At 64.8% G+C, this 56345-nt stretch carries 54 protein-coding genes (2 of these 54 cut by a window edge); 19 read left to right on the top strand and 35 right to left on the bottom strand.

Annotated elements, in window-relative coordinates:
- The 4 genes in view from HHL27_RS14530 to HHL27_RS14515 are tightly spaced (at most 51 nt apart) and all read left to right on the top strand, a layout consistent with a single transcriptional unit that may run on beyond the window.
- Positions 1-1075, top strand: the 3' portion of a protein-coding gene (locus tag HHL27_RS14530) for a BtaA family protein (protein ID WP_169494166.1). Its footprint begins 161 nt before the window's first position; 1075 of the gene's 1236 nt are visible here — the last part of the coding sequence; its start codon lies off the left edge, out of view; it ends in the stop codon at positions 1073-1075.
- 41 nt (positions 1076-1116) lie between these two features.
- On the top strand, positions 1117-1728 hold the full coding sequence (locus HHL27_RS14525) for a class I SAM-dependent methyltransferase (protein ID WP_169494254.1): 612 nt from the start codon (positions 1117-1119) through the stop codon (positions 1726-1728).
- Positions 1729-1779: 51 nt separating this feature from the next.
- Positions 1780-2205 carry an MAPEG family protein gene (locus HHL27_RS14520; RefSeq protein ID WP_169494165.1) on the top strand — a complete coding sequence of 142 codons (426 nt, stop codon included), beginning with the start codon at positions 1780-1782 and terminating at the stop codon, positions 2203-2205.
- A gap of 30 nt (positions 2206-2235) precedes the next feature.
- Positions 2236-2670: an MAPEG family protein gene (locus tag HHL27_RS14515; RefSeq protein ID WP_169494164.1), complete on the top strand. Its 435-nt coding sequence runs from the start codon at positions 2236-2238 to the stop codon at positions 2668-2670.
- Positions 2671-2738: 68 nt separating this feature from the next.
- Here HHL27_RS14515 and HHL27_RS14510 read toward each other — a convergent pair whose 3' ends face one another.
- The 7 genes from HHL27_RS14510 to HHL27_RS14480 all read right to left on the bottom strand — a co-directional run bounded on the left by HHL27_RS14510 (position 2739) and on the right by HHL27_RS14480 (position 10933).
- Positions 2739-3944: a class I SAM-dependent RNA methyltransferase gene (locus tag HHL27_RS14510; protein ID WP_169494163.1), complete on the bottom strand. Its 1206-nt coding sequence runs from the start codon at positions 3942-3944 to the stop codon at positions 2739-2741.
- Positions 3941-5365 carry an NAD(P)H-hydrate dehydratase gene (locus tag HHL27_RS14505; RefSeq protein WP_169494162.1) on the bottom strand — a complete coding sequence of 475 codons (1425 nt, stop codon included), beginning with the start codon at positions 5363-5365 and terminating at the stop codon, positions 3941-3943. The genes HHL27_RS14510 and HHL27_RS14505 overlap by 4 nt, the downstream gene beginning before the upstream one ends.
- Complete coding sequence (locus HHL27_RS14500) at positions 5349-5645, bottom strand: hypothetical protein (RefSeq protein WP_240959822.1); 297 nt, start codon at positions 5643-5645, stop codon at positions 5349-5351. The genes HHL27_RS14505 and HHL27_RS14500 overlap by 17 nt, the downstream gene beginning before the upstream one ends.
- A 61-nt stretch (positions 5646-5706) precedes the next feature.
- Complete coding sequence (gene ilvD, locus HHL27_RS14495; protein WP_169494160.1) at positions 5707-7557, bottom strand: dihydroxy-acid dehydratase; 1851 nt, start codon at positions 7555-7557, stop codon at positions 5707-5709.
- A 110-nt stretch (positions 7558-7667) separates the two neighbouring features.
- Entirely contained in the window at positions 7668-8396 is a 729-nt protein-coding gene (locus HHL27_RS14490) for an N-formylglutamate amidohydrolase (RefSeq protein WP_169494159.1), read from the bottom strand.
- Complete coding sequence (locus HHL27_RS14485; RefSeq protein WP_169494158.1) at positions 8396-9199, bottom strand: 4-(cytidine 5'-diphospho)-2-C-methyl-D-erythritol kinase; 804 nt, start codon at positions 9197-9199, stop codon at positions 8396-8398. Before HHL27_RS14485 ends, HHL27_RS14490 begins: the two co-directional genes overlap by 1 nt.
- Before the next feature lie 84 nt (positions 9200-9283).
- The gene (locus HHL27_RS14480; protein WP_169494157.1) at positions 9284-10933 is read right to left on the bottom strand and encodes an electron transfer flavoprotein-ubiquinone oxidoreductase; all 1650 of its coding nucleotides are present in this window, start codon (positions 10931-10933) and stop codon (positions 9284-9286) included.
- A gap of 100 nt (positions 10934-11033) precedes the next feature.
- Between HHL27_RS14480 and HHL27_RS14475 the strand changes: the two genes are divergently transcribed.
- From HHL27_RS14475 to HHL27_RS14460, 4 genes are all read left to right on the top strand, one after another.
- Positions 11034-11807, top strand: a complete 774-nt coding sequence (locus tag HHL27_RS14475; protein ID WP_169494156.1) for a uracil-DNA glycosylase family protein — start codon at positions 11034-11036, stop codon at positions 11805-11807.
- Between the two features lie 65 nt (positions 11808-11872).
- Positions 11873-13585 (top strand): lytic transglycosylase domain-containing protein, encoded by a 1713-nt coding sequence (locus tag HHL27_RS14470; protein WP_240959852.1) that lies wholly within the window; start codon positions 11873-11875, stop codon positions 13583-13585.
- Positions 13575-14102 carry a molybdenum cofactor biosynthesis protein B gene (gene moaB, locus HHL27_RS14465; RefSeq protein ID WP_169494154.1) on the top strand — a complete coding sequence of 176 codons (528 nt, stop codon included), beginning with the start codon at positions 13575-13577 and terminating at the stop codon, positions 14100-14102. The genes HHL27_RS14470 and moaB overlap by 11 nt, the downstream gene beginning before the upstream one ends.
- 50 nt (positions 14103-14152) lie before the next feature.
- Positions 14153-15229 carry a PA0069 family radical SAM protein gene (locus HHL27_RS14460; protein WP_169494153.1) on the top strand — a complete coding sequence of 359 codons (1077 nt, stop codon included), beginning with the start codon at positions 14153-14155 and terminating at the stop codon, positions 15227-15229.
- A gap of 3 nt (positions 15230-15232) precedes the next feature.
- On the opposite strand, the gene HHL27_RS14455 is transcribed toward HHL27_RS14460, so the two are convergent.
- The 11 genes from HHL27_RS14455 to HHL27_RS14405 form a co-directional block, all read right to left on the bottom strand.
- A complete protein-coding gene (locus HHL27_RS14455; RefSeq protein WP_169494152.1) occupies positions 15233-16999 on the bottom strand; it encodes a M48 family metalloprotease in 1767 nt (588 codons plus the stop codon).
- Between the two features lie 16 nt (positions 17000-17015).
- On the bottom strand, positions 17016-17654 hold the full coding sequence (locus tag HHL27_RS14450; RefSeq protein ID WP_169494151.1) for a LemA family protein: 639 nt from the start codon (positions 17652-17654) through the stop codon (positions 17016-17018).
- A gap of 88 nt (positions 17655-17742) precedes the next feature.
- The gene (locus tag HHL27_RS14445; RefSeq protein WP_338114914.1) at positions 17743-18828 is read right to left on the bottom strand and encodes an NADH:flavin oxidoreductase; all 1086 of its coding nucleotides are present in this window, start codon (positions 18826-18828) and stop codon (positions 17743-17745) included.
- 4 nt (positions 18829-18832) lie between these two features.
- Positions 18833-19249: a DUF1330 domain-containing protein gene (locus HHL27_RS14440; RefSeq protein ID WP_169494149.1), complete on the bottom strand. Its 417-nt coding sequence runs from the start codon at positions 19247-19249 to the stop codon at positions 18833-18835.
- 20 nt (positions 19250-19269) lie between these two features.
- Positions 19270-20892: a long-chain fatty acid--CoA ligase gene (locus HHL27_RS14435; RefSeq protein WP_169494148.1), complete on the bottom strand. Its 1623-nt coding sequence runs from the start codon at positions 20890-20892 to the stop codon at positions 19270-19272.
- Between the two features lie 10 nt (positions 20893-20902).
- On the bottom strand, positions 20903-24496 hold the full coding sequence (gene dnaE / locus HHL27_RS14430; protein ID WP_169494147.1) for a DNA polymerase III subunit alpha: 3594 nt from the start codon (positions 24494-24496) through the stop codon (positions 20903-20905).
- Positions 24497-24557: 61 nt separating this feature from the next.
- On the bottom strand, positions 24558-25046 hold the full coding sequence (locus HHL27_RS14425; RefSeq protein ID WP_169494146.1) for a glutathione peroxidase: 489 nt from the start codon (positions 25044-25046) through the stop codon (positions 24558-24560).
- Positions 25047-25110: 64 nt separating this feature from the next.
- Positions 25111-25377 (bottom strand): hypothetical protein, encoded by a 267-nt coding sequence (locus HHL27_RS14420; RefSeq protein ID WP_169494145.1) that lies wholly within the window; start codon positions 25375-25377, stop codon positions 25111-25113.
- A 60-nt stretch (positions 25378-25437) separates the two neighbouring features.
- Complete coding sequence (locus HHL27_RS14415; protein WP_169494144.1) at positions 25438-26127, bottom strand: ABC transporter ATP-binding protein; 690 nt, start codon at positions 26125-26127, stop codon at positions 25438-25440.
- On the bottom strand, positions 26120-27361 hold the full coding sequence (locus tag HHL27_RS14410; protein WP_169494143.1) for a lipoprotein-releasing ABC transporter permease subunit: 1242 nt from the start codon (positions 27359-27361) through the stop codon (positions 26120-26122). The genes HHL27_RS14415 and HHL27_RS14410 overlap by 8 nt, the downstream gene beginning before the upstream one ends.
- A 142-nt stretch (positions 27362-27503) precedes the next feature.
- Positions 27504-28406 carry a hypothetical protein gene (locus HHL27_RS14405; RefSeq protein ID WP_169494142.1) on the bottom strand — a complete coding sequence of 301 codons (903 nt, stop codon included), beginning with the start codon at positions 28404-28406 and terminating at the stop codon, positions 27504-27506.
- A 343-nt stretch (positions 28407-28749) separates the two neighbouring features.
- Here HHL27_RS14405 and purF point away from each other — a divergent pair, with 343 nt between their 5' ends.
- The 3 genes from purF to HHL27_RS14390 all read left to right on the top strand — a co-directional run bounded on the left by purF (position 28750) and on the right by HHL27_RS14390 (position 31380).
- The gene (gene purF / locus HHL27_RS14400) at positions 28750-30219 is read left to right on the top strand and encodes an amidophosphoribosyltransferase (RefSeq protein ID WP_169494141.1); all 1470 of its coding nucleotides are present in this window, start codon (positions 28750-28752) and stop codon (positions 30217-30219) included.
- Positions 30219-30944 (top strand): SDR family NAD(P)-dependent oxidoreductase, encoded by a 726-nt coding sequence (locus HHL27_RS14395; RefSeq protein WP_169494140.1) that lies wholly within the window; start codon positions 30219-30221, stop codon positions 30942-30944. The genes purF and HHL27_RS14395 overlap by 1 nt, the downstream gene beginning before the upstream one ends.
- 70 nt (positions 30945-31014) lie before the next feature.
- On the top strand, positions 31015-31380 hold the full coding sequence (locus tag HHL27_RS14390) for a PilZ domain-containing protein (RefSeq protein WP_169494139.1): 366 nt from the start codon (positions 31015-31017) through the stop codon (positions 31378-31380).
- A 32-nt stretch (positions 31381-31412) separates the two neighbouring features.
- Here HHL27_RS14390 and HHL27_RS14385 read toward each other — a convergent pair whose 3' ends face one another.
- Both HHL27_RS14385 and HHL27_RS14380 read right to left on the bottom strand, forming a co-directional pair.
- Positions 31413-32885, bottom strand: coding sequence for a serine hydrolase domain-containing protein (locus tag HHL27_RS14385; protein ID WP_240959820.1), 1473 nt, complete (start codon positions 32883-32885; stop codon positions 31413-31415).
- A gap of 147 nt (positions 32886-33032) precedes the next feature.
- Complete coding sequence (locus HHL27_RS14380) at positions 33033-34412, bottom strand: cryptochrome/photolyase family protein (protein WP_338114913.1); 1380 nt, start codon at positions 34410-34412, stop codon at positions 33033-33035.
- 73 nt (positions 34413-34485) lie between these two features.
- Here HHL27_RS14380 and HHL27_RS14375 point away from each other — a divergent pair, with 73 nt between their 5' ends.
- Positions 34486-35253 (top strand): phosphatase PAP2 family protein, encoded by a 768-nt coding sequence (locus tag HHL27_RS14375; protein WP_169494137.1) that lies wholly within the window; start codon positions 34486-34488, stop codon positions 35251-35253.
- Here HHL27_RS14375 and HHL27_RS14370 read toward each other — a convergent pair.
- The 3 genes from HHL27_RS14370 to HHL27_RS14360 are packed head-to-tail and all read right to left on the bottom strand — an operon-like array spanning position 35210 to position 39188.
- Entirely contained in the window at positions 35210-36145 is a 936-nt protein-coding gene (locus HHL27_RS14370) for a metal-dependent hydrolase (RefSeq protein ID WP_169494136.1), read from the bottom strand. The genes HHL27_RS14375 and HHL27_RS14370 overlap by 44 nt on opposite strands.
- 38 nt (positions 36146-36183) lie before the next feature.
- Positions 36184-37239 (bottom strand): 2-oxoacid:ferredoxin oxidoreductase subunit beta, encoded by a 1056-nt coding sequence (locus tag HHL27_RS14365; RefSeq protein WP_169494135.1) that lies wholly within the window; start codon positions 37237-37239, stop codon positions 36184-36186.
- On the bottom strand, positions 37236-39188 hold the full coding sequence (locus HHL27_RS14360) for a 2-oxoacid:acceptor oxidoreductase subunit alpha (RefSeq protein ID WP_169494134.1): 1953 nt from the start codon (positions 39186-39188) through the stop codon (positions 37236-37238). The genes HHL27_RS14365 and HHL27_RS14360 overlap by 4 nt, the downstream gene beginning before the upstream one ends.
- Positions 39189-39412: 224 nt before the next feature.
- Here HHL27_RS14360 and HHL27_RS14355 point away from each other — a divergent pair, with 224 nt between their 5' ends.
- Positions 39413-40384, top strand: a complete 972-nt coding sequence (locus tag HHL27_RS14355; RefSeq protein WP_169494133.1) for an alpha/beta hydrolase — start codon at positions 39413-39415, stop codon at positions 40382-40384.
- Between the two features lie 22 nt (positions 40385-40406).
- A complete protein-coding gene (locus HHL27_RS14350; protein WP_169494132.1) occupies positions 40407-40892 on the top strand; it encodes an RNA pyrophosphohydrolase in 486 nt (161 codons plus the stop codon).
- A gap of 64 nt (positions 40893-40956) precedes the next feature.
- Here the strand turns inward: HHL27_RS14350 and HHL27_RS14345 are convergent, their stop codons facing one another.
- The 4 genes from HHL27_RS14345 to HHL27_RS14330 all read right to left on the bottom strand — a co-directional run bounded on the left by HHL27_RS14345 (position 40957) and on the right by HHL27_RS14330 (position 45801).
- The gene (locus tag HHL27_RS14345; RefSeq protein WP_169494131.1) at positions 40957-41463 is read right to left on the bottom strand and encodes a tetratricopeptide repeat protein; all 507 of its coding nucleotides are present in this window, start codon (positions 41461-41463) and stop codon (positions 40957-40959) included.
- Positions 41464-41538: 75 nt separating this feature from the next.
- Positions 41539-42720 carry an RsmB/NOP family class I SAM-dependent RNA methyltransferase gene (locus HHL27_RS14340; protein ID WP_169494130.1) on the bottom strand — a complete coding sequence of 394 codons (1182 nt, stop codon included), beginning with the start codon at positions 42718-42720 and terminating at the stop codon, positions 41539-41541.
- A gap of 36 nt (positions 42721-42756) precedes the next feature.
- Entirely contained in the window at positions 42757-44214 is a 1458-nt protein-coding gene (gene guaB / locus HHL27_RS14335; RefSeq protein ID WP_169494129.1) for an IMP dehydrogenase, read from the bottom strand.
- 66 nt (positions 44215-44280) lie between these two features.
- A complete protein-coding gene (locus HHL27_RS14330; RefSeq protein WP_169494128.1) occupies positions 44281-45801 on the bottom strand; it encodes a M28 family metallopeptidase in 1521 nt (506 codons plus the stop codon).
- Between the two features lie 233 nt (positions 45802-46034).
- Between HHL27_RS14330 and ypfJ the strand changes: the two genes are divergently transcribed.
- Together ypfJ and HHL27_RS14320 are read left to right on the top strand one after the other, a co-directional pair.
- Entirely contained in the window at positions 46035-46934 is a 900-nt protein-coding gene (gene ypfJ / locus HHL27_RS14325) for a KPN_02809 family neutral zinc metallopeptidase (protein WP_169494127.1), read from the top strand.
- 53 nt (positions 46935-46987) lie between these two features.
- Positions 46988-47617 (top strand): hypothetical protein, encoded by a 630-nt coding sequence (locus HHL27_RS14320; RefSeq protein WP_206069630.1) that lies wholly within the window; start codon positions 46988-46990, stop codon positions 47615-47617.
- A gap of 57 nt (positions 47618-47674) precedes the next feature.
- Here HHL27_RS14320 and HHL27_RS14315 read toward each other — a convergent pair whose 3' ends face one another.
- From HHL27_RS14315 to sdhC, 4 genes are all read right to left on the bottom strand, one after another.
- Entirely contained in the window at positions 47675-48115 is a 441-nt protein-coding gene (locus HHL27_RS14315; RefSeq protein WP_169494126.1) for a hypothetical protein, read from the bottom strand.
- Between the two features lie 407 nt (positions 48116-48522).
- A complete protein-coding gene (gene sdhA, locus HHL27_RS14310; RefSeq protein ID WP_169494125.1) occupies positions 48523-50337 on the bottom strand; it encodes a succinate dehydrogenase flavoprotein subunit in 1815 nt (604 codons plus the stop codon).
- Between the two features lie 3 nt (positions 50338-50340).
- Positions 50341-50724: a succinate dehydrogenase, hydrophobic membrane anchor protein gene (sdhD, locus tag HHL27_RS14305; protein WP_169494124.1), complete on the bottom strand. Its 384-nt coding sequence runs from the start codon at positions 50722-50724 to the stop codon at positions 50341-50343.
- A gap of 41 nt (positions 50725-50765) precedes the next feature.
- Complete coding sequence (gene sdhC / locus HHL27_RS14300) at positions 50766-51191, bottom strand: succinate dehydrogenase, cytochrome b556 subunit (RefSeq protein WP_169494123.1); 426 nt, start codon at positions 51189-51191, stop codon at positions 50766-50768.
- A 151-nt stretch (positions 51192-51342) separates the two neighbouring features.
- On the opposite strand from sdhC, the gene HHL27_RS14295 reads away from it, so the two are divergent.
- The 3 genes from HHL27_RS14295 (at position 51343) to HHL27_RS14285 (ending at position 53896) form a co-directional block, all read left to right on the top strand.
- Positions 51343-52068, top strand: a complete 726-nt coding sequence (locus HHL27_RS14295; protein ID WP_169494122.1) for an SDR family NAD(P)-dependent oxidoreductase — start codon at positions 51343-51345, stop codon at positions 52066-52068.
- Positions 52058-53026: a 50S ribosomal protein L11 methyltransferase gene (locus HHL27_RS14290; protein ID WP_169494121.1), complete on the top strand. Its 969-nt coding sequence runs from the start codon at positions 52058-52060 to the stop codon at positions 53024-53026. The genes HHL27_RS14295 and HHL27_RS14290 overlap by 11 nt, the downstream gene beginning before the upstream one ends.
- 72 nt (positions 53027-53098) lie before the next feature.
- A complete protein-coding gene (locus tag HHL27_RS14285) occupies positions 53099-53896 on the top strand; it encodes an enoyl-CoA hydratase/isomerase family protein (protein ID WP_169494120.1) in 798 nt (265 codons plus the stop codon).
- Between the two features lie 7 nt (positions 53897-53903).
- Here the strand turns inward: HHL27_RS14285 and HHL27_RS14280 are convergent, their stop codons facing one another.
- The 4 genes in view from HHL27_RS14280 to ligA are tightly spaced (at most 31 nt apart) and all read right to left on the bottom strand, a layout consistent with a single transcriptional unit that may run on beyond the window.
- Positions 53904-54398 carry a CinA family protein gene (locus HHL27_RS14280; protein WP_169494119.1) on the bottom strand — a complete coding sequence of 165 codons (495 nt, stop codon included), beginning with the start codon at positions 54396-54398 and terminating at the stop codon, positions 53904-53906.
- A 31-nt stretch (positions 54399-54429) separates the two neighbouring features.
- Entirely contained in the window at positions 54430-55056 is a 627-nt protein-coding gene (locus HHL27_RS14275; RefSeq protein WP_169494118.1) for a LysE family translocator, read from the bottom strand.
- A gap of 28 nt (positions 55057-55084) precedes the next feature.
- Positions 55085-55375, bottom strand: a complete 291-nt coding sequence (locus tag HHL27_RS14270; protein WP_169494117.1) for a hypothetical protein — start codon at positions 55373-55375, stop codon at positions 55085-55087.
- A gap of 22 nt (positions 55376-55397) precedes the next feature.
- On the bottom strand, positions 55398-56345 hold the end of the coding sequence (gene ligA / locus HHL27_RS14265; protein ID WP_169494116.1) for an NAD-dependent DNA ligase LigA. It continues 1128 nt past the right edge of the window; the window shows 948 of its 2076 coding nt (coding positions 1129-2076); its start codon lies beyond the right edge, outside the window — the gene reads right to left on this strand; the stop codon is at positions 55398-55400.

Here is a 56345-nt window from a genome sequence, read left to right as displayed (position 1 = left end):
GGACATGGAGGCGCTGCAGATTGGGCCTGACAGCCGCGTCGTCGCCATCGCCAGCGGCGGATGCAACGTGCTGTCCTATCTCGTCGCCGATCCGGACAGGATCACTGCCATCGACCTCAACACGGCGCATGTCGCGCTCAACAAATTGAAGCTCGCATCGGCGCGCCATCTGCCCGATTATGCGTTGTTTCGCCGCTTCTTCGCAGAAGCAGACAGCAAGGCGAATATCGAAGCCTACAAGACTTTCGTCGCCCGACACCTCGACGAAACGACGCGCCGTTACTGGGAAGGTCGCGATCTGACCGGGCGCCGTCGCATCAATGCCTTCGGGAAGAACATATACAAGCGAGGTTTGCTGGGTAACTTCATAGGGATAGCTCACCTTCTTGCAAAGATTTATCGCATCGATCTGTCGCGCATCCTCGCCGCGAATTCGGTCGAGGAACAGCGCGCCGTGTTCGAGGCCGAGATGGCCCCCGTATTCGATCGAAAGTTCGTCCGCTGGCTGACCGAGCAGCCGGCTTCGCTGTTCGGCCTTGGCATCCCGCCTGCGCAGTTCGATGCGCTTGCTGGCGATCAACCCATGGCGGAGGTGCTGCGCAGGCGCCTGGCCAAGCTCGCCTGTGACTTCGAAGTAAGCGACAACTACTTCGCATGGCAGGCTTTTTCGCGTGGATATGGCCGCACGCCCGATTGCCCACTTCCACCCTACCTCCAAGCCGAAAACTGGCAGACGGTCCGCAGCCGTATTGATCGGGTAGAAGTGCTCCACGCCAATATGACTGAATGGCTCTCGAGCCAGGCCGACGCCTCTCTCGATCGCTATGTGCTGCTCGATGCGCAGGACTGGATGACCGACGCGCAGCTCGATGACTTGTGGCGCCAGATCACCCGGACCGCGCGCAGCGGTGCTCGCGTGCTGTTCCGCACCGCGGCCGAGCCGAGCCTGCTGCCGGGCCGCGTGGACGATGCGCTGCTGTCACGATGGACATATCACGCGGAGGCAAGCCTCGATTACACCCGCCGCGATCGCTCATCGATCTATGGCGGCGTCCATCTCTACGAGTTGAAGTGATGGCAAGCGTCGCAACGCCAAGCACGGGACATGGAGCCCTGATGGACGCGGTCTACCGCAGACAGAAGCACATCTATGACGTCACGCGGAAATACTACCTGTTCGGGCGCGACAGCCTGGTGGCAGAGCTTAACGCGGCGCCAGGAACCTCGGTGCTGGAAATGGGGTGCGGGACTGGCCGCAACCTCGCCCTGATCGGCCGGCGCTGGCCAAGGGCGGAGCTGCACGGCATCGATATCTCGAGCGAAATGCTTTCGGTAGCGCGAGAGCGGGTTGGCAAGACTGCCGTGCTCGCCTTGGCTGACGCCACGAGCATCGATGCACAAGCGCTGTTCGGCCGAGACCAGTTCGACCGGGTGGTCATTTCCTACACCTTGTCGATGATCCCCGTGTGGCGGGAAGCGATCCATCATGCGGCGTCGCTGCTTGCGCCGGGAGGTTCGCTGCATGTCGTCGATTTCGGCGATTGCGATGGCCTTCCAGCGCCGCTCCGCGCTGGCTTGCGCGCTTGGCTGAAGAATTTCCATGTCACCCCTCGCACCGATCTTGGAGCTGCACTAGCCGCGGTCTGCGAGGACGGCCCCTTCACTGCCACGACACGCCGCGGTCCTTTGGGATATTTCCAGATCGGGAGACTGACCCGCAGCATTTGACAACTATCTGAGCGTTCCGCACTCTCCCGGGCAAAAGACGGGGAGGAAGATATGCAGAAAGAGATGCTCGCGCCGGCAAGCGTGCTCGTCCTGTGGTCGCTGGTCATGCTGGTATGGATGGCCCTCGCCCGCCTTCCCGCGCTTGCGAAGCTCGGTGGCCTGGCCAATGCAAAGCCTGGTGGCCGGGGGCAGGATCTCGAAGGCGTTCTCCCCGACGCAATAAATTGGAAATCGCATAATTACAGCCATTTGATGGAGCAACCTACGTTGTTCTATGCGGTTTCGGCGATCCTTGCGCTGACCGGGGCGAGTGCCGTGGATGTGGCGCTCGCATGGACGTATGTCGGAATCCGGATCGTCCATTCCTTGTGGCAGGCGCTCGTCAACCGGGTGCCGATCCGCTTCGCGTTGTTCATGGCCTCGACGCTTGTGCTGGCAACTCTTGCCATACGGGCAGTCGCGATTACGCTGACCTGAGACAAAGGTTGAAGAAGGGGGAGAATGACAATGATTGGAATGACCATCCTTAAACCAGTCGTCGCATTGGCGGCGTGGACGATGATCATGTGGATCTGGATGTATGCCACGCGCATCCCGGCAATCTCCAAATTGCCAAAGCCGACCGAACCCGGCGCAGATCAGGGATGGACAGGGGCCATGCTGGAATCGCTGATCCCGCGCGAGATCCAGTGGAAGGCCCACAATTACAATCACCTGCACGAAGCACCGACGGTGTTCTATGCGGTGTGCATTGTACTGGCGATGATCGGGCAGGGCGATGGCCTGAACACAACGATTGCGTGGGTCTATGTTGCCCTGCGCATCGTTCATTCGATCTGGCAGTCGACCGTCAACAAGGTCGGCATCCGCTTCCTGTTGTTCGCGCTCTCCAGCCTGGCGCTGATGGCGCTCACTCTGCACGCCGCGCTAGCGGTGTTCTGAGCACGCATCTGCAGAAATTAGAAATTGGAGTGGATAACGAGGACTGCCCGACCTGAGTCCGGCGGTCCTCAGCCGGCGCGAACGAACAGGCTGGCCAGCTCGACATGCGTGGTCCACCTAAACTGTCCGACCGCGCGCAGGGCCGCGAGCCGATAACCTCCAGCTATGAGGCTCGCGGCGTCCTTCGCCCAGCTTGCCGGATTGCAGCTGACGTAAATAACCCTTGGCACCTTGCTGGCGGCGATCTGACCGACTTGCTCCTTGGCTCCTGCCCGCGGTGGATCGAGCACGACCCCGGCAAAGCGATCAAGCTCGTCGGTTCGCAACGGATTGCGGAACAGGTCGCGGTGCAGCGCATGGACCTGCCGCCCATTTGCGCGGGCGGCCGCCTGGCAGGCCAGGTGAGCATCGCGCGCCGCCTCGACCGCGAGAACCTTTGTCTGCCCTTCGGCCAACGCAAAGGCGAAGGTGCCGAGCCCCGCAAACAGATCCGCAATCGTCGCGCTACCCGCGAGCCACTCGCGCGCCGCGGCAGTCAATGCAGCTTCCCCATCGCGCGTGGCTTGAAGGAAGGCCCCGGGCGGAAGGCTCACCGGCGTTTCGCCGAGCGTCACGGTGACCGGATCCGGCTCCCACGTTGATTCCGGCCCGAAGCCGCTATCGAGCGTGAGGCGGGCCAGATCATGATCCCGGGCAAAGTCGAGCAGTGCTTCGGTTCGCGCAAGATTGTCAGCGCTCAGACCATTCAGCCCAAGCGCGACGCCTTGGTCAGCGAGGGTCATTTCGACGTCGACGACCAACTTGCGCTCGCCCCAGCCTTCCAGCAGTCGCCGGATCGGCGCCACCAGTGCGAACAGTTCGGGCGCGAGAACATGGCATTCGCGCATGTCGACGATCTTGTGGCTTCCCTGCTCGCGAAAGCCGAGAACGACGCGCTTGCCGATGGCCTGCGCGTGAAGTGTCGCGCGCCGGCGAGAGTTGGCCGGCGACAGATGGGCAGGTTCAGCTGGAGGTGGGTCGATCCCCTGCCCCAGCGCCGCCCCTTCGACGCGACCGAACACGTATTCCTCGAGCGCACGGTCCGACAAGTGCTGCAACTGGCAACCACCGCAGGCCGGAAAGTGGCGGCAGGGTGGATCGACATGATCGGGCCCTCGTGTCAGCGTTCCGTCGGTCTCAACGACGTCACCCGGAGCGGCAAACGCGAAGTACCGCCCATCGGCAGTCTGCCCCTCGCCCTTTGCGGCAATGCGGATGATCCGGCTGCCGCTCATGCGAGCGCTCCGGCAAGAGCACGTCCCGCTGCCTGAGCAAGCTCATTCGAGGTAAAGGCCGGGCCACACAGCCGCGCAGCTTCGCCATGAAGCCAAACCCCCTCGCAGGCCGCCCGCAGCGTTTCGCCATGGACGGCAAGCCGGCTTGCAATCAGGCCGGCAAGCACATCCCCCGTCCCGGCGGAAGAGAGCCAGCTCGAAGCTCGTGGGGCGACGACCACGCGACCCGAGGCATCGACAACGATACTGTCCGGCCCCTTCAGCACCACCGTCGCGCGCGCTTGCTTCGCCAGAGCTTTGGCGCGGTGGAGCCGGGTGCCATTAGCAGGCAGCAGGAACGCGCGTTCGAGCGCTGCCATTTCGCCTTCATGAGGTGTCAGGATTGTGGGGGCTTTCAAAGGAATGTCTGGACCAAGCAGCATCAGTGCGTCTGCGTCAAGGACGGTGGGGACGCCGCGCGTGACGACGGTCTCCAGATGGCGGCGCGCCGTGTCGTCCCGCCCGAGGCCAGGCCCCAGCAGCAGCGCAGCCAGGCGCGGATCTGAAACCAGATCGTCGATGGCACCCGCCGTCGTCACCAGTTCTGGCAAGGGCGCTACACACGCCGCGAGCCGTGAATCAGGATGCAGCAGCTTGACGTACCCTGCCCCGACCCTGAGCGCGGCCGTTGCAGACAATATCGACGCCCCCGGCATAGCTCCAGAAACGATACCGAGCAGTCCGCGACGGTATTTGTGCGCGTCAGGCGCTGGCGCTTGAAACCGTGGGCGGAGCAGAAGGCGGGGAGCGTTCTGCCGCAACGTAACGCCGATATCAACGAGGCGGAGCACGCCCATATTGGCGCAAGCGGGCATGGTCCAGTGGGCCTGCTTCCAGGCGCCAAGTGCAATCGTCACATCGTTCTGAGGCAGATCGTGGTTGAGCGGCGCACCGCTGTCGCTTTCGATTCCACTCGGCAAGTCCACCGCTACGGTCAGGTGGTGAGCGGCGGACAATCCCTTGACCAAGGCCAGGAGGTCTTCCGGCAAGGCCCGGCTCAGGCCGCTTCCGAACAGGCAGTCGACAAAAACATCACCCGAAACAATCACATGGCCGTCCGTTACGTTACCCTCAAACAAGTGTCGCGCATTGATCGCAGCGGCTGTCGCAGGCTCTCGCGCCGCCACAACCGTCACCGGATTGCCGTGCTCCATCAAATGGCGCGCAATGACGTAGCCATCGCCTCCGTTGTTGCCAGGGCCACAAAGGACGGTGACGGATCTCCCTGCGGCAAGACGGCGAACATATTCGCCCGCGCCACGTCCCGCCACTTCCATGAGTGCTTCTACGGACAGCCCGCCCGCAACCAGTTCATCTTCCGCCGCACGCATTTGTGCGACAGTGAGGATCTGAGACAGCGTTACGTCACGGGGTTGCGTCATCGGATGGACTGGTATCCGGCTTGAGAGTGGCGGGGAAGCGATATCGATCCCGCCCGACGCTGACTTCAAGCACGCGATCACCGACCCAATGGGCCATCGATTCTTCGACGCCATCGGCGGCGATTACACCACGCCCGTCAGCAACTTTTTCAAACCGGCGGAACATCCCGTCGGGGGCGGCAACGACGAGCACCGTCCGGCCGTTCTGCTGCGTTTCTTCGACCGTGCAGTCGGGCATAAAGTCGCTTGCGCCGGCCAGTGCGCAATCGATGTGGCGCAAGGGTGGCCCCGCCTCACCCCCGCGCCCGCAGGCAGCGAGGGCGAGCAACGGAAGAAGTGCCTCAGTTCTTCGCATCGAGCTGCGAGAGATCGCGCACCGCGCCGCGGGCCGCGCTGGTCGTCATGGCAGCATAGGCCTTGAGCGCGGTCGAGACCTTGCGCGGCCGTTCCTTGACCGGCTTCCAGCCTTTGGCATCCTGCGCTGCGCGACGGCGAGCGAGCTCATCCTCGGACACCTGGAGCACGATGGAGCGGCCCGGAATGTCGATGGCGATCACATCACCGTTTTCGACAAGGCCGATTGCCCCGCCTTCCGCTGCTTCGGGAGAGACGTGACCGATCGACAGGCCCGAGGTGCCGCCCGAGAAGCGCCCGTCGGTCAGCAGCGCACACGCCGCGCCCAAGCCTTTCGACTTGAGATAGCTCGTCGGGTAGAGCATCTCCTGCATGCCAGGGCCGCCCTTGGGCCCTTCATAGCGGATCACCACAACGTCTCCTGCAACCACCTGTCCGGTGAGGATGGCGGTAACTGCGGCGTCCTGACTTTCGAATACCTTGGCAGGGCCCGTGAACTTCAGGATTTTCTCGTCGACGCCGGCAGTCTTCACGATGCAGCCATCGAGCGCGATGTTGCCGGTCAGCACGGCGAGGCCGCCGTCCTTCGAGAAAGCATGCTCTGCCGAACGGATCACGCCGTTCTCGCGATCGACATCGAGCGCCTTCCAGCGGCGATCCTGGCTGAACGCGACTTGCGTCGGCACGCCACCCGGCGCGGCGCGGAAAAATTCTTGGACGGAGGCGGAGTTTGTGCGGGTAACGTCCCACTGATTGAGCGCATCGCCCAGCGTGCGGCTGTGCACCGTCGGAAGGTCGGTATTGAGCAGTCCGGCCCGGTCGAGCTCGCCGAGGATCGCCATGATCCCGCCGGCGCGGTGCACATCCTCCATGTGGACGTCGGCCTTGGCCGGGGCGACCTTCGAAAGGCACGGAACCTTGCGGCTCAACCGGTCGATATCTGCCATTGTGAAATCGACCCCTGCCTCGTGCGCCGCTGCAAGCAGATGAAGCACAGTATTGGTCGACCCGCCCATGGCGATGTCGAGGCTCATTGCGTTCTCGAACGCCTCGAAGCTGGCGATGGCGCGCGGCAGGACGCTTTCGTCGTCCTGCTCGTAATAGCGCTTGCACAGATCGACAGCCAGCCGCCCAGCTTCCAGGAACAGGCGCTTTCGATCTGCATGGGTGGCAAGCGTCGAGCCATTGCCAGGCAGCGAAAGACCGAGTGCTTCAGTCAGGCAGTTCATCGAATTTGCAGTGAACATGCCCGAGCACGAACCGCAGGTCGGGCAGGCCGAACGCTCGATCGTCTGCACTTCTTCATCGGTGTATGCTTCGTCGGCGGCGGCAACCATGGCATCGACGAGGTCGAGCGCGACTTCCTTGCCGCGCAGGACGACCTTGCCCGCTTCCATCGGGCCGCCGGACACGAACACCACCGGTATGTTGATCCGCAGCGCAGCCATCAGCATGCCGGGCGTGATCTTGTCGCAGTTGGAGATGCAGACCATGGCGTCGGCACAGTGCGCGTTGACCATGTATTCGACGCTGTCGGCAATCAGGTCACGGCTCGGCAGCGAATAGAGCATGCCGTCGTGCCCCATTGCGATCCCGTCATCGACCGCAATGGTGTTGAATTCCTTGGCAACACCGCCCGCTTCCTCGATCTCGCGCGCAACCATCTGGCCAAGGTCCTTGAGGTGGACGTGGCCCGGAACGAACTGCGTGAACGAATTGACCACCGCGATGATCGGCTTGCCGAAGTCGCTGTCCTTCATGCCCGTTGCGCGCCAGAGGCCCCGCGCGCCGGCCATGTTGCGGCCATGAGTCGTGGTTCGGGAACGATAAGGGGGCATGCGAAGGGCTCCGGCTTTCAGTGCGTTGTTTGCTTTTTGCGACCTTCGCTTCCCCTAACGCAGCAAACGTCACCCGTCGAAAGTTAATTTTGTGACGATTGTCCCCCTCGTCACCCCTCGAGAGCGATCGCGACAAAGTTTGCGATGCGGACCAGACGATCGGCCCACACCCGCTGCGCCGAAGGATCGGCAATGAGATCCTGCCGGATCTCGATGCCGAGATAGGGCCGTCCATCGGCCTCGGCGTGCCGGTTCATGGTCGCGTTCAGCAGGCGACCGGAATACGGCTGCTGATCGCCGACATTCAGGCCCTCTGCCTCCAACATCGGAATTGCCCGGCGGGCGGCGCGATCGTCCTCGTTATAGAGTATGCCGACATGCCACGGCCGCGGTTCGTCGCTGCTGGCAAGCTGCGGCGTGAAGCTGTGCAGCGAAAGGATCAGCGCGGGCGGCGCTGCCTCGATCGTCGCTGCCAGTGCAGCGTGATAGGGCCTGAAAAAGCGGGCGAGCCGCGCTTCATGGCCGGCGTGATCAAGCGCATTGCCGGGAATGGCATGGCCATCGCTGGCGATCGGAACCACGCTCGGAAGGTGTTCGTCGCGATTGAAGTCGCACACAAGCCGGCTGACGTTGCCCTGGAACGCGGAGATCCCGGGATTGCCTGCCATGATCTCGCCGATTGCGCCGACACCGATGTCGATGGCGACGTGCTGCTCCAGCAGCGAGGTCGCGATGCCGAGGTCAATATCTTCGGGAACGCGGTTGGACGCGTGATCGGACACAACGAGGATGCCGCCAAAACGTGGCGTTCCGACGATCCGGAAGGCTTCGTGCTCCATCAGCGCAGCGCTCCTGCAAGGCTCCACCATCCGGTCGGCAGGGCGCTATGTGCCGCGTCCCGTTGCTCTGCAGTGTCGTACAGCGCGAAACAGGTCGCTCCCGAACCGCTCATCCGCGTGAGCCACGCGCCGCTCGCGGACAAGCGGGACAAGACATCTGCAATCTGCGGGACGAGCGCGAGCGCCGGAGCCTCGAGATCATTGCGTCCTCCGCTTGCGATCTCGCGAACGCTGCCCTCGGGCATAGGGCCACGATCGACACCATCCCACCCCTTGAACACAGGGCCCGTCGAAAGCGGGATGCGCGGATTGACGAGCAACACGGGCGATCCTGAGAGGTCGTTCGCGACAGGCTCCAGTTCCGTGCCCGTGCCCCGCCCGATGCAGGTCCGGCTTTCGACGCAGGCAGGAACATCCGCGCCAAGCCGCGCTGCACGGGCATGCCAGTCTTCGGGCAAGCCATATTCGTCCCGTACCATCCGGAACACGGCTCCCGCATCGGCCGAGCCCCCGCCCAACCCGGCGGCAACCGGCAGCCGCTTGTCGAGCGTCACGTCCCACCCGCTCCCATGGGGCAAGGCACCAAGCGCCTTGGCCACGATGTTGCCGAACGGGTTGTCGAGCGTTCCGGCAAATTCCCCGACAACATGCAAGCGGTCCTGCCCAGAAGCCTGGGCGGTCAGGCGGTCGCCCGCATCGACGAAGGCGAACAGGGTCTCAAGCTCGTGGTAGCCATCGTCACGCCTTCTGCGGACGTGCAGCGCTAAGTTGATCTTGGCGTAAGCGGTTTCGGAATGGGCCATGCCGATGCTCTGAAACCAAACGAGGCGCCGGAGCAAGCCCCCGGCGCCTCGCATTTCGAACCGCGCGATCGATTGCGTTACCGATCACATGTTCGGATAGTTCGGGCCGCCGCCGCCCTCAGGCGTGACCCATTCGATGTTCTGGGTCATGTCCTTGATGTCGCAGGTCTTGCAGTGCACGCAGTTCTGCGCGTTGATCTGCAGTCTCGGCGCCCCTTCCTCGACGCCGACATACTCGTACACGCCCGCCGGGCAGTAGCGCTGTTCCGGACCGGCATAGATCGGCAGGTTGACCCGCGTCGGGATGGTCGGATCCTTCAGCTTGAGATGGCTCGGCTGGTCTTCCTCGTGATTGGTGCCCGAAAGAAACACGCTCGACAGCCGGTCAAAGCTGATCACGCCATCGGGCTTGGGATACTGGATCGGCTTGAACAGATCGGCCCGCTGCGTCGCCTCGCTATCGCGGTGGTGCTTTAGCGGCTTGGCAATGCCGAACTTGAACAGCTGGCGTAGCCACATGTCCGCGCCGGCGAGCACGGTGCCGAGTTCGCCGCCGAACTTGGCGATCAGCGGCTGTGCGTTCTGAACCTTCTTGAGCTCGGTTGCGATCCAGCTTTCCCGGACGGCGGTGTCGTATTCCACCATGTCGTCCTTTTCGCGGCCTGCGGCGATGGCGGCACTGATCGCCTCGGCGGCGAGCATCCCGCTCTTCATCGCGGTGTGGCTGCCCTTGATTCGCGGCACATTGACGAAGCCTGCCGAGCACCCAATCAGCGCACCGCCCGGGAAGGACAGGCGCGGCACCGACTGCCAGCCGCCTTCGTTGATCGCGCGCGCGCCATAGGAAACCCGGCGACCGCCTTCGAGGATCTTGCGGATTTCCGGATGCTGCTTCCAGCGCTGGAATTCCTCGAACGGGTAGACGTAGGGGTTGGCGTAATCGAGCGCCGTCACGAAGCCCAAGGCAACCTGGTTGTTGGCCTGGTGGTAAAGAAACCCGCCGCCCCAGGTGTTGCTTTCCGACAGCGGCCAGCCCTGCGTGTGGATCACGCGGCCTGGAACATGCTTTTCGGGATCGATGTCCCACAGTTCCTTGATGCCGATGCCATAGACCTGCGGCTGGCAATCGCGCTCCAGATCGAAGTGCGCCTTCAGTCGCTTGGTCAGGTGCCCGCGCGCGCCTTCGGCGAACAGCGTGTACTTGGCGTGGAGCTCCATCCCCGGCTGGTAGTCCGGCCTCTTCTCGCCATCCTTGCCGATGCCCATGTCGCCCGTGGCCACGCCCATGACTGCGCCATTTTCGTCGAACAGCACTTCAGCGGCAGGGAACCCCGGGAAGATCTCGACCCCCAGCTCCATTGCCTGTTCAGCCAGCCAGCGACACAGGCTGCCCAGCGAGCCGGTATAGTTGCCGTGGTTCGACATGAAGGGCGGCATCGGCCAGTGCGGGATGCTCATCTTGCCCTTGCGGCTCAACACCCAGTGCCAATTGTCGGTCACCGGCGTTTCGGCCATCGGGCAGTCCATCGAGCGCCATTCCGGCAACAGTTCGTCCAGCGCCTTCGGATCGACGACTGCGCCAGACAGGATGTGCGCGCCGACCTCGGACCCCTTCTCGAGAAGGCAGACCGAGATATCGGGGTTGACCTGCTTGAGGCGGATGGAAGCCGCCAGACCGGCCGGACCGCCCCCGACGATCACGACGTCGTACGGCATCGATTCCCGTTCACTCATTCCCCAAGCTCCGCTTAAACGCTCGATTGAATTATTCCACTGCCTTGAAAGCTGCGGCGACCAAGGTCAATACCGCCTTCGTGACTGGACATAGAGACAGGTGAGCGGCGCGACGGAATCCGATGGCGCTTGGCTGGGCGAAGCGGTCAGCGGCGCGCTGGACTGGTGGCGTGATGCTGGGCTCGACTTCGCCTTTGTCGATACGCCGCAGGATTGGCTTGCAGCTGCCGCTCCCACGCCAGCTGACGGCAGGATTGCCCCTGCCCGGGCCAAAACCGAACCGGAACAATCCGTAGCGACGATCCCGCTGGCAGGTGGAGCTCGCGATAGCTGGCCCGCCGTGCTGGAGGCATTTGCACCGTGGTGGCTGGAAGAGCCCTCGCTCGCTCCGGCCGGGTTGCAACGTGTTTCACCTTGCGGCCCTGCCGGGGCGGCGCTGATGGTACTGGTTGCCATGCCAGAGGCCGAAGATTCGGATACGCTTCTTTCCGGCCGTGGTGGCAAATTGATCGATGCGATGCTTGGTGCAATCGGCACAGATCGGAGCAAGACCTACCTTGCCTCGGTACTACCGGCGCGAATCACGGCCCCCGATTGGGCCGATTGGAAGGCGCGTCGGATGGGCGACGTCCTGCAACATCACATCGCGCTCGTAAGGCCGCAGCGACTTCTTGTGCTCGGCAGATCCCTCGTCTCGGCGCTGATCGACAACGATTCGCCGCATAGTCTTTCGAATTTACCGTCGTTTAACCATGAAGGGGGCAGCACGCCTGCAATGGCGACATACGACTTGGATGCGTTGCTCGCGCGCCCGGCCTTCAAGGCAAGTCTATGGAACCGCTGGCTGGAATGGACGGGGAACCAAGAAGCGTGATCAAGGGACGACAATCCCGGGCGGGCCTTGCGGCCTTGGCCACATGCGTTTCGCTCGCCGCAGCGATGCCCGCACAGGCCAACAGCGCCGCGGTGGATTACTTCCGCAGCCGCGCCGATCGCACGGCTGTTCCCACTTTGCTCAGCCAGGACGATCGCACTTATTACAAGAACCTGTTTGGCGCGATCGAGCGGGAAGACTGGAACGCCGTGCAGCAGATGCTTGCCCAGCGTGCTGATGGTCCGCTCCATGCCGTGGCCAAGGCGCAGTACTACCTCGCCGCAAATTCGCCCAAGGCGGAGCTTCAGCCGTTGACCGACCTGCTGTCGCAGGCGCCCGACATGCCGTGGTCGGACCAGATCGGTCGCCTGGCGCTCAAGCGGGGCGCAACTGCGCTGCCCATCACGCCCCCTGCCACGCAGGCCATGTTCAACGTGCCGACGCTGTCCAAGCGGCTGAAGCCGCGCTCGATTGCCGACGGCACAATGCCTGACAGCATCGCAGCGGCAATTACCGACCGCATCAAGAATGATGACCCGCTGGGCGCTCGTCTGCTGCTCGACGGGGTGGATGCCACGCTGTCGAACGAAGCGCGCGCTGAATGGCGCCAGAAGGTGGGCTGGGCTTTCTACATCGAAAACGACGATGCAAATGCTCGGCTGATTTCGCTCTCGGCGTTCGAATCGGGCAGCGGCGCCTGGGTTCCCGAAGCGCTGTGGACCGCAGGGCTTGCCGCCTGGCGCATGGACGATTGCATGGCGGCGGGCGAAACGTTTGAACGTGCCGCTGGCATGGCTTCGAACCCGGAGCTTGCGGCCGCAGCAAATTATTGGGCAAGCCGTGCCTGGCTGCGGTGTCGCAAGCCTGAAAAGGTATCAGCCTCACTACGCGCCGCCGCCCGGAACCGGGATTCGCTGTACGGCATGATGGCTGCCGAGGCGCTCGGGCTGCGCGAAGCAGTCCCCGCCGCCGCACCGGATTTCTCGGATCAGGACTGGCAGCAGCTACGCACGGTCAACAACGTGCGCCTTGCCGTCCAGTTGGCGGAAATCGGCGAAGATGGCCTCGCTGACGAAGTCTTGCGCTATCAGGCCCGCATCGGTGCGCCCGGCCAATATGCGCCGCTTTCCCGCCTTGCTCGTGATCTTGGTCTGCCCTCCACCCAGCTGTGGATGGCTTACAACGCGCCAGCCGGCGCCCGGGCGGATGAAGCTGCTCGCTTCCCCGCGCCGAAGTGGACCCCGGCAAACGGGTGGAAGGTCGATCCGGCACTTCTTTTCGCCCACTCCCTGCAGGAATCCAACTTTCGCACCGCGGTCACGAGCCCGGCAGGCGCCAAAGGCCTGATGCAGGTTCTTCCCGGCACGGCGCGCGATCTGACGAAGATCGATCCGCTGATGATGGGGCGTGAAAAGCAGCTGGACCTTCCCGACGTGAACCTCGCGTTCGGCCAGACCTATCTCTCCCAGCTGAAAGCCCGGCCGGAAACCCAAGGCCTGCTGCCCAAGGTAATCGCTGCCTACAATGCGGGGCCGATGCCCATCGGGCGCTGGAACGTGGAAGTGCGCGACAAGGGCGATCCCCTTCTCTGGATGGAATCTATCCCTTACTGGGAAACGCGCGGCTACGTTGCGACGGTCATGCGCAATTACTGGATGTACGAAAAGCAGGCGGGCGGACCTTCGGAAAGCCGCGTCGGACTCGTCCAGGGCATGTGGCCGAAGTTTCCCGGCCTCGATGGTGCGCAGAACGTGCGGATGGCCTCGCGTGGCAATTGACCAGACCCGCACTTTCAAGCCGATCAACATAGCTGTCCTCACCGTCTCCGATACCCGGGGACCGGCAGAGGACACTTCTGGCGACATCCTTTGCGAGCGCATCAAGGGCGCCGGTCACAAGCTCGCAGCGCGCGCGCTGGAAAAGGACGATGCCGACCGCATTGTCAGCCGCCTCAACAACTGGATTGACGATCGGGCCGTGGACGCCGTGGTGATCACCGGCGGAACCGGACTCACCGGCCGCGATGTTACGCCCGAGGCGCTGGAGCGGATCAAGACCCGCGACATTCCCGGATTTGGCGAATTGTTCCGGTGGCTCAGCTTCAAGACCATCGGCACGAGTACCATCCAGTCGCGGGCCTGCGCAGTCGTCGCTCGCGGAACCTACATCTTCGCGCTTCCCGGGTCCAACGGGGCGGTGAAGGACGGGTGGGACGGCATCCTTGCCGAACAACTCGATAGCCGCAATCGGCCCTGCAACTTCGTCGAATTGATGCCGAGGCTGCTCGAGAGCTAAGTGCGCGGTCGGCGCTTGCGCCACTGTTCTCTTTATGTTCTAATCGCCGCATGTCCCAGCCTGCGCCTCGCGGGCGCGGCGCAGTGAGCGGCGCCGTGCCAACCCGCTTCGGTCTCGCCACGCGCGAGGCCGATGGTGACTGGCGCGATATGCAAGCAGACATCGATGGACCGGGACCAAAGCTGCGCACCACGGTCGTCGAAGAATTCCCCAAGACGATCGTCAGCTTCAATCGCTCGCCGGACATCCCGTTCGATCGTTCGCTCAACGCTTATCGGGGATGCGAGCATGGCTGCATTTACTGCTACGCCCGGCCAACCCATGCATTTCACGACCTTTCGCCGGGGCTCGACTTCGAAACCAAGCTTTTTGCCAAGCCGAACGCGGTCGAAATCTTGCGCAAGACCTTTGCCGGCCGCGGCTACAAGCCCAAGCCCTTGGCCATGGGTACGAATACCGACCCCTACCAGCCGATAGAGCGTGACTATCGCATTACCCGCGCCGTGCTCCAATTGTGCCTCGAGGTGCGCCATCCGGTCACCATCACCACCAAATCCGCGCGCGTGCTCGACGATATCGACGTTCTTGAAAAGCTTGCCCGTGAACGGCTGGTCGCCGTTGGCATCTCGGTCACCAGTCTTGACCCGAAGCTGTCCGGCTTGCTCGAACCGCGCGCCTCGGCTCCGGCCAAGCGTTTGGCGGCGCTCGGCAAGCTGGTTGAAGCAGGAATACCGGCGCACGTCTCGGTCGCCCCGGTCATCCCATCGATCACCGATTCGTTTCTGGAAGCCATTCTCGAACGGGCCGGCGCGATGGGCGTGCAATCAGCAAGCTGGATCATGGTCCGCCTACCTCACGAAGTGGCACCCCTGTTTCGCGAATGGCTGGAAACCCACTTTCCCGACCGGGCGGGCAAGGTGATGGCGATCATCCGCGACGTGCGCGGGGGCAAGGACAACGACGCGAATTTCTTCACTCGGATGAAGCCGCAGGGTGTCTGGGCCGACCTCATCCGCAGTCGCTTCCAGCTCGCCTGCCGCCGCGCCGGGATCGGGCAAGTGAAGATCGATCTCGATTGCAGCCAGTTCCGGCCCCCTGCCGCCGATGGGCAACTGGCCCTTTTCTGACAGCTAAACGCGCTTGCGACCGAAACCACGGATAGATGGCGGAGCAACTTGCCCACCAGCGGGACGCTCGACGGCGTCGGGTACCCGCGTCTCACGCTGTGGTGGCGGCGGTGTGTAATCGACCACGCCGAACAAGCGCCGCAACGTCCTGGGAGAAAAGATCGCCATCCCCACCAGCGAAAACATCAATAGCGGCATCAGGAACGCAGCACTGCCGAAACCGGTGTCAGGCGGACCGTCGGAACCATCGGACCCGCGCGTGCCGGAGTGGGCGAAGGGATCCGGCGGAATGGGAGGCGGTGCGTTTTGGCCGACGTTCGCATGGGCATTCAGCGCGCGGATAGTCTGCCCGCAATGGCTATCGGTACTGGCACTCGATGAAGAGCAGAATACGGGCTCTTCACGCATCTGGCTTGCCATGGACACGATACTGGACGGGCTGAATACCTGCAGGAACTTGGCCGGATCATTGTCGCGCGGCCAGTGAAACACTGCGAGAAATGCAATTAGCGCCGCCATTGGAATCAACAGTTGCGGTCGCATGCCGAACGCGTTGCGTTTATCGTTGGCACGCCATTCGTACCAGGCGATCGTCGCTTCGCGCCACCGGCGGTATGCCGCCGGGTCGGTGAGCATCATCGCATGGATCTTGAGCGTATGCGTCGGCGGCTGGTTGAGCGGCCTGCCATCGGCATCGTATGCAAACTGCATTGGTGCGTCGGCCGTCAGGACGTCGCCGCGAAGCCCGGGTACTGCACGCGCCGCCACGCCAAAGCGACGGACTGGACCCCCGCTGCGGGTGTCGCGACGCGAACGCCCCGGCGCTAGCAGCTCTTTCCCGAGCGAGCTGATCGCCGCGATCCGTTCCTCCACCGGAGGGTGGGTCCCGCCGTCGTGATCATTCGGTCCATCGAACAACATGCCTTCGACGCGGAGACTGCCTGGAAACGAACCCCGGCCCGCAACCTTGCGCAGCGCGTCGACCAGGGCTTCGGGAAAATGGGTCATCCTGATCGCATCACCGTCGGCGATATGATCGCGCGACAGCCGCACGCCGCGGCGGGCATGGAATGAAAGCTGCATCGCCACCATCGTGGCCGCCCCACCTGCCAGCAAAAGGATCAGGAAAGGCGGCAGAAACAGCGGGACGATCAGTTGTCGCCAGTCTTCGATACGGAATGGATTGTCACATTGGAGCAGTACCGCCGTGCGCTGCAGCGCATGGTTGGCCGCCAGCACGCGCGTGTCGCCATTGCGGATATGCGCCGCCTCGTGCGCCAAAACGGCGGCGAGCTCGTCGTCGTCGAGCGCGTCGAGCAAACCCCTGGTGACCGCGATCAGCCCATGATCTGGTCCCTCGCCCACCGTCAGGCAGTTGCGCGCATCGACCTCGATGACGGCGAATGCGGGAAAGCGCACGCCGAGTGCGGTGCACTGTTGTTCGCCGATTGCCACGAAGCGCGGCTCCTCCGCGCGGCCTACCTTGCGGATCGCCAGCGTGCGCATGACAGCCTTGGCATGTCCCCGGTATATGTGCCGGAAGATCAGCCCGCTCACCACCGCAAGCGGCAGCATGTAGCGAACGGCATAGCCCGCAGGATCGCTCAGGATCGTATGCTGCGGATCGAACATCAGCAGCGGGAGGATCAGGACAAAGGCGCCGATCAGCTCGTACGCCATGACGTAAGCGATCAGATAGCCCCAGACATGGCGACGGTTCGCAGCAGCATGCGCAAGATATCCGGAAGGTTCCAGTTTGCTTCGGGCCATGGGGCGCCCCCTTGCGTCAAAGCGCGATTTGCGGAGCTTCGCTGAGCTCGGCCCGGCGCTGCTCTCCCAGCGAGAACTTGTCGCGAGGCGCGGTTGCACCACGCATCAGGTTGGCCGGAAACGCGCGCAGCGCGGCGTTGTGTTCTTCTACCGCAAGGTTGTAGAACTTGCGCGCCGCGGTGATCTTCTCGTCGATGCGGATGAGATCGCTCCGTAGCGTCACGAACTGGCCGTACGTCGCAAGCTCGGGGAAGCTTTCGCTGAGATCGGTCACGTTCTGCAGGATACCTGCGGACTGATCCTGCGCGATCATCGCGCCTTGTCCCAGCGCAGCAATCGCGTCGATCCGGGCCTTGAGCACATCGCGGATCATGACCTGTTCGCGATCGGCAAAACCCCGCACCACTTCGACCAGATTGCCGACGAGCGTCCGCCGTTCGAGCAGCAAGGCATCGACATCGGCCATCGCCGCATCGGCGCGCTCATCGAGACGTGCAAGCATTGCATGTTGCGAGCGGAGCCGCCGGTAGAGCCAGAGCGCCAGCGCCAGCACGACCCAGAGCCACCAATTGTCGAGCGCGAAATTGCTCGCGCGCACCATGCGACCCTGCAGGTCGATCTGCTCGAAAAAACTGCCGGTTTGTGCCATCTGCATCGAACCTGTGCCCCCGTACGAGATGCGATGGGGCTAGGATCTAGGCGAAATTACTTAATTTATCCTACAGAAGGGACCAGAGCCGCCATCACGCTGGTTCAGCGACGAAGCCCTTCCAGTTCTTCATGTAATGCACAAAGGTGGGGCTGAGCGCTTCATCGATCAGATGCTGTTCGGTGACAGGCAATGGCGGTGATGTATATTCTGCATCGGCCAGCACGCGTTTGGGGAAATCGTGGCGCAGGATCGCACCGCGCCCGATGGCCACGAAATTACAGCCTTTCTCGAGAGCCCAGGCGCAATCGTCGGCCCCAAATATCTTGCCGGCCACGCCCAACTGGGTGCCGCCGCGCGGCAGATCCATGAACCAGTCGATCAGCGGCCGCCCCTCGCCTTCGGGATCATTGGCAACCTTCCGAACGTCCCATAGCGAAAGGTCAACGTAGTCGAGCTTTCCGCCCGCCATGACGTCCGCGATGAGACTGCGAATTTCGAGCAGCTTCTGGCCAAAGCGCTCGGGCGACACGCGCAGGCCCAGCTGGAACTGGGCGCCGCAGCTTGCACGGATGCCGTCGATGATCTCCAGCACCAGTCGCGCCCTGTTTTCAGGGCTTCCGCCATAGCGATCCTCGCGCCGGTTGATCTCGGGCGAAAGGAATTCGGCGAGGATGTATCCGTGCGCGCCGTGCACTTCGACCCCGTCGAAGCCCGCTTTCTCCGCCCGGACCGCCGCCGCGACAAAATCGTCGCGCAGTCGCTGAACCTCGTCGGTCGAAAGGCCGCGAGCCCCTGCGGCTTCCACATCAGACGCGCTAACAGGATGAGCGACCACCGCCTTGTCAGAACGCGATCCGGCATGGTGCAACTGCACGGACGAAACGGCCCCATTTTCGCGGATTCCATCAGCCAGGCGTGAAAGCCCATCGAGATGTTCGTCCGCAAACGCCCCGATCTGCCCGACAAAGCCCTGCCCAACCCGCTGGACGTGCGCGGCTGCAGTCATGACCATGCCAAAACCGCCCTTCGCACGCGCGACCAGCCAATTGTACTCGTCGTCCGAAAGCGTTCCGTCGTCGTGGCTCTGCTGATTGGTCAGCGGCGCCAGCATGAAGCGGTTCTTCCACGAAGGACCGCGTGTCAGGGTCAGCGGCTGCGCCAGCTTCTCGTATGCCACCTGTTTATCCTTCGACCGGAGCGAAGCGGACCAGCCGGCTGTCTTCGACCGCCGCCTGGCGATGCACGACGACCGGCGCATAGTCGGGATCCTTGACCATGCCCATGAACGCGGCCGCACTGGGATAGGCCATGACGAAGGTTTCGTCCCATTCCCATTCGGACGGCCCCGTCACCATGGCCTCGAAGCCGCCCTTCCACACGATCCTGCCCCCTGCCCGCTCGAGCACTGGCTGGATCGTGCCAAAATACTCCGCATAGGCTTCGGCTCCGGTCAGCCCCTTGCCGGCAAGCTCGTGCCCTTCGGGATAGTCGGCCAGCGCCTTGAACCGCACCAGGTTGAGCATGTGCACCGGCGTATCGCGTGGCAGGCTCTTGAAATGATCGAAATTCTCGCGGCTCGGATCGATGTAGTTGGTCATCGCGACATCCTAAAATCTGTTCAGGCAACGCCGGTCAGAGACGGCCAGGTGTAGTCCCTGAACTGCTCGCGCAGGTCCTTCTTGCTGATCTTGCCGGTTCCGGTGTGCGGGATCGCGTCTACGAATGCGACCGCATCGGGCACCCACCACTTCGCGACGTGCGCCGCAAGGAAAGCGCGGATTTCGTCGCCGTTACAAGACGCACCGGGCTTGCACACCACCACCAACAGCGGGCGTTCGTCCCACTTGGGATGATAGACCCCGATCGCAGCCGCTTCGGCAACCGCCGGGTGCCCGATCGCCGCGTTCTCCAGTTCGACCGAGCTGATCCACTCGCCGCCGGATTTGATGACGTCCTTGGTCCGGTCGGTCAGTTGCAAGGTGCCGTCGGGATGGATCACGGCGACATCGCCCGTGTCAAACCACTGCTCCGCGTCCGTCGCATCCTTCTCTGCCTTGAAGTAGCGTTTGACCACCCACGGCCCGCGAACCTGCAGGGCTCCCGATGTTTCCCCATCGCGCGGAAGCACCTTCGTCGGATCGCCGAGATCGACGCAGCGCAGTTCAACCCCGAACGGCACCCGCCCCTGCTTGGCCTTGAGATCGACCTGCTCCTCGAAGCTCAGCTCGTCCCAGTCCGCCGGCTCGGCGCCGGTCGTACCGATCGGCGACGTTTCGGTCATGCCCCAGGCGTGGGCGATGCGGATGCCCTTTTTCATGAAGCGCTCGATCATCGCCCTAGGCATCGCAGAGCCACCGCAGACCACCTGCCGCAGGCTTGCCGGAATATCCCGGCCGTTCGCATCGATGTACTGCAGCAGGCTCAGCCATACGGTCGGCACGCCGGCCGATGCCGTGACCTTCTCGTTCTCGAACAGGTCGCACAGCGTCGCTGCATCGTTGGTCGCGCAATAGACGAACTTGGCCCCGGCTGCCGCACCGGCCCAGGGAATGCCCCAGCTGGCCGCATGGAACATGGGCACGATCGGCATCATCACCATGCGCGTGTCGATCCCGAAAACCCCCGGGGATTGGCAGGTGATCGCGTGGAGCATCGTCGAGCGGTGCTCGTAAAGCACGCCCTTGGGGTTGCCCGTCGTTCCGCTGGTATAGCAGAGCATGCAGGGGTCGCGCTCGTCTCCGTCAGCCCACTCGGCATTGCCGTCCTCAGCGGCGATCCAGTCCTCGAAGCTTTGTGCCGGTTCGTCGCTGTCGAAGCAGATATAGTGCTCGATCGTCGGCCAGCGCGGCTTCATCCGCTCGACCACCGGTGCCCAGACCTTGTCGAACAGCAGGACTTTGTCCTCGGCGTGGTTGGCGATGTATTCAAGCTGGTCGTCGAACAGGCGCGGATTGATTGTGTGGAGAATGCCGCCCACGCCGACCGCCCCATACCAGGTGACGAGATGGCGGTGATGGTTCATCGCCAGCGTGGCGATCCGGTCGCCCGGGCCGATGCCGACGCGACGCAGCGCCTGCACCATTCTCAACGCATCATGGCGGATCCCGGCCCAGTTGGTGCGGCTCTCGGTGCCATCGGCCCAGCGCGTCACGATCTCGCGCCCACCGTGTTCGCGCGCGGCGTGGTCTATCAGATGAGTGACCCGCAGCTTCCAGTCCTGCATTGCACCCAGCTGAAACATCGCTCTCTCCCTATTCGACGAGCCGCAGATGCCGTTCCGGTCTTGCGGTCAGCGCCACATTGGCAAGCCCCTCGATGGGAATCAATCGTTCGATCAAGTCGCTGTCGAGGCGGAAGTCGTTGCCGAGCCGGACCAAGGGTTCACGCCCCCTGCCCGTCTTGAGCCGCGCCACCACCTCGCCCTTGGCATCGTTGCCACGCGGCAGCAGCAGGGCGAGCTCTGCCATCGCCTCGGGTGTCGTAACGTCCAGCTTCAGCATCATGCGCGCCGCGCTGGTCACAGAGGCCAACGGTCGGGCATTGCGAACAGTGACGCGCGGCGGCTCATCGGGGTTCGGCCTGTCGAGTTCGACATTCAGAAGCACGCAAGTGCCCTCGCGCGCCCAGGTCACGAAATCGTCGACCAGAGCCTCCTCGAAGCACGATGCGGAGAACAGTCCCGACGAATCGGAGAAGTCCGCCATGACGAAGTCCTTGCCCTTCTTCGTCTTGCGCTTCTGCACATTCTCCACCAGCGCCGCCATCACCGCACCCGACCGGCCGCCGCCGCCCTCGCCGCCGCCGGTCATCAGGCTTCCGTACGATCGCGCGCCATTGGCCGACGCGACCGCGCGATATTCCTCGACCGGATGCGCCGCGAAATAGAAGCCGAAGTTCTCGCGCTCGGCCGCCATCTGCTCGGCCCGGCTCCATGGCTTCGTCTCGGCGAGCCGCGTTGCCGGCGCTGCATGGTCATCACCACCGAACAGGCCGCCCTGGCCCGACGTGCGCGACCGCGCCGCCTCGTCGGCCACCGCCATCAGCAGTTCGGCATTGGCGATCAGCTTGGCGCGGTTGGGCTCGAGACAATCCAGCGCCCCGCCCGCGGCCAGCGCTTCCAGCTGCCGCCGGTTCATCGATCCTGCCGGAACCCGCTTGAACAGGTCGTCCAGGCTCACGAACTCACCGTTCGCTTCGCGCTCGGCGACGATCGCTTCCATCGCCTTTTCGCCCACGTTGCGCAGGCCTGCCAGCGCATAGCGCACGGCAAAGCCGTCGTCCGTCCGCTCGACGGTGAACTCCGCTTCGGAATGATTGATGTCCGGCCCGGCGAGCGACACGCCGTTGCGCCGCATGTCATCCACAAACACCGCAAGCTTTTCCGACTGGTGCATGTCGAAGCACATCGACGCAGCGTAGAATTCGTGCGGGTAATGCGTCTTGAGCCACGCCGTCTGGTAGGCGAGCAGCGCGTAGGCGGCGGCGTGGCTCTTGTTGAAGCCGTAGCCTGCGAACTTGTCGATCAAGTCGAACAGCTCGTTGGCCTTCGCCGCCGGGATGTCGGACACCGTCTTGCACCCGTCGACGAACCGCTGGCGCTGCGCGTCCATCTCTGCCTGGACCTTCTTGCCCATGGCGCGGCGCAGAAGATCGGCATCGCCCAGCGAATAGCCCGCGAGGATCTGCGCGGCCTGCATGACCTGTTCCTGGTAGACGAAGATGCCGTAGGTCTCGGACAGGATCCCGGCGAGCTTCTCGTGCGGGTACTCGATGCTCTCGAGCCCGTTCTTGCGCCGCCCGAACAGCGGAATGTTGTCCATCGGCCCCGGGCGGTAGAGCGAGACCAGCGCAATGATGTCACCGAAGTTGGTCGGCTTCACCGCCGCCAGCGTGCGCCGCATGCCTTCGGATTCCAGCTGGAACACGCCGACCGTGTCGCCAGACTGCAGCAGCTTGTAGGTATCGACATCGTCCCAGGCGAGTGTCGACAGATCGATCTCGATCCCGCGCTTCGTCATCAGGTCGACCGCCTTGCGCAGCACCGACAGCGTCTTCAGGCCGAGGAAGTCAAACTTCACCAGCCCCGCATCCTCGACGAACTTCATGTCGAACTGCGTCACGGGCATGTCGGAACGCGGATCGCGATAGAGCGGCACCAGCTGCGCCAGCGGCCGGTCGCCAATCACCACGCCCGCCGCGTGCGTAGAACTGTTGCGCGGCAGGCCTTCGAGCTGCATCGCCAGGTCTATCAGTCGCCTGACCTCGGGATCACGGTCGTATTCGCGCTTCAATTCCAGCACGCCGTTGAGCGCGCGCGGCAGGGGCCAGGGGTCGGTCGGATGGTTGGGCACCATCTTGCACAGCCGGTCGACCTGGCCATAGCTCATCTGCAGGATGCGCCCAGTATCGCGCAGCACCGCGCGCGCCTTCAGCTTGCCGAAGGTGATGATCTGCGCAACGTGATCGTCGCCGTACTTGCGCTGGACGTAGCGGATCACCTCGCCGCGCCGGGTTTCGCAGAAGTCGATATCGAAGTCGGGCATCGACACGCGTTCCGGATTGAGAAAGCGTTCGAACAGCAGCCCGAGCTTGATGGGATCGAGATCGGTGATCGTCAGCGCCCACGCAACGAGCGACCCCGCGCCCGAACCACGGCCCGGCCCCACCGGAATGCCGTTCTCCTTGGCCCACTTGATGAAGTCGGCCACGATCAGGAAGTAGCCGCCAAAGCCCATGCGGTTGATGATCGAGATCTCGAACTCGAGCCGCTCTCGATATCCTAGCACTTCCTCGAGCACGCCCGCGACCAGCAATTGCGGGTAGTCGGCATGGTCGGGCTCGGCGTCGGGCCCCAGCGTCAGCAGCGCCGCCAGTTCGGCGTGCGCGGCTTCGGGGTAATAGGGCTTCAGCCGCGTGACGAGGCCGGTCCGGCTGTCGGCGGCGCAGGCCTTGGCCTCGCCCTCTTTGTCACCGGCAAGGCTTGGCAGGATCGGCTTGCGCTTGGGCGGCGTGCAAGCCGTTCGCTGCGCCACGACCAGCGAATTGGCCAGCGCTTCGGGACAATCCGCGAAGAGCTGTTCCATCATCTCGGCGGGCTTGATCCACCACTCCTGCGAGGAACGCGGCCGGTCGGCACTGTCGACATGGGTGGAACTGGCGATGCACAGCATGGCATCGTGCGCGGCATAGAAACCGGCTTCGGCAAAGCAGGCCGGATTTGTCGCGACGAGCGGAATATCGCGGGCATAGGCGAGGTCGAACAGCCCGTCCTCGCCCCCGCTTTCGACCGGATCGCCCGTGCGGGTAAGTTCAATGTAGAGCCTGTCCCCGAACAGCTCCTGCAGCCGGTCGCAATATGCCTCGGCCGCCGCCCTCTGGCCTCCGGCGAACAGCCGCGTCAGCGCCCCTTCGCCACCGCCCGTCAGGCAGATCAGGCTGTCGGTATGGCCAACCAGATCGGCCAGCACGACATGCGGCGCGAATTCGAGGGGGCGGTCGAGGTGCGCCCGGCTGACGAGGTGGCAGAGGTTGTCGTACCCCTTCGAATCCTGCGCATAGAGCCCCAGCCAGTCGATCGTAGGCGCTACCGGTCCGAAACCCGTCGCCGCACCTTCGCGCTCCGGCCGCGCGACGGCGAGCATGACGCCGATGACCGGCTGCACCCCCACGTCCTTGCAAGCCTTGGCAAAAGCCGCGCTTCCATAAAGCCCGTTGCGGTCAGTGATCGCGATCGCGGGAAACCCGCGCTCCGCCGCCGTCTTGGCAATGATCTTCGGGTCCACCGCGCCATCGAGCATGGTGTAGGACGAAAACACGCGCAGCGGCACGAAGGGAGCGTAAGGCATTTTCCGAATGTAGGTAACGCTGGCCGCTTTGGCGAGCGACCGACGTCACGTTTTCAACCGATCACAGCAGCGCTTCGATATCCTTCTGGATGCTCTCCGGCTTGTCGGTCGGGGCGTAGCGCTTCACGACCTTGCCATCGCGGCCGATGAGGAACTTGGTGAAGTTCCATTTGATCGCCTTCGTCCCCAGCACGCCCGGCGCTTCCGCCTTGAGCCAGTCGTAAAGCGGATCGGCGTTGGGGCCGTTGACCTCGATCTTGGCCATCAACGGGAAGCTGACGCCGAAGTTCACCTTGCAGAAGCTGTCGATCTCTTCCGCCGTGCCCGGCTCCTGCCCGCCGAACTGGTTACAAGGGAAGGCAAGCACCTCGAACCCCTTGTCGCCGTAGCTCTTCCAAAGCTTCTCAAGCCCGTCGTACTGCGGGGTGAAGCCGCACTTCGATGCCGTATTCACCACCAGCAGGACCTTGCCCGCCTTGTCGGCAAGATCGATCGTATCGCCATTGGGAAGCTTCGCCTTGAAATCGGCGATGGTGTGCGGACCGGACATGAGAGGCTCACCCTATTTGGTTGCGTACAATCAAATAGGGTGGTGTCACAGCCCGCCGGCGCGTTCAACCCGGAAAGTCGTTGCGGCGCGACATCGCCATGATCTCGCCGGGACCATATTGGCGATCCCCCGCTTTTTCGATCACCAGGCTGTTGCGTTCGGCTTCGGGCATGCGCGAAACCAGCCGCACCATGGCGGCAAAGGTGCCAGAATGCAGCGTCGCAAAGTTGTGGAACACGCCGTCGGCGGCATCCCGGCGCAGGACCGTTGCATGGTCCTTCCAGAAATCTGCGCTGGCGTTTGACGATTCCCCACGGATCGTTGTGTTCATGACGGTACGATCTCCTTTCGCCGCTGCAACGCGCGAACCGGGTTCCCGTATCCCGTCCCGCTATACGAGCACGCCTTCATGCAGCCGGACGACCCGGTCCATGCGCAAGGCGAGGCGTTCGTTGTGCGTCGCGATGAGCGCCGCACTGCCCTCCCCGCGCACCAGCTTCAGAAACTCCTCAAGCACGCGGTCAGCCGTCGCTTCGTCAAGATTGCCCGTCGGCTCGTCCGCCAGCACCAGCGCTGGCCGGTTGGCAAGCGCTCTCGCCACCGCCACGCGCTGCTGCTCGCCGCCGGAAAGCTGGTTGGGACGATGGTCGAGCCGATGCCCGAGCCCCAGCGCCGCCAGCAGTTCCTCCGCGCGCGCCTTTGCATCTGCTGCAGTCCTGCCTGCCACCATCTGCGGCAAAACGACGTTCTCGGTCGCATTGAAATCGGGCAGCAAGTGATGGAATTGATAGACGAAGCCAAGGTGATCGCGCCGCAATGTGGTGCGCGCATCGCCCGACAGTGCCGAAGCGTTGATGCCGGCGATCTCGATCAGCCCCTCGAACCCGCCTTCGAGCAGTCCAACCGCCTGGAGCATGGTCGACTTGCCCGAACCCGATGGTCCCAGCAGGGCGACGATTTCACCCGGACGGATTTCAAGGTTCACGCCGCGCAGGACGTCGATGGTCACGCCGCCTTGCGTGAAGCTGCGGCGCAGATTGTCAAGCCGGACCACCGGAGCGGAATTGGCCGCGTCACTCATAGCGCAGCACCTGAACGGGATCAGTGCTTGCTGCCTTCAGCGCCGGATAGAGCGTGGCAAGAAAGCTCAGCACAAGCGCCATAATGCAAATCACCGTGATTTCGACCGGATCGCTGCGGCTTGGCAGGTCGGTCAGGAAGCGGATGGACGGGTCCCACAGGTTCTGTCCTGTCAGGTACTCCACCGCGTGGACCACCGGCTGGCGGAAAAACAGGAAGACGAAGCCCAGAATCAGGCCACCCAGCGTTCCGCACGCACCGATCACGAAACCGATGGTGACGAAGATCTTGAGCAGGCTTCTGCGTGTCGCCCCCATGGTCCGCAAGATTGCGATGTCGCGCGTCTTGGCGCGCACCAGCATGATCAGCGACGAAAGGATGTTGAACACGGCGACCAACACGATGATCGACAGAACCACGAACATCGCCACGCGCTCCACCGCAAGCGCCTCGAACAGGCTGGCGTTCATCGTCTTCCAGTCCGTCACGACCGCGCGCCCCGCCAGCGCCTGCTTGATTGGCGCCATCGTCTGCATCGCGGTGTCGGCATTGGTCGTGGTCACCTCGATCATGCCGATAGTATCGCCGGTCAGCAGCAGGGTCTGGGCGTCGGGTATCGGCATCACGACATAGGCGTTATCGTAGTCGTAGACCCCGATCTCGAAGATTGCCGACACCGTATAGCCGACCTGGCGCGGCACCGTGCCGAATGGGGTCGAGCGCCCCGCCGGATTGATGATCGTGATCGTATCGCCGATCCGCACGCCCAGATTTTCGGCCAGCCGCGATCCGATCGCGACGTTGCCCGAATTCTCGGTCAGCGAAGCGAAATTGCCTGCGACGACCTTCTCAGACAGCCGCTTGAGATCGGGCTTGGTATTGCCGCGCACAAGAATTGCCTCGACCCGGCCATTGAAGGTCGCAAGCAGTGGCTGTTCGATCAATGGCGAGGCGCGGGTGACGCCGGGCGTCGCCTCGACCTTCTTGAGGATGTCCTGCCAATCGTCGAGCCGGCCGCCATAGGCCTGGATGATGGCATGGCCGTTCAGCCCCACGATCTTTTCGAGCAGTTCCGCGCGGAAACCGTTCATCACGCTCATCACGATGACCAGCGCAGCGACACCGAGCGTCACCGCAACAAAGCTGATGCCGGCAACTAGAGCGATGAACGCCTCCCCTCGCCCCGGCAGCATGTAGCGCTTGGCGATGGTCCATTCGAACGGCGAGAGGATCAAGCAGCGGGTCTTTCGCTTAGGCCGAATGATGGCCTGATGGAATGCGCGGTGGGGGACTTAAGGGGACTCGCCCAAACTGGCAATGCCTCCCCACCAGCCCACTCGGCGCGCTCAACCGCGCGAGGGCGCTATCGGTTCCCGCTCAGTCGAGCGCCATTACCAGCGTAGCCCGGCGGCGATGGCGCGCGGCACGCTCACATACCAGCGGGAGCACGCACAGCGTCGCGGCAGCGGCATAGAGTGCAAAGAGCTGCATCCTGTCGCCCAGCGGCAGATCGAGAAGCTGGAACGGGCCGTATCCCGCGCGCGTCAACCGGCCACCGATCATGGCGAGCACGACCGGCAGCGAGGTTGCAATCAAAGCGTTGCCAAACCAGGCAACGCAGATCGCCAATCCCATCGGCAGGAGCAAGAAGACCGGCATGGTCTGGGTAAACACCGCGTAGGTCAAAAGCGCCATCACCGCGAATTGCAGCACGCCCGAAACGACCTCCTCGTGCTCGAACCGCTCGCGCCCTCCCGCCAGGCGCGATAGCGTCAGCGAGACCGGGATAGCCATGATCAGGCCGACCGCGTGGCCGATGAACCAGTGAAAGAAACTGTGCGCGCCATGGAACGGCACGATCAGCGGCAATACCAGCGTGCCCAGAGCCGCGCCGCCAAGCGGCACGAGCAGGCCGATGCCGAGGTAGTACCCCGCCACCAGCTCCAGCGCATCTTCGGGCCAACACGATCGGAGCAGGACACGCAATATCAGGGCCGCACCCGTCGCCTCGGCCACGTTGACCACCGCGAGTGGAACCGCCGGCCGCCAGCCGAGCCCGATGCAACCGGTGATCACGACATTGACCAGCATGCACCACAATAGGGTCCGCAGCCACAGCGGGCGGGGCGTTTCGACCAGCCGCGCAGCCAATACCGGCCCACCGACCCAGATCATCGCGATTCCGCCTTCGAAGCGGCTGACCAGGATCGAATAGCTGACCGCCATCGCATAAACGATGACGGTGACCGTGCACGAACGGGACTCGCGGGCGCGTTGCATCGTCCGTTACATGACGGCCAATGATTAAGGCGGACCTAACCCCGGCATGAGCCTGCTCGGCGGCTCAAAGCACCACGTGCGTTGCGTAGGACAGCGTGAGCAGCCCGACGAACAGCGCAACGACGACAATGATCGCGTTGCGGATGAGATCGGTCGACATTGCTCTTCAGCTCCTTGAAAAATCTGACATCGATACGATTGGATAGCGCCCCCGGTTCCGGGCGGGACAGCGCACCTGCAGCAATCCCCTTGCGTTCTGTGACAAAGGTCGCCACATGGGCGCCGACCCTGGCCGGCGGCCCAGCGCGCCCCAGTAAGTCCAGCGCGTGAGTCCACCAAAACCATGAATATCACCGATCCCTTTCACGACCGCGACGGCGACAAGCTGCGCGAGGAATGCGGCATTTTCGGCGTGCTCGGCGCGCGCGATGCCGCCGCCATGGCCGCCCTCGGGCTGCACGCGCTGCAGCATCGCGGCCAGGAAGCCGTGGGCATCACCAGCTTTGATGGGCGCGAGTTCTATTCGCGCCGTGGCATCGGCCATGTCGCCGCCAACTTCTCTTCGGGCCAGGCAATTGCCGAGCTGCCGGGGATGATGGCCGCCGGCCACGTCCGCTATTCCACGACTGGTGGATCGGGCCTGCGCAACGTGCAGCCGCTGTTCGCGGATCTCGCTTCGGGCGGCTTTGCCATCGCGCACAACGGCAACATCTCGAATGCGATGTTCCTCAAGCGCGACCTCGTCCAGAAGGGTGCGATCTTCCAGTCGACGTCCGACACCGAAGTCATCATTCATCTCGTGGCGACGAGCCGCTACCCCACGCTGCTCGACCGCTTCGTCGATGCGCTGCGCCTGGTCGAAGGCGCCTATTCGCTGATCTGCATGACGCCCGAAGGCATGATCGCCTGCCGCGATCCGCTCGGCATCCGTCCGCTGGTGATGGGCAAGCTCGGCGATGCGGTGGTCTTTGCCAGCGAAACCGTCGCGCTCGATGTCGTCGGTGCCGAACTGCTGCGCGAAGTCGAACCGGGCGAACTGATCCAGGTCAGCCTCGATGGCGAGATCAGCAGCCACCGCCCGTTCGGCGATCAGGCCGGCCGCCCCTGCATTTTCGAACACGTCTACTTCAGCCGCCCCGACTCCATCATGGGCGGACGTTCGGTTTACCAGGTGCGCAAGGCGATCGGCGCCGAACTCGCCGTGGAAGCCCCGGCCGATGCCGATCTCGTCATCCCGGTGCCCGACAGTGGCGTGCCCGCAGCGCTTGGCTACGCCCAGCAGTCGGGCCTGCCGTTCGAACTCGGCATCATCCGCTCGCACTACGTCGGTCGCACCTTCATCCAGCCGTCGGACGGCGCGCGCAATCTGGACGTCAAGCGCAAGCACAACGCCAACCGCGCCCTTGTCGAAGGCAAGCGCATCGTGCTGATCGACGATTCGATCGTGCGCGGCACCACCAGCCTCAAGATCGTGCAGATGATGCGCGATGCCGGCGCCAGCGAAGTGCACATGCGCATCGCCAGTCCGCCGACCGAGCATTCCTGCTTCTATGGCGTCGACACGCCCGAACGCTCCAAGCTGCTCGCCGCGCGCATGGATGTGGAGGCGATGGCCAAGTTCATCCAGGCCGACAGCCTCGCCTTCGTCTCGATCGAAGGGCTGTACCGCGCCGTCGGCGAGGCGCAGCGCAACAAGGCCTGCCCGCAGTACTGCGACGCCTGCTTCTCCGGCGAATACCCCACGCGCCTTACCGACATGGCTGAGCGCGAGGATCAGGGCCAGCTCGCGCTGCCGGTGGGCAAGGTTGCCTGATGAGCGCTGATTCACGGCCGTTCGAAGGGCAGGTTGCCCTTGTCACCGGTGCCAGCCGGGGCATCGGCGCGGCCACGGCCAAGGCGCTCGCGGCGGCGGGCGCGCATGTCATCCTCGTCGCGCGCACCGCCAAGGATCTCGAGGCGATCGAGGAAGCGATCTTCGCCGCCGGCGGCACCGCCACGATTGCCCCTGTCGATCTCGCCGAGCCCGAAGGCATCGCCCGCCTGGCGACGGCCATCGGCACGCGCTGGGATGCGCTCGACATTCTCGTCATCAACGCCGCCGTGCTTCCGGTGCTGACGCCCGTGTGGCAGATCGAACAGCGCGACTTCATGCGCGCGCTGACGCTCAACATCCTTGCCACGCAAGCGCTGATCATGGGCTTCGACCGCATGCTCAAGAAAAGCGCCGACCCGCGCGTTGTCGGCGTCACCAGCAGCGTCGGCGCCTCGCCCCGCGCCTACTGGGGCGCCTATGGCTCTTCCAAGGCCGCGTTCGACAACCTGCTCGAAAGCTATGCGCTCGAAACGCGGGGCACGTCGAAGATCCGCGTTGCCGTTGTCGATCCAGGCGCCACCCGCACCGCCATGCGCGCCAAGGCCTACCCCGGCGAAGATCCGCTGACGATCAAGGAGCCTGAAGTGGTGGCCGACCGTATCGTCGCGATGCTGGGCGAACCCTTCGCCAGCCCGCACCGGGAGCGCGTTAACCCTCCCGCGTAAGCCCGCGTTAACGTCGTCACGTCACACTCAGCCCATCCTGCCGACCGTTACGGGAATGCGGATTGGGTCGATGAGCACGACATGGCGAGATTCCCGGTTCGGACCGGGCAGCTACGAATACTCGGCGCAAGAGGACCGCTGCGCCCCGCGCAACCGCGTGGCCATCCCGTCGACCTTGCGCGCATCTGCCGCCAAGAGCTTCCCGACCACGGTTCAGGACTTGTCGCTCGGCGGCTTCTCGGCCGTGGCGCTCCACCGCATGCACGTGGGCACGATGTGCTGGCTGACGCTTCCGGGGCTGGAATCGATGCAGGCCGAAGTCGTCTGGTGGCAGGACGGCATGGTCGGCTGCGCCTTCGCCAACCTGCTCAGCGTCGTCGTGCTCGACGATCTGTTGGCGCGCTACGGGGCGACGCCGCTGCAACCGCCGCTTTAGGAGCTACGGCAAGGTCGAGCGAAGGGAGGGCCTTAAGTTCCTTTGCGCAGCTCCGCCAACCTCTCGGCGCTGTGATCGTTGTTCGGGTTCAGCTCTAGGGCTCTCCCGTACGCCGCCATGGCACCGGCCTTGTCCCCTATAGCAGACAAGGCATCGGCATAGCTGTCATGCGCGTTTGCACTGAGCGGATTGGCGGCGACATTGTAGGCAAAGATCGCAACGGCGGCTCGGGCGCGCTTGCCGAACAATAGGCGATAGCCCCACTCGTTCACCCGATCCTCGTTCAAATGCAATTCGGGGTGCCGCTGCCGCACCGCGGCAATGCTGTCTGGCACATCGGCATAGTCGGTGGCTTCGAGCGCACGTCGCAGTTGCGCCAGGCCCACTGGGGCACCGCACACGATATCGTGGATCTCGCCTGCAAGCTGCTCCAGCTGATACTGCACGTCTCCATTGCCGCGATTGGTCAGCAAGACGATCCCGTAACGCTGCGAAGGATAGAATTCGCAGTAGCTTGAGCAGCCAAAGCTGCCGCCGCTGTGCCGATAATACAGGCGGCTGTCGGCTGCCTTGGCGATGATCCAGTGAAAACCGATGGCTTGATGGTCTGGCGTTCCCCACAACGGCTGCTGAGTCTGAAGGATTGCCGGATCGTCTGCTGCAATCTGCGCATTGATGTAGCGGGCCATGTCCGCCGTGCCATACCGCAAACCGCCAGCGGGCATTATCAGGGGCACTGCGAGCGGCGGCATCGCTTTTTCGTCATAGCCGATTGCCAAGCGCTCAATCGGGATATCGCCCGTTCCTTCGCGCATGCGCAGGGGCCTTTCGATAAAGCGCGCGACCAGTGCCGCGTACGGCTGTCCATAGATCCGCGAAAGCACGATACCGAGCAATTGCGACGCGGTGTTGGAATGGCGCGGCTCCCTGCCCGGTGTGTCTGTCAGGCTGGCTTTGGCAAGATCGCGAAGAAAGTCCCCCTGCGTATAGTCCTTGTAAAACTCCACGACGCGCTGCGGTAATTCAGCGGGGCTGGGATTGCCGAGCCCTGCCTTCCAATCGGGAACGTTGTCCGGCAAGGCCGACGATGTAGTGACGATATCTGCAAAGGTGACGGCACGCCCATCCTTAGACAGATTGTCGAAACCGGCGGGCAGATAGCGCCGTACGTCGTCGGTCAGCGCGACGCGCCTTTCCCTGATGGCGTGCGCGAGGATCAGCCCCGTGAAAGTCTTGGTGATCGAGCCAATCTCGTAGACTGTACCCTTGCTTGCGCGGGCACCGCCACGCACCGCGAACCCAGCATCATGGTATCGCGTCAATCCATCGCGCACGATAGCAATCGAAATGCCATCAGCCTTGGCATCATTCAGGAACGCATCGAGCCGAGCGGCGATTGGATCGCCTGGAACACCGGCGCGTAATGCAAACGGCACTGCGCCAAGGGCCAAAGCGGGTGCCGCCTTCAACAGATCTCGCCGCAGCCACCCACTCTTCATCGCCATTCCTTCTCCGGAAGGCGAGGCTTAACGATGGCTCTTTGCAGCGTCGAGGTTCCGGGAAGAAATGCTGAACAGACCCGTGGATAGAAGGCAACCACAATAGTTGACTATGCGGGCTCCGCTTTACGCCTCAGTGGAACGTGGCCGCCGCTAAGCTTCTTCCTTCATCGCCGCATGCGCCGCCAGTGCCCTCGCCCGCGCCTCGGCATGGCCAATGATCTTCTCAGGATACCCCTTCGGCGCTCGCTTCGGATCGTGAATGTCCTCGTCCGAAAGGTGCTTAAGTTCGGGCACCCATTGCCGGATGTAGCCCGCCGCATCGAACTTGGGCGATTGGGTCAGCGGCGCCATGATCCGCACGAACATGTTGGAATCGATGCCCGTGCCGGCAATCCACTGCCAGTTGACTGCATTCGAGCCATAGTCCGCATCGACCAGCGTATCCCAGAACCAGCGCTCGCCTTCGCGCCAGTCGATCAGCAGGTGCTTCACCAGAAAGCTCGCGGCGATCATCCGCACGCGGTTGTGCATCCATCCCGTGTGCCACAACTCGCGCATCCCTGCATCGACGATGGGATAGCCGGTCTGCCCCCGCTGCCACGCCTTCAGTTCGGTTGTCGCGTGCCGCCACTTGATCGCATCGAACGCATCGCGCGCATTGCGCGAACCATATTCGGGATACTGCAGGATCACGTTCTGCGCATAGTCGCGCCAGCCAAGCTCACCCAGAAACGTGCGCACCGAACCGCCCGCATCGGCCACGGCATGCCACACCGTCGCGGGCGATATCTCGCCGAAGTGGAGGTGGGGCGAAAGCCGCGAGGTCCCCTCGATCGAGGGCAGGTTTCGGCTCTCTTCGTACTTGCGCGCCTTTTCGACGAAGGCCCTCAGCCGCTTGCGCGCACCCGCTTCGCCCGGCGTCCATTCCTCGCGCATGCCGCCCGCCCAATCGGGCTTGCTCGGCAGCAGGTCCCAGTCGGCCAGGTCGTCGCTCGCCGGCCAGTGCGCTGGCGCTTCCAGCTTGTGCGGCTTTGCCAGCGGATCGTGCGGCGGCATCCGTTCGGACAGCGCGCGCCAGAATGGGGTGTAGATCTTGTACATGCCCCCGCTGCCCGTGGTTACCGATCCGGGCGGTGCAAGATAGTTGCCGTCGTGGCATTCGAGCGACAGCACCTTTGCCACCGCCTTTTCGGCATTGCGCCACCACGGCTCGTAATGACGGACCGCATGGACCGTACGCGCACCGGTATCGCGGCGGATCTTCGCCAGTTCCTCGTGCACCTTGCCCCGGCGCAGGATCAGGCGCGATCCGAGCTTGCGCAGGTCTGCGTCGAGGCTGGCAAGGCTATGGTGCAACCACCAGCGCGAAGCGCCGCCCATCGCATATTTCTTGGCGACATCGTCATCGAGCACATAGACCGGGATGACGGGCGCGCCGCTTTCCGCAGCGGCGGCGAAGGCAGGTTGATCGGCCAGGCGCAAATCACGCCGCAGCCAGACGATGGTGGGGGCGGTCCCCGAAGATGTCACGATTGCTCTTTCCTGTTGCGCCGAAGGCAATTGGGCGGGAACACCCCGCGATACTTCTGTGTTCCGACCTGCCATGAGCGAACGAACCTCCCAAGGCCGATTGCCCCAAAGGACGTACAGTTGGCGCATAGCGCCGCGCCATGCGCTGGCCGCATCCGCCCTGTGCTGGGCAGGGTTTGCGTTCGTTGCGTGGGCGGTCGCGACCGGACGCAGCGGCCCGATCGACGATGCCGGCTTGCTGTTCTGGCGGCGCGGCGCGGAACTTGTGCCTGCCGGGCCGACCTGGCTGCTTGAGGCGGTGCGCGATCTGACATCGCTCGGCGGTGTGCTCCTGCGCAACCTGGTGCTCGTGGGCGTGCTCGCTGCGCTGCTGTTCCTGCGCCTGCGCCGCGAAGCCGTGCTCCTTGCAGGAACCGTCGCCGGCGGCTGGATCGTCAACTCGCTGGTCAAGGCGGCTGTCGGCCGACCGCGCCCGCTAATCGTGCCGCACCTGACCGAAGCGGGCGGGCAGAGCTTTCCCAGCGGCCACAGTTTCAACTCGGCCGTGGTATACATCGCCATCGCCTTGGCCTTTGCCGCGATGAGCCCGCGCCGCTCTGTGCGCTGGACGCTGATCGTCACCGCTGTGATCCTGAGTCTGGCCATCGCCTTCACCCGCGTCTGGCTGGGCGTCCATTTCCCCAGCGACGTTGCGGCGGGGTGGCTCGGTGGCGCAGGCTGGGCCTTCCTGGCTTCGGCCCTGCTGCACCGTCCGGCCAAGGCCGTGGCCGAAAAGGCCGAAACCACACTCGATGCGCTCACCCCGGCGGGCGACACATCTCCAAATCGACCGAGCGCGTGAACGAACCCTTGATCGGCGTCGATGCGAAGCGCGCATCGGCGAAGGTCACCGTGGCCGTGCAGCCCGACCGCTCGACCCTGGCCATCGGCATCTGCGACCAGTCCAGGAATCGCTGCGCATCAGCCGATGCGCCCACCGCCTGCCGCACCAACGGAAGCGCCATGTTGTCGGGCACTAGGGCGGTCGACGTCGTGAGCTTGCGCAATGACATGAACGGATCATAGCTGCCGCGTCCAATCGCGCCATCCTGCCGCCAGACCACCTCGCGCCGCCAGAACGCCAGCGGCTCAGGCGACGCGAACACGCGGTCCGGACGGCCCGGGGCCGCCTGCCACGCGAAGGCAGAAATGGCGACGTTGGCGACAATGAACGCTACCGATGCCACCAGCGCCGCCACGGCCGCGCCGCCCGTGCCAGCCTCGCGGCTGCGCCAGATCCCGACACCGAGCATGGCCAGCAGCCAGGGCGAAACGATGAACAGCCCATCGCTGTGGAACCACCGCTGGCTGGCCGGGGAGAGCAGCTGGATGGCATAGACGTTCTGCAGATCGAGCAGCGGATGCGTCAGCGCCGCCAGCCAGCACAGCGCCAGCAGCCAGCCCAGGCGCAACGGCGGCGCATCCGCCGCGATCCGCCCGCGCGCCACCTGCCAGCGATCGAGCAGCCACAGCAGCCCCGCGAGCACCGGCGGTAGCAGCAGCACGCCACCCACCAGCCCATGCGTGAACCCGCGATGCATCGCGAGCGGAGGCCAAGGCGCCCACCCGAAGAAAACGTCGATGTCGGGAAGATTGGTCGCCAACACGCAGGCGGCAAGACCCTTGCGGGTCCGGTGCTTGAGCCCGGTTTCCGCCAAGGCCCAGCCGACCAGACTGTGGGTCAGGTTGTCCAACCGGGCCCCCTACCCACAGTCCTTCGTCTGGTCCGGTGTCAGACCGGGTCCGCCGCCGTACCCGAAACGGTCCAGGTCTGCCCCTTGCCCAGCAGCTTGGCGAGATTGGCGTCCTTGCCGGCGCGGGCCTGTTCGTCCTGGGCCAGCGCGGTCGCCTCGTAGGTCGGGCGCGGATCGTCGTAGATCACGCCCAGCGCCATCGGGAACGGGCCGAACGGCATCTCCACCAGCATGTGCGCGATCGCGCGGTTCTTCACGTTGTGGACGATCACGCCCGCCGACTGCCAGTCGCCATCGACCACGTCGACGACCTTCAGGCTCAGCGTCTCAAGATCGAGCGCAATGCCCTTCACGCCGCCCGACTTGACGCTGCCGAACAGCATCGGCTCGCCATCCTTCACCCACAGCTGGTTCTGGTCGGCCACACCCTTGGCGGTGAAGTCGTCGAAGCGGTCCTTGTTGTAGACGATGCAGTTCTGGAAGATCTCCACGAACGCCGCGCCCTGGTGCGCGTGCGCCGCCTTGAGCACGCCGCCCAGATCCTTCGACACGTCGTAGGCCCGCGCGATGAAGCGCGCCCCGGCGCCCAGCGCGAACGCACACGGCAGTGCCGGCCGATCGACCGAGCCCAGCGGCGACGTCGGCGAATTGGTGCCTTCGCGGCTGGTCGGCGAATACTGGCCCTTGGTCAGGCCGTAGATCTCGTTGTTGAACAACAGAATCTGCGTGTTCACGTTGCGCCGCAGGATGTGCATCGTGTGGTTGCCGCCGATCGACATGCCGTCGCCGTCGCCGGTCACCAGCCACACGTCGAGTTCCGGATTGGCCAGCTTGATGCCGGTCGCAAAGGCCGGGGCACGACCATGGATCGTGTGGAAGCCATAGCTTTCGACGTAATAGGGGAACCGGCTCGAACAGCCGATGCCCGATACGAACACGGTCTTCGAAGGGTCCGCGCCGATTTCGGGCAGCGTGCGCTGCACCGCCTTCAGGATCGCGTAGTCGCCGCAACCCGGGCACCAGCGCACTTCCTGGTCGGTTTCCCAGTCCTTGATTGTCGTCTCGAACTTGGTGATCGGGGTCATGTCGTTCATGGATTGACACTCTTGATGCTGGGCAGCTGGGTACCGTCGGCGTCCACTTCACCACCGATATCGCCACCGAGCGCGTCCGTGATCGCGGCTTCGATTTCCGCGATGGTGAAGGGCTGGCCGCTGGTCTTGTTAAGCGGCTTGGCATCGACCAGATACTGGTCGCGCAGCACGGTCTTGAACTGGCCGGTGTTCATTTCGGGCACGAGGATCTTGGCGTAACCCTTGAGCAGCTCGCCCAGGTTCAGCGGCAGCGGCCACACGTGGCGCACGTGAATGTGGCTGACCTTCAGGCCCCTGCGACGCGCACGGCGCACGGCCTGGTGGATCGGGCCATAAGTGCTGCCCCAGCCAACCACGGCCAGCGTATCGCCTTCCTCGCCCAGCGTGATGTCCTGCGCAGGGATACCCTTGGCCACGCCGTCGACCTTGTCCTTGCGGGCGTCGGTCATCGCCTGGTGGCTTGCCGGGCTATAGTCGATGTTGCCGGTGCCGGGGTTCTTCTCGATGCCGCCGATGCGGTGCATCAGACCAGGCGTGCCCGGCTTGATCCACGGACGCGCACCCTTTTCATTGCGCGAGAACGGCAGCAACTCGCCATTGGGCCCGTTCTTTTCGGTCAGGAACTTGGCCGGGAACGGCTTGAAGCTCTCCGGATCCGGCACCTTCCACGGTTCGGCCGCATTGGCGATGTAGCCATCGGTCAGCAGCATCACCGGGGTCATGTACTCCACCGCGATGCGGCAGGCCTCGATGGCCACTTCGAAGCAGTCGGCCGGGCTGCGCGCGGCGATCACCGGCATCGGCGCATCGCCGTTGCGGCCATAGATCGCCTGGTACAGGTCCGACTGCTCGGTTTTGGTCGGCAGGCCGGTCGAAGGGCCGCCGCGCTGCGAATTGACGATCACCAGCGGCAGCTCGGTCATGATGGCAAGGCCCATCGCCTCGCCCTTCAATGCGATGCCCGGCCCCGACGAGGAGGTCACGCCCAGCTGGCCCGCATAGCTCGCCCCGATGGCCGAGGCGATCGCGGCGATCTCGTCTTCCGCCTGGAAGGTGGTGACGCCGTATTCCTTCAGCTTGGCAAGGTTGTGCAGGATCGCCGAAGCCGGCGTGATCGGATATCCGCCGAAGAACATCGGCAGGTCGGCCAACTGCGCGCCCGCCACCAGGCCAAGGCTCACCGCCTCCGCGCCAGTCACCGTGCGATAGAGGCCCGGTTCGCTCTCCACCGGAGCGATGTGATACTGCTTCAGCGGCCCGGCCAGCTCGGCCGTCTCGCCATAAGCATGGCCTGCATTCAGCGCGGCGATGTTGGCCTCGGCCAGCACCGGGCTCTTCTTGAACTTGGCGTTAAGCCAGTCGATCAGCGGCTGCCGGTCGCGGTCGAACATCCACAGCGCAAGGCCGAGCGTCCACATGTTCTTGCAGCGCAGCGCTTCCTTGTTGCCAAGGCCGAAGGGCTTCACCGCCTCGAGCGTCAGCGCCGAAATGTCGAATGCCAGCAGCTGCCACTTCTCGAGGCTGCCGTCTTCCAGCGGATTGACCTCGTACTTGGCCTTCTCGAGGTTGCGCTTGTTGAACTCGCCGGTGTCGGCGATGATCAGGCCGCCGGCCTTCAGCGCGCCGACATTGGTCTTCAGCGCCGCCGGGTTCATCGCCACCAGCACATCGGGCTGGTCGCCCGCGGTCTCGATGTCGGTCGATCCGAAATTGATCTGGAAGGCCGAAACGCCGAACAGCGTGCCCTGCGGCGCGCGGATTTCCGCCGGAAAGTCGGGGAACGTCGCCAGGTCATTGCCGGCAAGGGCGGTCGAAAGCGTGAACTGACCACCGGTCAGCTGCATCCCGTCACCCGAATCGCCGGCAAATCGCACCACGACCGCCTCGGGAGCGGCGGGGATTTCCTTGCCGCCTGTCAGGGCGTCCGGTCCATCTGCAAGTGTAGCCATACTATCCTCTGCTGCGCGCCGGAGAGTCGCCCTCCGCCGATGCTCGTGTCGCGCCTATTCCCCCAAGCGCTCCGGGGCAAAGAAGAAAATCTGCCATGCCTCAAAACGTGAAGCAGACTTGATTCTGTTAGCCGGGACTAGTCAAGTTGCAAAAAGCAGACTCAATATGGTCCTGCGGGCCAGCTACCCATCAAGGGCGGGCCTGCGAAACGAGAGGAAAGCCGATGTCCGAAAGCGATACGATCGAAAAGCCGCAGCACTACGTCCGCCCGGACGTGCAGGCCTTCCTGGCGATGATGAACGCGGTCGAGGCCCCGCCGATGAGCGCGGTCGGCCCCGAAATGGCCCGTGCAGGGTACGTCGCCATGGGCCAGATGGCCGAAGCCGATCCGCGCCCGCTCGCCGTCATCCGCGATCTTTCGTGCCCCGGCCCCGCCGGCGACATCGCCCTGCGCTTCTACGACAAGCGCGAAACGCGCGAAGCCAGCCCGGTCGTCGTGTTCTATCACGGGGGCGGCTTCGTCATCGGCGATCTCGAAACGCACCACAGCCTGTGCACCGCGATTGCCGACGAGCTCGACCTGCCGGTCGTCGCGGTCGACTATCGCCTCGCGCCCGAACACCCCTTCCCCGCCGCGCCCGACGATTGCGAGGCAGCCACCCGCTGGATCGCCAGCAGCCCGGCTGAGCTCGGCCGCACCGTCACCGGCCTTGTCACCACAGGCGATTCCGCCGGCGGCAACCTCACCATCGTGGTCAGCCAGGCGCTCGCTGCCGATCCTGCTGCCGTGCCGGTGCTGGTGCAGGCGCCGCTCTACCCCGTGGCCGACGACAATCTCGATGACTGGTCCTATCATGCTTTCGCCGAAGGCTTCCTGCTGACGCGCGAAACGATGATCTGGTTCGGCGAATGCTACGCGCCCGAAGCCGGCCATCCCCGCTCGGCCCCGATCAAGGGCGATCTGTCGAAGACCCCGCCAACGGTGCTGGTCACCGCCGGCCTCGATCCGCTACGCGACGGCGGACGCGCCTATGGCGCCGCGCTGATCCAGGCGGGAGTTGACGTCAGCTATCTCGAGTTGAAAGGCACGATCCACGGCTTCGCGCAGACCCGTAAGGCGCTGCCTTCGGCCAACGATGACCTTTCGGCAATCCTCGGCGAAGTAAGGCTGAAACTGGCGCGCGCTGGCGCCTGATTCGAAAAGGAATGAAGACACAATGACGGGTGATTTTGCCGGGCTGCCTTATCGTCCCTGCGTGGGCGTGATGCTCGTCAATGCACAGGGCCGCGTGTTCGTGGGCCAGCGCATTGACAGCAAGGAAGGCGATGCCTGGCAGATGCCGCAAGGCGGGATCGACGATGGCGAGGAACTCCATGCCGCGGCGATGCGCGAACTGCACGAGGAAACCGGTGTCACGCCGGACCTCGTCACCGTCATTGCGGAAAGCCGGGAAGAATTCTTCTACGATCTTCCCGGCGACCTTCTGGGAAAGCTGTGGGGCGGAAAGTACCGCGGCCAGCGCCAGAAGTGGCTCCTGCTGCGCTTCAATGGCGAAGATGCGCAGATCGATCTCGAAGCGCATCACCCCGCCGAGTTCCTGGCGTGGAAATGGGTCGAGCCCGAACTGCTGCCCGACCTGATCGTGCCGTTCAAGCGGCGCGTCTACCGCCAGGTTCTCGACGAATTCCGCGCGCTGATCTGACCGAGACGGTGCCGGTCGGCGTGCGCTGCCCGGCTCCGTTACGCTCGCTTAATTTGCGCTGGTCCTAGTTGCGCTCCACGGTCGGCTCGGGCTTGACCGCTTCGGCCGTCACCACCTTGGGCGTAGCACCCTTGGCAATCGCCGCGCTCAGCGCCTGCGTTTCGGCGCAGCCCTTGCCACACAGCCCTTCGAGCCGCGACAGGTTGGTTCGTGCCTTTTCCAGCGCGCCCTTTTCGGCGAGCGCCCCGCCTTCGCCGGAAATGGCCGACAGGTTGTTGGGGTCGCGCTCCAGCGCCTCGCGGTAATAATGGATCGCCTTGCCCTGCAGGCCCGCCTTTCGCGCCGCTTCGCCCAGCGCGATGTAGGTGCCGGTATAGCCCGGATCCACCGCCAAAGCCGCCTCGAAGCTGTCGGTCGCGGCATCGACCATCCCCTTGGACAGCTGTGCGCGCCCATCCTCGAGCAGGATCTGCGCCCGCGGATCAATCGTCTCGCTCACCTTTGCCGCGCCCATGCTTCCGGTGACGAGGACCAGCAGGGAAAGTGCAGCAGCAGCAGGCGTGTAGCGCATCAACAACTCCTTCAGCCGGTTATCCGGCTTGCGAGACCCCCGAACGATCATGCCCCCGGCCATCCGCATGGCCTATCACAGACGCCGCAGGCTTGCGAAGAAAAACCCGTCCGTACGGTCTGCCCCGGGGGTCAGGCGCCAGCCCTTTCCGCGCGGTTTCCCGATGGGACAAGCAGGCCCTTCCGCTCGCCAGTCACGATGCCGTCCGAGGAACGCATCGATCCGTTCCGCACCTTCGGCGTCAAGTAGTGAGCAAACGATGAACAGCATGCGCCCGCCCGGCCGCACCAGGTCTGCCGCAACGTCCAGCACGCCGGCCTGCATCTGCGCATAGCGCGCAATGGCCTTGGGACTAAGCCGCCAGCGCGCCTCCGGATTGCGCCGCCAGGTGCCCGTGCCCGAACACGGCGCGTCCACCAGCACGCCGTCGCATGCGCTGATCAGGTCGGACAGGCCGACGCGCTCCTTGCCCGGATCGAGCAGCCGCGTCTCGGCGCGCACCCCGGCCCGCGTTGCGCGCTCGGGCAGGCGGGATAGCCGCGCCCGGTCGATGTCGCAGGCGATCAGCCGCCCGCTGTTGGCCATGGCCGCGCCCAGCGCCAGCGTCTTGCCCCCCGCCCCGGCGCACAGGTCGACGATCGTCTCGCCCGGCTTCGCGGCAAAGGCTTCGCAGGTCAGCTGGCTACCGGCATCCTGCACCTCGAACAGGCCCTCGGCATATTCGGGCCAGGTTTCCGCCGCCGCCCCGGTGTCGAGCCGCAGCCCCTGTGGCGCCACCACCTCGCTCGAAGGCGCCGGCAGGCGCAGCCGCAGCGCGTCGCGGGATGTCTTGAGCGTGTTGGCGCGGATATCCAGTGGCGCGCGGGTCAGCAGCGCCTTGCGCTCCGCCTCGTCGATGCCCGATGCGTCGAGCGCCTCGACCAGCCAGCCCGGCGCGACGCCGCCATCCGCCACCGGCTCGCCCGGCGCGATCCCGGCCGGGCCATAGCGTGAACCATCGAACAGTGCGGCAAGTGCGGCATCGCCCTGCGCCAGCCGCAGCATCGCCGCGCGGCCCGTGTTCGGCACCTCTCCGCACGCGCGGATAGCCGCCCAGACCAGGTCGCGGATCGCGCGTCGGTCCTTCGATCCGATGAAACGCCGCGCGCGCAGCCATTCGCTCGCCACGCGGTCGGCCGAAGCCCCGCCAGAACGCGCTGCGGCGATCACGGCATCGAGCAGGTCGATCGCCGACTGGACGCGCGCCGCCGGCGTCATTGTCCTGCTGAGCCGAGCTTGATCGACCGCCCCCGCTCAACCGACCTTGTAGTTCGGCGCCTCGCGGGTGATCGTCACGTCGTGCACGTGGCTTTCGCGCAGACCGGCGTTGGTGATGCGCACGAACTGCGCCTTGTGCCGCAGGTCGTCGATCGTTGCCGAGCCGGTGTAGCCCATCGCCGCCTTGATGCCGCCGACAAGCTGGTGGATCACGTCCTTGGCCGGGCCCTTGTAGGGTACCTGGCCCTCGATGCCTTCGGGCACCAGCTTCATCTGGTCCTTGATGTCCTGCTGGAAGTAGCGGTCGGCGCTGCCCCGCGCCATCGCACCCACCGAGCCCATGCCGCGATACGACTTGTAGGCGCGGCCCTGGTACAGGAACGTCTCGCCCGGCGCTTCCTCGGTGCCGGCCAGCATTGAGCCGATCATCACCACCGAAGCCCCGGCGGCCAGCGCCTTGGCCGCATCGCCCGACGTGCGCAGGCCGCCGTCGCCGATCACCGGAACGCCCATCTTGTCGGCCGCTTCGGCCGCTTCCATGATCGCGGTCAGCTGCGGCACGCCGACGCCCGCCACGATGCGCGTGGTGCAGATCGAGCCTGGCCCGATGCCCACCTTCACGCCATCCGCGCCCGCATCGCACAGCGCGCGCGCCGCTTCCGCCGTCGCCACGTTGCCGGCGATGACCTGAGCCGAATTGGACAGCTTCTTCACCCGTTCGACCGCGCGGCTGACGTCGCGGTTGTGGCCGTGCGCGGTATCGATCACGATGACGTCGCATTCTGCGGCGAGCAGCGCCTCGGTGCGCTCGAAGCCCTTGTCGCCCACCGTCGTGGCGGCGGCAACGCGCAGGCGCCCGGCCTCGTCCTTGGTCGCAGAGGGGTAGGTGACGGCTTTTTCGATGTCCTTCACCGTGATCAGGCCGACGCAGCGATAGGCATCGTCCACCACCAGCAGCTTCTCGATCCGGCGCTGGTGCAGCAGGCGGCGCGCGTCTTCCTGGTTCACGCCCACTTTCACCGTGGCAAGGTTCTGGTGCGTCATCAGCTCGCGCACGGGCTGCGCCGGATTGTCGGCAAAGCGCACGTCGCGGTTGGTCAGGATGCCCACCAGCGTGCCCCCCGCCTCGACCACCGGGATGCCGCTGATCTTGTTGGCGAGCATGATCGCCTGCGCTTCGCCCAGCGTCGCGTCGGGCGCGATGGTGATCGGGTTGACCACCATGCCGCTTTCGAAGCGCTTCACCGCGCGCACCGCGGCGCACTGTTCCTCGACCGTCAGGTTGCGGTGGAGCACGCCGATCCCGCCCAGCTGCGCCATCACGATCGCCATGTCTGCTTCGGTCACGGTGTCCATGGCCGAAGAGATGACCGGGATGTTCAGCGCGATGCTCTTGGTCAGGCGCGTGCGGGTGTCGGCCATCGAAGGCAGGATGTCGGACTCGGCAGGACGCAGCAGCACGTCGTCGAATGTAAGGCCGAGAGGGATATCCATGCTGGTCGCCACTTCCTGTCCGGGGAGATTCGTGGCGGCCCATGTAATCAAGCCGGGCGCATTGCGCTAGGGGGTACGGACCCCGCCCCGCACCGGGCTGGAATAGCGCCTTGCATCGGCGAAATAGCGCGCCAGTTCCACCTGCATCAACACGTCGTCGGCCATGCCGCCGTACTGCACCTTGCGCGCCTCGTCCGATGGGCGGTGGTAATCCTCGTCCATGAACTTCTCGAGCCGCGCTTCGTCCGAATAGCTCGTGCTGACCATCACCGCGGGCACGTCGTGCTGGCGGAACACCCAGCTGTCCTGCCGCTTGATGTAGGCGTTGGCATTTTCACTGCTTGTCAGCTTGCGCCGCATCGCCCGCGCCACTTGGGCAATGCCGGGATCGAGCGGCGTCGCCCCCTTGCCGATCACGCTGAACGGCTGGCCTGCGGGCGCAAGGCCCGTCCCATCGACATTCAGCACCGCGACGATCTTGTCGAGCGGCAGCGGCGGGTTCTCGGCAAAGGCCAGTGCCCCCAGCAGGCCCAATTCCTCGCCCGTCGTCGCCAGGAAATAGACGTCGCGATCGAGCGGCCTTCCACGCGACAGGATGCGCGCCGTCTCGGTAATCACGGCAAGGCCGCTGGCATTGTCCACCGCGCCGTTGCAGATCAGGTCCTCGGCCGGCGGCTCGGCGCAGCGGCCGAAATGGTCCCAGTGCGCCATGAACACCACCGCCCCCGCCGCAGGATTGCGCCCTTCCAACTTGCCGATCAGGTTGTGCGTGCTGATCCGCGTCTCGCGACTGGTCGCCTCCAGCGTGCCGACGATACCCAGCAGACGCGGTGAAAAATCCGCCCCGTCCGCCTCGCGCCGCAGGTCGGCCATCGTCGCGGTCGATCCCAGGCCGGCCAGCAGCGATTGCGCCGCCGCCGGGCTTACGAAAGCCTCGATCTCGTCGCCAAGCCGCTCGCCGGAAAGGGCGTAGCCGGCCCGCTTGCGCCGCGCGATCACGTCGTCGATCGAACGCTTGCCATCGAGCACGGTGACCACCGCGGCCGCGCCCGCATCCAGCAACCGGTCGGCGCGCGGATCGCCCTGCGCCCCATTGCCGCCACTGTCGAGCATCAGCGCAATTCGGCCAGCGAGATCGGTGCGCGGGGGGACGCGGTCGATGGCATGGCCCACGAACAGCACCGGTGCATCTTCGACCAGGCTGCGGATGCCCGATGTGACCACCAGACCTGCATCCTGCGGCAGGATCACGCGCTTGCGCCCTTTGGCAAAGCTCGCGCGGAAGGAAAGCGGCTCGCGCTCGACCAGCTCCACCGGGGCGAACCAGCCATGCGCGGGGTCGTTGGTGCCCGATTCCATGCCGATGTCGAACCACTGCCGCGCCAGATAGCGCAGAGTCTTGGTTTCGCCCGGCGTACCGGGTTCGCGGCCCTCGAAATCGTCGCTGGCAAGTGTTTCGACATGCTGGCGCAACGCGGCTTCCAACGGGGTTTCGCGACGCGTGGGCGCTGCGGCAACGCACAGCACAGCGGCAATGGCGAGAAGCGCGCCCCGCCCTGTCGTCCGCCGCAATCCCCAACGACTCATCGACGCCCCCAAACGGCCTGCCGCACGATCCTGACTGTCAAAACCGCATGTTTCCCGCAAGTTCCCGATCTTGCATCGCGCATGAACGATTTATGAGCGTTGTGCCGCTGCATCAGTGTTCTTCGCCAGACATCGCGGCAAAGCTTGCGGAACCATATGCCTCGCGTGCATTTTGGCTTTCACAGGCAAGGCATGTGCCGCGCACTGGGGCCGCGCACAGGGAAGGACCGACCATGCGTCTCGATGATTATGATGACTCCATCCGCGTGGAGGATCAGCGCGGCAGCGGTGGCGGCGGCTTCGGCGGTGGCGGTGGTGGGCTGCCGCTCGGCATTCTGGCGATGGTCGGCAGTCGCTTCGGCATCGTCGGGGTCGTGATCGTGCTGATCGGCTTTGCGCTGTTCGGGGGCCTCGGCAACATTCTCGGCGGTGGCGGGCAATCCGCGCTTCAGGCTCCGACCGAGCAACAGGGCGGTTCGAATCTCGCCGAAAGCTGCAGCGTCAACGCCTTCAGCAAGGAAAGCTGCAACGCCCTGTCCTCGCTCAACAAGACCTGGCGCCCGCTGCTGACCCAGGCCGGGATCCAGCCCGTCGCGCCAAAGCTCGTGTTCTATTCGCAGGCGGGTCAATCGGGCTGCGGCGCCGCGCAGAGCGCGATGGGGCCGTTCTACTGCCCGACCGACCAGGGCATCTACATCGACACCGACTTCTATACCGAGATGGACAAGAAGATGGGGGCCGGCGGCGATTTCGCCCGCGATTATGTGATGGCCCACGAATACGGCCACCATATCCAGAACCTCACGGGCCTGTCCGAACAGGTGCAGCAGGCGCAGCGCCGCAATCCTTCGGCCGCCAACCAGCTTTCGGTGCGCCTCGAACTCCAAGCCGATTGCTACGCCGGCGTGTGGGCGGCGAACAACCGCGACCGGATCGAACCCGGCGATCTTCAGGAAGGGCTCACCGCCGCGCACCAGATTGGCGATGACACGCTGATGAAGGCCGCCGGTCGCCGTCCGGTGGAAGCCGCCTTCACCCATGGCAGTTCGGCCCAGCGCATGCAGTGGCTCAAGAAGGGGCTCGACACCGGTGACGTGAAGGCCTGCGATACTTTCGCCGACATCGCCTCGTAATCAGGAACCGCGCCAAGGGTCCAGCGTAGTGCAGCCAAACCGGGGAGTACCGCATGACCAAGACCATCTCGACCCGCGCTGGCATCAGCGCTGCGCTGGCTTTCGCCCTTCTTTCTACCGGCGCTTCGGCCCAGACGGTCGTTGCGCCCAAGGACGTGACTGCAGGCGATGTCCTGACCAAGCCGCTGTCGGACGTGAACCTCAAGAAGGACTCCATCCCGCCGATCCTGATCGCCGCGCGGGAAAACGCCTACACCACCGCCGGCCTGCGCACCTGCCCGGCAATCCAGGCCGAAGTGCGCCGGCTCGATGCGGTGCTGGGCGATGACATCGACATCGCCCAGGACAAGTCGCTCGGCGAAAAGCGCGGCAACACCGTTGGCAACATCGCCAAGTCGGTCGTCGGTTCACTGATCCCGTTCGGGGGCATCATCCGCGAAATCAGCGGTGCCAACGAAAACGAACGCCAGTGGGCCGTCGCGCTCTACGCCGGCTCGGTCCGCCGCGCTTACCTCAAGGGCATGGGCGCGGCGAAGGGTTGCCGCTACCCGGCACGCGCCGCCACTGCCAGCGACATCGCGCAGGTGAAGGCAACCCGCGCACGGGAAGGAGCGGCTGAGGAGGCCGCGAAAAAGGCCGCCAAGGCAAAGGACGATGGGGCCGGCAAGCCCCAGCGCCGCTGACCCCTTCCGGCTTCGCTGATCAGCGTCTGGCGCGCTGACCAGCACCGGCCTTACCGATCAATCGCGGTCGCGCGCAAAATCGCGTTCGACTCTCCGGACTGCCGCGTCGAGTTCGGCCAGCACCTTGGCCCGTATCTCGCGCGGCATGTTCGGCTCGCGCGCCACTTCGCGCCGCGCGTCGCGGATCGCGTTCAGCGCCTCGCGCTGGCTGTCTGCCATGATCCTGGCCACGTCACGCTCCTTGATACCGTAAAACTCAAGCGCATCGGCGGCCTCGGGTGGCTCCGGCGGCTCGGGCGCTTCGGGTGGTTCCGGCGCGGCGGGTGGTGATGGCATTGCCGGTGGTGCGGACGGTGCTGGCGGCGTAGGAGGGGCGGGTGGCACAGGCGGGGTCGGGCAATCGCGGCCGCTGCCATGCGCGCTCGCGGCAACAACGGGCACGCCCATGGCCAGCGCCGCTGCGATCGCGATCAACGCGGGTTTTTTCGGAAACTCCATGCCGGCTCCTTTTGGCAAGGTTCCCCCGAACCTGCAGCCGGTGGTTACCAGCCCGCCTCGCCAGCGCCCGCGCGCATCGACGAAGGCCCGCGCTGGTCTGACAAACGGCAAGGAAGGCGGGGCGTGAAGGTTTCTGACACATGCGTCAGGTATTCGTCACTTTCCTACAACCGACCATTTGCGGCAAACCGGGCGGATGATCGCCACAATTCCTCTTGTTTCAACACCTTGCTCGCCGTCGATGGCACCTGCCAGGGCCTCCAAACTTTCTCTCAGAACACTGTCAACTTCGTCAACTTGGGGCCCGTTTCGGCCCGACCCGGTCCACGACTCGCAAAGAAAAGGGGCCGCAGATCTTGCGACCTGCAGCCCCTTGCCCGTGCCTTGCGGCACCGATCTTTCCAGCGTCAGTACACGCGCTTCTTCGGCTTGATGTACTCGACGTCGTCGGTCAGCGTGAACTCGTGCACCGGGCGGTAGTCCAGCTTGACCGCGCCGCCCTTGCCACCCCAGCCTTCGAACCAGGCGGCGGTGTGCTTCATCCATTCGCCGTCGTTGCGGTCAGGGAAGTCCTCGTGGGCGTGGGCGCCACGACTTTCCTTGCGGTTGAACGCCGAATGCATCGTCACCGAAGCCTGCGCGATCAGGTTGTCGAGCTCGAGCGTTTCGACGAGGTCCGAGTTCCAGATCAGCGACCGGTCGGAAACGTGGACGTCTTCCATCCGCTTGTAGGTGTCGGCAAGCTTCACCTTGCCTTCGGCCATCAGTTCGTCCGTGCGGAACACGGCGGCGTGGCCCGACATCGTCCGCTGCATTTCGGTGCGGATCTGCGCCGTGGGCGAACCGCCCTTGGCATGGCGGAAGTGGTCGAGGCGGGTCAGCGACAGGTCGGCGCTGTCCTTGGGCAGCGAATTGTGCGCCGTGCCCGGCTTGATCAGTTCCTTGAGGCGCAGGCCGGTCGCGCGGCCGAACACCACGAGGTCGATCAGCGAGTTGGAGCCGAGGCGGTTGGCGCCGTGGACCGAAACGCAGGCCGCCTCGCCCACCGCGAACAGGCCGGGGACAACCGTTTCCGGATTGCCGTCCGCGCCGATCGTCACGACCTCACCGTGATAGTTCGTGGGAATGCCGCCCATGTTGTAGTGCACGGTCGGAACCACCGGCAGCGGCTGGCGGGTCAGGTCGACACCGGCAAAGATCTTGCCGCTTTCGGTGATGCCCGGCAGGCGCTCGGCCAGCACCTTGGCGTCGATGTGGTCAAGGTGAAGGTAGATGTGGTCCTTGTGCGGGCCGACACCGCGCCCTTCGCGGATTTCCATGGCCATCGAACGCGAAACGACGTCGCGCGACGCAAGGTCCTTCGCCGAAGGAGCATAGCGCTCCATGAAGCGCTCGCCCTCGGAGTTGGTCAGATAGCCACCCTCTCCGCGCGCGCCTTCGGTGATCAGCACGCCCGCGCCGTAGATCCCGGTGGGGTGGAACTGCACGAACTCCATGTCCTGCAGCGGCAGGCCAGCGCGCAGCACCATGCCGCCGCCGTCGCCGGTGCAGGTATGGGCCGAGGTGGCGGTGAAGTAGCAGCGGCCATAGCCACCCGTCGCAAGCACGACAGCATGGCTACGGAAGCGGTGGATCGAGCCGTCGTCCATGCACAGCGCGATCACGCCGCGGCATTCGCCGTTCTCCATGATCAGATCGATCGCGAAGTATTCGATGAAGAAGTCGGCGTCGTACTTCAGGCTCTGCTGGTACAGCGCGTGCAGCATGGCGTGGCCGGTGCGGTCGGCAGCGGCGCAGGTGCGCTGCACCGGCGGGCCTTCGCCCATGTTCTGCATGTGGCCACCGAACGGACGCTGGTAGATCGTGCCTTCGGGGTTGCGCGAAAACGGCACGCCCGCGTGCTCGAGTTCGTAGACCGCAGCCGGGGCTTCGCGGACCATGTATTCGATCGCGTCCTGGTCACCCAGCCAGTCCGACCCCTTGACGGTGTCGTACATGTGCCAGGTCCAGTGGTCGGGCGAATTGTTGCCGAGCGAGGCGGCGATGCCGCCCTGCGCCGCCACGGTGTGCGAGCGGGTGGGGAAGACCTTGGTGATGCACGCGGTGCGCAGGCCGGCCTGGGCCGAACCCATGGTGGCGCGCAGGCCCGAACCGCCCGCACCAACGACGACGGTGTCGTAGGTGTGGTCGATGATCTTGTAGGCAGGCTGTGTCGAAGTCATGGCTCAGGCGCCCCCGAGAGCGATACGGATAACCGAGATGATGCCGAAGGCGGCAGCGGCGAAAGGCACGATGTTGACCAGCAGCCAGGCAGTGATCTTGCCGCCTTCCTCGTGGATGTAGTCTTCCAGCATCACCTGCACGCCAAGGCGGGCATGGGTGATGGTGTTGATCATGATCAGGATCAGCGCGGTCGACGGGATCGGCTTGGCCACCCACGCATGGACCGTGGCATAGTCATGCGACGGCAGCAGCACGAGGCTGATCATCAGGAAGGGGATGAGGACGAGATTGCCGACCGCGGTCAGGCGCTGCACCAGCCAGTGGTGAGTGCCCTGGTGGCTGGAGCCGAGCCCGCGGACGCGGCCGATGGAGGTACCGTTACCCATGGAAACCCTCTGCTATGTGAGGTTCGGATCGTGCCGGCGCGTCAGCGCAGCAGCACGAAGGCCCAGAACAGGATGGTGGCAAGCACCGAGAACACGATGGTGAGCGTCGACCACCGGGCATTGGCTTCGAGTTCGTACCCCGCACCGACGTCGAGAACCAGGTGGCGAACGCCGCTTGCCGCATGCTGGAAGAAGGCCCAGGTCAGGCCGATCAGCACGACCTTGCCGAGCAGCGCGGTCACAACGGCGAGGCCGCCCGAAGCGCCCGTCCAGGCGTAGTCGATGAACGTCTGGTATGCTTCCGGCCCGCTCGCGATCGCGCCGACCCACCACAACAGCAGGCCGATACCCGCAAATGCCAGGCCGTTGCCGGTGACGCGATGCAGGATCGATACCAGCATGGCCGGACCCCACCGCCAGATTTGCAAGTGCGGTGAAAGCGGCCGATTGCTGCGCGCCTGCGCCATGGTAACCCCCTCGATAAGAATATGCGCCACGCCATAAGCGCGGCCGGGACGCGATTCGTATTAGTCGAAATGTCCGGTCGTGCAACCGCACCAAAAGTGCAAGGCCCAAAGCACGGTTGCGGCCCGGCAAAGCGATGGCCTAGAGAGCGCCATGACCAGCAGCCCCCCAGCCCCGACCATACTTGTTACGGGTTCGACCCGCGGCATCGGTGCGGCCATCGCCGCCCACCTCGAAGCGCGAGGCGCCCGCGTCATCCGCCACGGCAGCCGCGCAGCGCCCGGAGTGATCGGCGCGGACCTGTCCGATCCGCAGGCCCCGCAGGCGCTGTGGCAGCAGGCGCTCGACATGGCGGGCGGCACGATCGACGTGCTGATCAACAACGCCGGGCTGTTCGAGGCAAACCCGATCGACCGCTCCGACATCGCGTGGCTCGATGCATTCGAGGATACCTTGCGCATCAACCTCACTTCCGCAGCGCAGCTGTCGCGCTTCGCGCTGCGCCACTGGCTGGAACGCGGTTTCGCGGGGCGTTGCGTTCACGTTGCGAGCCGGGCCGGTTTCCGGGGCGATTCCCCGGCGCACTGGCACTATGCCGCCGCCAAGGGCGGGATGATCGCCATGCACAAGACCATCGCCCGGGGCTATGCCGCGCAAGGCATCCTTAGCTTTGCCATCACCCCCGGCTTCACCGATACCGACATGGCGGGCGATTATCTTGCGAGCCGGGGCGGGCCCGGCCTGCTTGCCGACATCCCCCTTGGCCGGGTGGCCACACCCGACGAAATCGCCACCATCGCCACCTTCTGCGCGCTCGACGCGCCGCCGAGCATGACCGGCACCACCATCGACGCCAATGGAGCCAGCTATGTCCGCTGATGAAAGCTGGAAGATCACCGTATTTGGCCCGCGCGACCTGGTGCAGGCGGCGCTCGTGGCGCACGAGGACGCGTTCGACTGGGACGCCGACATCGTCATCGCCGGCAGCGAGATCGCCGAGGACAAGCCCGAGGACTGGCAGCTCGAAGCCTGGATGGGCCGCAAGCCCACCAAGGCGGACAAGGCCGCCGTCACGGCTCTTTTCGGCGCCGCGAAAGTTGACCTCCAGATAGAAAAGCTGCCCGACGAGGACTGGGTGACGCTGAGCCAGCACGGCGTCGAGCCGATCCGCGAGGGCGTGTTCCACGTCCACACGCCGGAATATCCCGATCTCGACGAGCCCGGCGTCCGCAACTTTCTGATCCCGACCAGCCAGGCCTTCGGCACCGGCCAGCACGCGACGACCGCGGGATGCCTCGCCATGCTTGACCACATGAAGCGCGAAGGCGTCTTGGTGCGCAACCTTGCCGACATCGGCACGGGCACCGGCCTGCTCGCCTTTGCCGCGATGCACCTGTGGCCGCATGCCCGCGCCGTCGCCAGCGACATCGACGCGGTGTGCGGGCCGGTCGTGGCCGACAATGCCGACGCGAACGGCGTGACGCTGGGCGATGGCCCCGGCCGCCTCGCCATGGTGATCTCCGCGGGCATCGACCACCCGCTGCTGGTGGCCGCTGCCCCTTACGACCTGCTGATCGCCAACATCCTGGCAGGGCCGTTGGTCGAACTGGCGCCAGAATTCGCCGCCGCCGTTGCACCGGGGGGCAGCGTGCTGCTCGCCGGGCTGCTCGAAACGCAGGAGGCCGCAGTGCGTGCCGCCTATCGCAAGGCGGGCCTGCGCCTTGCGGCGCGCATGGTGCGCGGCGACTGGTCGATCCTGTGGTTGCGGCGGCGCCGGGCCGGCAGTGTGCGGTCTACGCGAGTTGGCACCCTTCCGGAGTGGTCGCGCCACTGGTAGCGCCTTGCGCAGCGCGTTCGGCTCGTTTATCCGCCTGACTTAATCAAGCGGTTAACAAAGAGGACGGCGGAGATGGGCTACAACACGATTGCGATCGAAAAGCGCGGGGACGCGGACTGGCTCACGCTCAATCGTCCCGATGCGCTCAATTCGATCTCGTCCGAGATGGTGGCCGAGCTCAACGACTATTTCGGCAAGCTCTATCATGACCGTTCGGTTCGCGTGGTCGTGATGCGCGGTGCCGGGCGCGGGTTCTGCGCCGGACTCGACATCAAGGAGCGCAGCGAGGAGCGCGGCGAAATTCCCTTCGGCGGCGGCTTCGGCTTTCAGGGCTGGCTGGCCGACGTCTACATCAAGATGCGCCGTTGCCCGCAGCCGATCGTCAGCCTGATCCATGGGCCGGCCTGCGGCGGCGGGTTCGCCTTTGCGCTTGCTTCAGACATTCGCATCGCGGGAGAAAGCGCGCGGATGAATGCGGCCTTCATCAAGCTCGGCCTGTCGAGCTGCGACATGGGCGTGAGCTACTTCCTGCCGCGCATAGTCGGCGCAGGCATCGCTTCGGAACTAATGCTGACCGGCCGCTTCATCCACGCCCAGCGTGCGCTGGCGGTGGGGCTGGTGTCGGAAGTCGTGCCCGACGACCAGTTGGAAAAGGCGGGCGAAAGCTGGGTCGAAGACCTGCTCGCCGCCTCGCCGATGGGGCTGCGCATGACCAAGGAAGGCATCAACGTCTCGGTCGACGGGTCGAGCCTGGAACACGTGATGGCGCTGGAAAATCGCAACCAGCTGATGACCGCGGGCAGCAAGAACTTCGCCGAAGGGATGCGGGCCTTCCTCGAGAAGCGCAAGCCGAACTACGTTCCCGAGTAAGGCGGCTTCAAAGCCCCTGCAGCGTATCCCGGAGCAGCGTCAGCGCCGCTCCGGCGAACGCCTGCATGTTGCCGAGGCGATCCTCGCTGCCGGTTTCGACCAGGATCGACGCGGTCAGGCCCCCTGGCCCCACGAGGCCGATCGCGCTGGTGCCTGAAGCGACGCCCAGCGGATGCTTGCCCGGCCCGGCCGCCCCCGTTTCGGCAAGGCCCCAGTCGGTTTCGAACCGGGCGCGAATCAGCTCTGCCTGACGCAGGGCATAAGGTTCGGTGGCCGAGCGATACTGGCGCAAACTGCCGGGCTCGTGCCCCAGCAGGATGCGCCGGCCTTTCAAAGTGTAGACGATGCCCGCGCCCGAGAAATAGGCCGATGCGCCCGGCATGGCGAGCAGGCCCGCCGAGATCAGGCCGCCTGTGGCGCCGTCGACCACGGCAATCTTTTCGCCCCGCGCCTTGAGCACGGCACCAGCCTCGGCCCCGGTTGCAGCCAGTTGTTCCAGCATCCCCATCCCTCTCGTCGCTTTTGCCGCCTTATCAGGCGCGCGAGCCGAGCATGGCAAGGCCGAACGCGACGAACACGGCAGCGGTGGTGCGGTTGAACGCCTTCTTCAGTGCGGGACGCGTGAGTGCAGTGGCGATCGAGCGGCCGCCGATCGCATAGATGAAGTACCACGAGATTTCGATCACGCCGAACGTCAGCACCATGATGCCAAACTGTGGGGCTTCAGGCTTCGAGGCATCGATGAACTGCGGCAGGAAGGCGGCCGCGAACAGCAGGGCCTTGGGGTTGGAGATGCCGATGGTGAACGCGGTACGGAATACCCTGGCGGCCGATAGCCGGGGCGCGATCTCGCCTTCGCCGATATCGACCGGGGCATCGTTCGATACCCATGCCTTGTAGCCGAGCCATATGAGGTAGCCCGCGCCGACGAGGCGCAGCACCAGGAACGCGCCGGGAATGGCCACGAGCAGCGCGGTCAGGCCCAGCGCCGAGGCGGTCAGCAAGCTGAGCACCGCGACGAAGCAGCCCGCCATCGCCAGCGTCGAACGGGCAAGGCCCAGCTCGACGCTGCGCGCCATCACGTGGAGCATGTTGGGTCCGGGCGAGGCCGAGACGAAGAATACGGTGACGACGAACAGCCACCAGGTGTGCAGAGCCATGATGCGCGTTTTTCCCTTGGCCACCCGGTCAGGGCAGCGTGTCCCAGTGCTCCGCCTCTGCCAGAAGGCGGCGCACCGATGAGTTCCCGGCATAGCGCCTTTTCAGCGCGCGCGCATCGGCCTCTACCGAGCGGCAGCGCAGCTTGCGCACCTGCGCATCGATGTAGGCGGCGCGCTCCTTGTCATAGGGCTCTTCGCCGGCGAAGTGATTGCAGCCGGCCTGCCGCACCAGCAGCGCGCGCACCGGGGGCGGTGCAACCTTGACGGCATGGCGCGCCTGCGCCGGAGTCATCGCCAGCAGCAGCAGTGCGGTCAGCATTTCGAGCCCCCTTGTCTGCCGGTCAGCCGGCGCTGCGGACGATTTCCGCCCATGCCGCTTCGTCTATCACCTCGATGCCGAGTTCGGCAGCCTTCTTGAGCTTCGAGCCCGCGCCGGGCCCTGCGACGATCAGGTCGGTCTTGGGCGAAACCGAGCCTGCCGCGCGGGCGCCAAGGGATTCGGCCTGCGCCTTGGCTTCGTCGCGGCTCATGGTTTCGAGCTTGCCGGTGAACACGACCGTCTTTCCGGCAACCGCGCTAGCCCTGGTCTCGACGACATAGTCCGGGGGCGAGACTTCCGAGAGCAGGTCATCCCAGACTTCGATGTTGTGATGTTCGTGGAAGAAATCGCCCAGCGCCTCGACCACCACCGGGCCGACGCCGTCAATCGAGAGCAGATCTGCCACCGCGTCGCTGTCCCCTTCCCGCGCCTTTTGCGCTGCTTCGCGCAAGACAGGCAGAGTGACGAAACGCTTCAACAGGTCGCGCGCGGTGACCGCACCGACGTGGCGGATGCCGAGGCCGAACAGGAGGCGCGCCGCATCGGGCGTGCGCTTCGCCTCGATCGCTGCCAACAGGTTACCCACAGACTTGTCCTTCCAGCCCTCGCGCCCGACGATGTCGCTGCGGCGCTTGCGCAGACGGAAGATGTCGGCAGGGCTTTCGAGCCAGCCGAGCCCGAAGAATTCGACGATGGTCTTCTCGCCCAGCCCTTCGATATCGAGCGCTGCGCGGCTGACGAAGTGCTTGAGGCGCTCGACACGCTGGGCCGGGCAGATCAGGCCGCCGGTGCAGCGCACATCGACCTCGCCCTCTTCGTTCACGGCTTCGGACTGGCATTCGGGGCAGTGGTCGGGAAAGTGGTAAGCCTCACGCGGTTCGTCGCGGGTGAGGTTCTCGACCACTTGCGGGATCACGTCACCCGCGCGCTGCAGCACGACGCGGTCGCCGACGCGCAAGCCGAGGCGGGC

It is taken from the genome of Novosphingobium olei (genome assembly GCF_012927405.1).
Taxonomy (GTDB): domain Bacteria; phylum Pseudomonadota; class Alphaproteobacteria; order Sphingomonadales; family Sphingomonadaceae; genus Novosphingobium; species Novosphingobium olei.
Note: the sequence above shows the minus strand (reverse complement) of the source record. Positions and strands in the feature narration are given on the sequence as shown.

Bases quoted from the DNA above. Each gene is read 5' to 3' on its own strand.
- HHL27_RS14525 (WP_169494254.1), top strand. From the start codon at position 1,117: ATGGACGCGGTCTACCGCAGACAGAAGCACATCTATGACGTCACGCGG.
- HHL27_RS14520 (WP_169494165.1), top strand. From the start codon at position 1,780: ATGCAGAAAGAGATGCTCGCGCCGGCAAGCGTGCTCGTCCTGTGGTCG.
- HHL27_RS14515 (WP_169494164.1), top strand. From the start codon at position 2,236: ATGATTGGAATGACCATCCTTAAACCAGTCGTCGCATTGGCGGCGTGG.
- HHL27_RS14510 (WP_169494163.1), bottom strand. From the start codon at position 3,944: ATGAGCGGCAGCCGGATCATCCGCATTGCCGCAAAGGGCGAGGGGCAG.
- HHL27_RS14505 (WP_169494162.1), bottom strand. From the start codon at position 5,365: ATGACGCAACCCCGTGACGTAACGCTGTCTCAGATCCTCACTGTCGCA.
- ilvD (WP_169494160.1), bottom strand. From the start codon at position 7,557: ATGCCCCCTTATCGTTCCCGAACCACGACTCATGGCCGCAACATGGCC.
- HHL27_RS14490 (WP_169494159.1), bottom strand. From the start codon at position 8,396: ATGGAGCACGAAGCCTTCCGGATCGTCGGAACGCCACGTTTTGGCGGC.
- HHL27_RS14485 (WP_169494158.1), bottom strand. From the start codon at position 9,199: ATGGCCCATTCCGAAACCGCTTACGCCAAGATCAACTTAGCGCTGCAC.
- HHL27_RS14480 (WP_169494157.1), bottom strand. From the start codon at position 10,933: ATGAGTGAACGGGAATCGATGCCGTACGACGTCGTGATCGTCGGGGGC.
- HHL27_RS14470 (WP_240959852.1), top strand. From the start codon at position 11,873: ATGCCCGCACAGGCCAACAGCGCCGCGGTGGATTACTTCCGCAGCCGC.
- HHL27_RS14460 (WP_169494153.1), top strand. From the start codon at position 14,153: ATGTCCCAGCCTGCGCCTCGCGGGCGCGGCGCAGTGAGCGGCGCCGTG.
- HHL27_RS14455 (WP_169494152.1), bottom strand. From the start codon at position 16,999: ATGGCCCGAAGCAAACTGGAACCTTCCGGATATCTTGCGCATGCTGCT.
- HHL27_RS14450 (WP_169494151.1), bottom strand. From the start codon at position 17,654: ATGCAGATGGCACAAACCGGCAGTTTTTTCGAGCAGATCGACCTGCAG.
- HHL27_RS14440 (WP_169494149.1), bottom strand. From the start codon at position 19,249: ATGACCAACTACATCGATCCGAGCCGCGAGAATTTCGATCATTTCAAG.
- HHL27_RS14435 (WP_169494148.1), bottom strand. From the start codon at position 20,892: ATGTTTCAGCTGGGTGCAATGCAGGACTGGAAGCTGCGGGTCACTCAT.
- dnaE (WP_169494147.1), bottom strand. From the start codon at position 24,496: ATGCCTTACGCTCCCTTCGTGCCGCTGCGCGTGTTTTCGTCCTACACC.
- HHL27_RS14425 (WP_169494146.1), bottom strand. From the start codon at position 25,046: ATGTCCGGTCCGCACACCATCGCCGATTTCAAGGCGAAGCTTCCCAAT.
- HHL27_RS14420 (WP_169494145.1), bottom strand. From the start codon at position 25,377: ATGAACACAACGATCCGTGGGGAATCGTCAAACGCCAGCGCAGATTTC.
- HHL27_RS14415 (WP_169494144.1), bottom strand. From the start codon at position 26,127: ATGAGTGACGCGGCCAATTCCGCTCCGGTGGTCCGGCTTGACAATCTG.
- HHL27_RS14405 (WP_169494142.1), bottom strand. From the start codon at position 28,406: ATGCAACGCGCCCGCGAGTCCCGTTCGTGCACGGTCACCGTCATCGTT.
- purF (WP_169494141.1), top strand. From the start codon at position 28,750: ATGAATATCACCGATCCCTTTCACGACCGCGACGGCGACAAGCTGCGC.
- HHL27_RS14395 (WP_169494140.1), top strand. From the start codon at position 30,219: ATGAGCGCTGATTCACGGCCGTTCGAAGGGCAGGTTGCCCTTGTCACC.
- HHL27_RS14390 (WP_169494139.1), top strand. From the start codon at position 31,015: ATGAGCACGACATGGCGAGATTCCCGGTTCGGACCGGGCAGCTACGAA.
- HHL27_RS14385 (WP_240959820.1), bottom strand. From the start codon at position 32,885: ATGGCGATGAAGAGTGGGTGGCTGCGGCGAGATCTGTTGAAGGCGGCA.
- HHL27_RS14375 (WP_169494137.1), top strand. From the start codon at position 34,486: ATGAGCGAACGAACCTCCCAAGGCCGATTGCCCCAAAGGACGTACAGT.
- HHL27_RS14365 (WP_169494135.1), bottom strand. From the start codon at position 37,239: ATGAACGACATGACCCCGATCACCAAGTTCGAGACGACAATCAAGGAC.
- HHL27_RS14360 (WP_169494134.1), bottom strand. From the start codon at position 39,188: ATGGCTACACTTGCAGATGGACCGGACGCCCTGACAGGCGGCAAGGAA.
- HHL27_RS14355 (WP_169494133.1), top strand. From the start codon at position 39,413: ATGTCCGAAAGCGATACGATCGAAAAGCCGCAGCACTACGTCCGCCCG.
- HHL27_RS14350 (WP_169494132.1), top strand. From the start codon at position 40,407: ATGACGGGTGATTTTGCCGGGCTGCCTTATCGTCCCTGCGTGGGCGTG.
- HHL27_RS14345 (WP_169494131.1), bottom strand. From the start codon at position 41,463: ATGCGCTACACGCCTGCTGCTGCTGCACTTTCCCTGCTGGTCCTCGTC.
- HHL27_RS14340 (WP_169494130.1), bottom strand. From the start codon at position 42,720: ATGACGCCGGCGGCGCGCGTCCAGTCGGCGATCGACCTGCTCGATGCC.
- guaB (WP_169494129.1), bottom strand. From the start codon at position 44,214: ATGGATATCCCTCTCGGCCTTACATTCGACGACGTGCTGCTGCGTCCT.
- HHL27_RS14330 (WP_169494128.1), bottom strand. From the start codon at position 45,801: ATGAGTCGTTGGGGATTGCGGCGGACGACAGGGCGGGGCGCGCTTCTC.
- ypfJ (WP_169494127.1), top strand. From the start codon at position 46,035: ATGCGTCTCGATGATTATGATGACTCCATCCGCGTGGAGGATCAGCGC.
- HHL27_RS14320 (WP_206069630.1), top strand. From the start codon at position 46,988: ATGACCAAGACCATCTCGACCCGCGCTGGCATCAGCGCTGCGCTGGCT.
- HHL27_RS14315 (WP_169494126.1), bottom strand. From the start codon at position 48,115: ATGGAGTTTCCGAAAAAACCCGCGTTGATCGCGATCGCAGCGGCGCTG.
- sdhA (WP_169494125.1), bottom strand. From the start codon at position 50,337: ATGACTTCGACACAGCCTGCCTACAAGATCATCGACCACACCTACGAC.
- sdhD (WP_169494124.1), bottom strand. From the start codon at position 50,724: ATGGGTAACGGTACCTCCATCGGCCGCGTCCGCGGGCTCGGCTCCAGC.
- sdhC (WP_169494123.1), bottom strand. From the start codon at position 51,191: ATGGCGCAGGCGCGCAGCAATCGGCCGCTTTCACCGCACTTGCAAATC.
- HHL27_RS14295 (WP_169494122.1), top strand. From the start codon at position 51,343: ATGACCAGCAGCCCCCCAGCCCCGACCATACTTGTTACGGGTTCGACC.
- HHL27_RS14290 (WP_169494121.1), top strand. From the start codon at position 52,058: ATGTCCGCTGATGAAAGCTGGAAGATCACCGTATTTGGCCCGCGCGAC.
- HHL27_RS14285 (WP_169494120.1), top strand. From the start codon at position 53,099: ATGGGCTACAACACGATTGCGATCGAAAAGCGCGGGGACGCGGACTGG.
- HHL27_RS14280 (WP_169494119.1), bottom strand. From the start codon at position 54,398: ATGCTGGAACAACTGGCTGCAACCGGGGCCGAGGCTGGTGCCGTGCTC.
- HHL27_RS14275 (WP_169494118.1), bottom strand. From the start codon at position 55,056: ATGGCTCTGCACACCTGGTGGCTGTTCGTCGTCACCGTATTCTTCGTC.
- HHL27_RS14270 (WP_169494117.1), bottom strand. From the start codon at position 55,375: ATGCTGACCGCACTGCTGCTGCTGGCGATGACTCCGGCGCAGGCGCGC.